The sequence below is a fragment of the Gallibacterium melopsittaci genome (assembly GCF_042433085.1).
GTDB classification, from domain to species: domain Bacteria; phylum Pseudomonadota; class Gammaproteobacteria; order Enterobacterales; family Pasteurellaceae; genus Gallibacterium; species Gallibacterium melopsittaci.
The window spans coordinates 1-50,144 of the sequence record NZ_JBHLWA010000007.1; the positions used below are offsets into that span (position 1 = coordinate 1).

43 protein-coding genes, 5 tRNA genes, 2 pseudogenes and 1 riboswitch are annotated in these 50,144 nt (G+C 36.7%); of the genes and pseudogenes, 18 read left to right on the forward strand and 32 right to left on the reverse strand.

Annotated elements, in window-relative coordinates; translation table 11 throughout:
* Positions 1–146: 146 nt before the first annotated feature.
* The 4 genes from ACFFHT_RS01500 to wecA all read right to left on the reverse strand — a co-directional run bounded on the left by ACFFHT_RS01500 (position 147) and on the right by wecA (position 1,695).
* A tRNA-Pro gene (locus ACFFHT_RS01500) sits at positions 147–223 on the reverse strand.
* 9 nt (positions 224–232) lie between these two features.
* Positions 233–308 (reverse strand) — tRNA-His (locus ACFFHT_RS01505).
* A 50-nt stretch (positions 309–358) separates the two neighbouring features.
* Positions 359–435: transfer RNA gene (locus ACFFHT_RS01510), tRNA-Arg, on the reverse strand.
* Positions 436–606: 171 nt separating this feature from the next.
* Complete coding sequence (gene wecA, locus ACFFHT_RS01515; RefSeq protein WP_382372803.1) at positions 607–1,695, reverse strand: UDP-N-acetylglucosamine--undecaprenyl-phosphate N-acetylglucosaminephosphotransferase; 1,089 nt, start codon at positions 1,693–1,695, stop codon at positions 607–609.
* Positions 1,696–1,860: 165 nt separating this feature from the next.
* Here wecA and hemL point away from each other — a divergent pair, with 165 nt between their 5' ends.
* Entirely contained in the window at positions 1,861–3,147 is a 1,287-nt protein-coding gene (hemL, locus tag ACFFHT_RS01520) for a glutamate-1-semialdehyde 2,1-aminomutase (protein ID WP_382372805.1), read from the forward strand.
* Between the two features lie 43 nt (positions 3,148–3,190).
* On the opposite strand, the gene ACFFHT_RS01525 is transcribed toward hemL, so the two are convergent.
* Both ACFFHT_RS01525 and ACFFHT_RS01530 read right to left on the reverse strand, forming a co-directional pair.
* The gene (locus tag ACFFHT_RS01525) at positions 3,191–3,655 is read right to left on the reverse strand and encodes a DMT family transporter (RefSeq protein ID WP_382372807.1); all 465 of its coding nucleotides are present in this window, start codon (positions 3,653–3,655) and stop codon (positions 3,191–3,193) included.
* On the reverse strand, positions 3,652–4,092 hold the full coding sequence (locus tag ACFFHT_RS01530; RefSeq protein WP_382372809.1) for a DMT family transporter: 441 nt from the start codon (positions 4,090–4,092) through the stop codon (positions 3,652–3,654). Before ACFFHT_RS01530 ends, ACFFHT_RS01525 begins: the two co-directional genes overlap by 4 nt.
* A 98-nt stretch (positions 4,093–4,190) precedes the next feature.
* On the opposite strand from ACFFHT_RS01530, the gene ACFFHT_RS01535 reads away from it, so the two are divergent.
* From ACFFHT_RS01535 to ACFFHT_RS01545, 3 genes are all read left to right on the forward strand, one after another.
* Positions 4,191–5,120, forward strand: coding sequence for a LysR family transcriptional regulator (locus ACFFHT_RS01535; RefSeq protein WP_382372811.1), 930 nt, complete (start codon positions 4,191–4,193; stop codon positions 5,118–5,120).
* A gap of 143 nt (positions 5,121–5,263) precedes the next feature.
* Entirely contained in the window at positions 5,264–6,745 is a 1,482-nt protein-coding gene (locus ACFFHT_RS01540) for a DASS family sodium-coupled anion symporter (protein ID WP_382372813.1), read from the forward strand.
* Between the two features lie 373 nt (positions 6,746–7,118).
* Positions 7,119–11,975, forward strand: coding sequence for a DEAD/DEAH box helicase (locus ACFFHT_RS01545; RefSeq protein WP_382372880.1), 4,857 nt, complete (start codon positions 7,119–7,121; stop codon positions 11,973–11,975).
* A gap of 91 nt (positions 11,976–12,066) precedes the next feature.
* Here ACFFHT_RS01545 and ACFFHT_RS01550 read toward each other — a convergent pair whose 3' ends face one another.
* Positions 12,067–13,509: an SLC13 family permease gene (locus ACFFHT_RS01550; protein WP_382372815.1), complete on the reverse strand. Its 1,443-nt coding sequence runs from the start codon at positions 13,507–13,509 to the stop codon at positions 12,067–12,069.
* Between the two features lie 136 nt (positions 13,510–13,645).
* On the reverse strand, positions 13,646–14,527 hold the full coding sequence (locus ACFFHT_RS01555; protein WP_382372817.1) for a VirK/YbjX family protein: 882 nt from the start codon (positions 14,525–14,527) through the stop codon (positions 13,646–13,648).
* Positions 14,528–14,700: 173 nt separating this feature from the next.
* Between ACFFHT_RS01555 and argA the strand changes: the two genes are divergently transcribed.
* From argA to ACFFHT_RS01580, 5 genes are all read left to right on the forward strand, one after another.
* Complete coding sequence (argA, locus tag ACFFHT_RS01560) at positions 14,701–16,029, forward strand: amino-acid N-acetyltransferase (RefSeq protein ID WP_382372882.1); 1,329 nt, start codon at positions 14,701–14,703, stop codon at positions 16,027–16,029.
* Between the two features lie 48 nt (positions 16,030–16,077).
* A riboswitch (PreQ1 riboswitch) is annotated at positions 16,078–16,122 on the forward strand.
* 3 nt (positions 16,123–16,125) lie between these two features.
* Positions 16,126–16,791 carry a 7-cyano-7-deazaguanine synthase QueC gene (gene queC, locus ACFFHT_RS01565; protein ID WP_382372819.1) on the forward strand — a complete coding sequence of 222 codons (666 nt, stop codon included), beginning with the start codon at positions 16,126–16,128 and terminating at the stop codon, positions 16,789–16,791.
* Complete coding sequence (gene queD, locus ACFFHT_RS01570; protein WP_382372821.1) at positions 16,784–17,212, forward strand: 6-carboxytetrahydropterin synthase QueD; 429 nt, start codon at positions 16,784–16,786, stop codon at positions 17,210–17,212. Before queC ends, queD begins: the two co-directional genes overlap by 8 nt.
* On the forward strand, positions 17,212–17,826 hold the full coding sequence (locus tag ACFFHT_RS01575) for a 7-carboxy-7-deazaguanine synthase QueE (protein ID WP_382372823.1): 615 nt from the start codon (positions 17,212–17,214) through the stop codon (positions 17,824–17,826). The genes queD and ACFFHT_RS01575 overlap by 1 nt, the downstream gene beginning before the upstream one ends.
* Before the next feature lie 88 nt (positions 17,827–17,914).
* On the forward strand, positions 17,915–18,775 hold the full coding sequence (locus tag ACFFHT_RS01580; RefSeq protein WP_382372825.1) for a phosphoribosylaminoimidazolesuccinocarboxamide synthase: 861 nt from the start codon (positions 17,915–17,917) through the stop codon (positions 18,773–18,775).
* Positions 18,776–18,830: 55 nt separating this feature from the next.
* Here the strand turns inward: ACFFHT_RS01580 and mog are convergent, their stop codons facing one another.
* The 16 genes from mog to rsgA form a co-directional block, all read right to left on the reverse strand.
* Positions 18,831–19,403: a molybdopterin adenylyltransferase gene (mog, locus tag ACFFHT_RS01585; RefSeq protein WP_382372884.1), complete on the reverse strand. Its 573-nt coding sequence runs from the start codon at positions 19,401–19,403 to the stop codon at positions 18,831–18,833.
* Positions 19,404–19,405: 2 nt separating this feature from the next.
* A complete protein-coding gene (locus tag ACFFHT_RS01590; protein ID WP_382372827.1) occupies positions 19,406–19,876 on the reverse strand; it encodes a DMT family transporter in 471 nt (156 codons plus the stop codon).
* Complete coding sequence (glnB, locus tag ACFFHT_RS01595) at positions 19,876–20,214, reverse strand: nitrogen regulatory protein P-II (RefSeq protein WP_382372829.1); 339 nt, start codon at positions 20,212–20,214, stop codon at positions 19,876–19,878. Before glnB ends, ACFFHT_RS01590 begins: the two co-directional genes overlap by 1 nt.
* 21 nt (positions 20,215–20,235) lie before the next feature.
* The gene (rlmC, locus tag ACFFHT_RS01600; RefSeq protein WP_382372831.1) at positions 20,236–21,396 is read right to left on the reverse strand and encodes a 23S rRNA (uracil(747)-C(5))-methyltransferase RlmC; all 1,161 of its coding nucleotides are present in this window, start codon (positions 21,394–21,396) and stop codon (positions 20,236–20,238) included.
* Entirely contained in the window at positions 21,396–22,439 is a 1,044-nt protein-coding gene (nagZ, locus tag ACFFHT_RS01605; RefSeq protein ID WP_382372833.1) for a beta-N-acetylhexosaminidase, read from the reverse strand. Before nagZ ends, rlmC begins: the two co-directional genes overlap by 1 nt.
* Positions 22,440–22,457: 18 nt before the next feature.
* Positions 22,458–22,817 (reverse strand): YcfL family putative periplasmic lipoprotein, encoded by a 360-nt coding sequence (locus ACFFHT_RS01610; RefSeq protein ID WP_382372835.1) that lies wholly within the window; start codon positions 22,815–22,817, stop codon positions 22,458–22,460.
* An 11-nt stretch (positions 22,818–22,828) separates the two neighbouring features.
* The gene (gene epmA, locus ACFFHT_RS01615) at positions 22,829–23,818 is read right to left on the reverse strand and encodes an elongation factor P--(R)-beta-lysine ligase (RefSeq protein ID WP_382372837.1); all 990 of its coding nucleotides are present in this window, start codon (positions 23,816–23,818) and stop codon (positions 22,829–22,831) included.
* Between the two features lie 76 nt (positions 23,819–23,894).
* On the reverse strand, positions 23,895–24,692 hold the full coding sequence (locus tag ACFFHT_RS01620) for a TatD family hydrolase (RefSeq protein ID WP_382372839.1): 798 nt from the start codon (positions 24,690–24,692) through the stop codon (positions 23,895–23,897).
* A 7-nt stretch (positions 24,693–24,699) separates the two neighbouring features.
* Positions 24,700–25,041 carry a SirB2 family protein gene (locus ACFFHT_RS01625; RefSeq protein ID WP_382372841.1) on the reverse strand — a complete coding sequence of 114 codons (342 nt, stop codon included), beginning with the start codon at positions 25,039–25,041 and terminating at the stop codon, positions 24,700–24,702.
* Between the two features lie 67 nt (positions 25,042–25,108).
* Positions 25,109–26,596 (reverse strand): carbon starvation CstA family protein, encoded by a 1,488-nt coding sequence (locus tag ACFFHT_RS01630; RefSeq protein ID WP_382372842.1) that lies wholly within the window; start codon positions 26,594–26,596, stop codon positions 25,109–25,111.
* 161 nt (positions 26,597–26,757) lie between these two features.
* The gene (gene nrdG, locus ACFFHT_RS01635) at positions 26,758–27,225 is read right to left on the reverse strand and encodes an anaerobic ribonucleoside-triphosphate reductase-activating protein (protein WP_382372844.1); all 468 of its coding nucleotides are present in this window, start codon (positions 27,223–27,225) and stop codon (positions 26,758–26,760) included.
* Between the two features lie 15 nt (positions 27,226–27,240).
* The gene (gene nrdD, locus ACFFHT_RS01640; protein WP_382372846.1) at positions 27,241–29,421 is read right to left on the reverse strand and encodes an anaerobic ribonucleoside-triphosphate reductase; all 2,181 of its coding nucleotides are present in this window, start codon (positions 29,419–29,421) and stop codon (positions 27,241–27,243) included.
* Positions 29,422–29,726: 305 nt separating this feature from the next.
* On the reverse strand, positions 29,727–30,227 hold the full coding sequence (gene crr / locus ACFFHT_RS01645) for a PTS glucose transporter subunit IIA (RefSeq protein ID WP_382372848.1): 501 nt from the start codon (positions 30,225–30,227) through the stop codon (positions 29,727–29,729).
* 75 nt (positions 30,228–30,302) lie between these two features.
* Positions 30,303–32,030 (reverse strand): phosphoenolpyruvate-protein phosphotransferase PtsI, encoded by a 1,728-nt coding sequence (gene ptsI / locus ACFFHT_RS01650; protein WP_382372850.1) that lies wholly within the window; start codon positions 32,028–32,030, stop codon positions 30,303–30,305.
* Between the two features lie 58 nt (positions 32,031–32,088).
* Entirely contained in the window at positions 32,089–32,346 is a 258-nt protein-coding gene (gene ptsH / locus ACFFHT_RS01655; RefSeq protein WP_065235270.1) for a phosphocarrier protein Hpr, read from the reverse strand.
* A gap of 281 nt (positions 32,347–32,627) precedes the next feature.
* Complete coding sequence (gene rsgA / locus ACFFHT_RS01660) at positions 32,628–33,686, reverse strand: small ribosomal subunit biogenesis GTPase RsgA (protein ID WP_382372852.1); 1,059 nt, start codon at positions 33,684–33,686, stop codon at positions 32,628–32,630.
* A gap of 72 nt (positions 33,687–33,758) precedes the next feature.
* On the opposite strand from rsgA, the gene orn reads away from it, so the two are divergent.
* From orn to ACFFHT_RS01675, 3 genes are all read left to right on the forward strand, one after another.
* Positions 33,759–34,322, forward strand: a complete 564-nt coding sequence (gene orn / locus ACFFHT_RS01665; RefSeq protein ID WP_382372854.1) for an oligoribonuclease — start codon at positions 33,759–33,761, stop codon at positions 34,320–34,322.
* A 66-nt stretch (positions 34,323–34,388) separates the two neighbouring features.
* Positions 34,389–34,464, forward strand: a tRNA-Gly gene (locus ACFFHT_RS01670).
* A 19-nt stretch (positions 34,465–34,483) separates the two neighbouring features.
* Positions 34,484–34,559 (forward strand) — tRNA-Gly (locus tag ACFFHT_RS01675).
* A 6-nt stretch (positions 34,560–34,565) separates the two neighbouring features.
* Here the strand turns inward: ACFFHT_RS01675 and ACFFHT_RS01680 are convergent.
* The 7 genes from ACFFHT_RS01680 to ACFFHT_RS01710 all read right to left on the reverse strand — a co-directional run bounded on the left by ACFFHT_RS01680 (position 34,566) and on the right by ACFFHT_RS01710 (position 44,013).
* On the reverse strand, positions 34,566–35,549 hold the full coding sequence (locus ACFFHT_RS01680; RefSeq protein WP_382372856.1) for an ornithine cyclodeaminase family protein: 984 nt from the start codon (positions 35,547–35,549) through the stop codon (positions 34,566–34,568).
* A 30-nt stretch (positions 35,550–35,579) separates the two neighbouring features.
* Entirely contained in the window at positions 35,580–36,920 is a 1,341-nt protein-coding gene (gene amaA / locus ACFFHT_RS01685) for an L-pipecolate oxidase (protein ID WP_382372858.1), read from the reverse strand.
* 36 nt (positions 36,921–36,956) lie between these two features.
* Complete coding sequence (nhaC, locus tag ACFFHT_RS01690; RefSeq protein WP_382372860.1) at positions 36,957–38,441, reverse strand: Na+/H+ antiporter NhaC; 1,485 nt, start codon at positions 38,439–38,441, stop codon at positions 36,957–36,959.
* Positions 38,442–38,578: 137 nt separating this feature from the next.
* On the reverse strand, positions 38,579–40,072 hold the full coding sequence (amaB, locus tag ACFFHT_RS01695) for an L-piperidine-6-carboxylate dehydrogenase (RefSeq protein ID WP_382372862.1): 1,494 nt from the start codon (positions 40,070–40,072) through the stop codon (positions 38,579–38,581).
* 243 nt (positions 40,073–40,315) lie between these two features.
* The gene (gene hglS / locus ACFFHT_RS01700) at positions 40,316–41,710 is read right to left on the reverse strand and encodes a 2-oxoadipate dioxygenase/decarboxylase HglS (RefSeq protein ID WP_382372864.1); all 1,395 of its coding nucleotides are present in this window, start codon (positions 41,708–41,710) and stop codon (positions 40,316–40,318) included.
* A 39-nt stretch (positions 41,711–41,749) separates the two neighbouring features.
* The gene (locus ACFFHT_RS01705; protein WP_382372866.1) at positions 41,750–43,021 is read right to left on the reverse strand and encodes a 2-aminoadipate transaminase; all 1,272 of its coding nucleotides are present in this window, start codon (positions 43,019–43,021) and stop codon (positions 41,750–41,752) included.
* A gap of 74 nt (positions 43,022–43,095) precedes the next feature.
* Positions 43,096–44,013, reverse strand: a complete 918-nt coding sequence (locus tag ACFFHT_RS01710; RefSeq protein ID WP_382372868.1) for a LysR substrate-binding domain-containing protein — start codon at positions 44,011–44,013, stop codon at positions 43,096–43,098.
* Positions 44,014–44,281: 268 nt separating this feature from the next.
* Here ACFFHT_RS01710 and tsaE point away from each other — a divergent pair, with 268 nt between their 5' ends.
* The 6 genes and pseudogenes from tsaE (at position 44,282) to hfq (ending at position 49,461) form a co-directional block, all read left to right on the forward strand.
* The gene (gene tsaE / locus ACFFHT_RS01715) at positions 44,282–44,767 is read left to right on the forward strand and encodes a tRNA (adenosine(37)-N6)-threonylcarbamoyltransferase complex ATPase subunit type 1 TsaE (RefSeq protein ID WP_382372870.1); all 486 of its coding nucleotides are present in this window, start codon (positions 44,282–44,284) and stop codon (positions 44,765–44,767) included.
* 59 nt (positions 44,768–44,826) lie between these two features.
* Positions 44,827–45,174, forward strand: a pseudogene (locus tag ACFFHT_RS01720) (AMIN domain-containing protein); the annotation flags it as partial.
* A 168-nt stretch (positions 45,175–45,342) separates the two neighbouring features.
* Positions 45,343–46,218 (forward strand): annotated as a pseudogene (locus ACFFHT_RS01725) (N-acetylmuramoyl-L-alanine amidase family protein); the annotation flags it as partial.
* An 8-nt stretch (positions 46,219–46,226) separates the two neighbouring features.
* On the forward strand, positions 46,227–48,068 hold the full coding sequence (gene mutL, locus ACFFHT_RS01730) for a DNA mismatch repair endonuclease MutL (protein ID WP_382372872.1): 1,842 nt from the start codon (positions 46,227–46,229) through the stop codon (positions 48,066–48,068).
* A gap of 5 nt (positions 48,069–48,073) precedes the next feature.
* A complete protein-coding gene (gene miaA / locus ACFFHT_RS01735) occupies positions 48,074–49,012 on the forward strand; it encodes a tRNA (adenosine(37)-N6)-dimethylallyltransferase MiaA (protein ID WP_382372874.1) in 939 nt (312 codons plus the stop codon).
* Between the two features lie 167 nt (positions 49,013–49,179).
* Positions 49,180–49,461: an RNA chaperone Hfq gene (gene hfq / locus ACFFHT_RS01740; protein ID WP_382372876.1), complete on the forward strand. Its 282-nt coding sequence runs from the start codon at positions 49,180–49,182 to the stop codon at positions 49,459–49,461.
* Positions 49,462–49,647: 186 nt separating this feature from the next.
* Here hfq and ACFFHT_RS01745 read toward each other — a convergent pair.
* Positions 49,648–50,144, reverse strand: a 497-nt coding sequence (locus ACFFHT_RS01745; protein ID WP_382372878.1) for a hypothetical protein, incomplete at its 5' end; no start/stop codon positions are given.

Here is a 50,144-nt window from a genome sequence, read left to right on the forward strand (position 1 = left end):
ACTTCGTCTCTTCAATCTTAATGAATTTCTGAGTTTTCAGCATTCAAGGTATTCTTTTTAAAACTTCTTTCTTTACAGTCCAAAAAAGTTCCCTACCGAATGCCCACACAGATTGTCTGTTATTGGTTTTTAAAGAACAAAAAAAATGGTCGGCGAGATAGGATTTGAACCTACGACCCACTGGTCCCAAACCAGTTGCGCTACCAAACTGCGCTACTCGCCGATAGATTAATGGGGTGGCTAATGAGACTCGAACTCACGACAACCGGAATCACAATCCGGGGCTCTACCAACTGAGCTATAGCCACCATTGATTTTTCTTTGTTGATAGTACGTTAACCATCAAATCACACCGAGCTGGCGCGCCCGACAGGATTCGAACCTGAGACCTTTGGCTCCGGAGGCCAACGCTCTATCCAACTGAGCTACGAGCGCTCATCGCGTCGTTGCGGGGCGTATATTAATGACTTTCATTTTGGCTGTCTAGTTTTTTTTTCATATTTTTTTTGTTTGTCGATAATTTACACTTTATTGCCATTTTTTAGCCATTTTTCTATTAATTAATGTTCAACTATGGCACTTATTCCTCTAATTGGCACAATAAAATCAATTTTCTTTAGGACTAACAATTTTACCTTTCGCCTTGCGTAATCTACGCTGAATTCTACGAATAAAGCGGGTTACACGCCAAGCACGTGTTATCGAATAACCATATAAGAAGATTAGCAAGATAAAACCAAAGAACATCAACCATTCATTGACATAATAAATTTCACCCAAAATACCAAATCCAGCACAAATTGCAGCCATTAGGGTAATTGCTAAAAATGCTTGTCTTGATGTTAATCCTGCTCTAACCATTAAGTGATGAACATGTAAACGGTCTGGTCTGAAAGGACTTTTTTTCTTTTTCAAACGACGAATAACGACACAAATCATATCAATTAATGGAATAGCAATAAGCCATAATGCGGTAATTGGCTTTATTGGATGTCCATGACCTTGAGTACTTAATAAAAGAATCCAAATCATAGTAAATCCAATGAGAGTACTTCCTGAATCTCCCATAAATACTTTATTTTTTACACCAAAAATTGACAGATTAAATAAGATATAAGGGATCAAGCAAAGAATAAGAGCAAAACACCAAGCCCCTAAATCAACTTGTCCATCTAACATTAATAAAATTCCTATCGCCGCAAAAGAAACACTAGATAATCCGCCAAGTAATCCATCAATACCATCAATCATATTGAATGCATTAACAATGGCAATCGTTGCAAATACTGTGATGACAATCCCAGCAGTACCTAATGTCACTTGGAATGGTCCAATAATTTCACCTAAATTATTTAATGAGAGATCACCTATATAAATCATTGATAATGCCAGTGCGGCTTGAACAATCGCCCGTAAGAACGGACTTAAATCAAAACGATCATCTAACACACCAATAATCAATAAAATTGTGACACAAGTTAAATAAAGATAAGGTAAACGCATATCATGCCATTCAAGAAAATAGTAGCAGGCATTGCTGATAAATAATGCAATTCCACCAATTAATGGAATTAGACCTTGATGACGTTTTCGGTAATTTGGTTTATCTACAAGTCCAATTTTAACCGCAACTGGACGCATTAGAATTAATGCCAGAAATGAGCTTAAAAAGGTTAATAAAAAACTCAACCACATATTTAAAACACCCCTTAAAATACGCGTTGTCACATGAGATATATTGGGTTGGAATGGTTGCAGAGAATAGCATAAAGTCTAGCCTAATACATTTGTTTTTTTTCATTATTTCTTGATTTAAAGTACAATACATGCCGCATTTAACAATCAAGAGAAAAGTAAATTATGACATCTTCAAAAACACTATTTGAACAAGCTCAAAAAGTTATTCCTGGTGGGGTAAATTCACCTGTTAGAGCTTTTAACGGTGTAGGAAGTACACCTGTATTTATTCACAAAGCACAAGGTGCTTATTTATATGATGAAGAAGGCAAACAATACATTGATTATGTTGGTTCTTGGGGACCAATGGTTCTTGGGCATAATCATCCTGCTATCCTTAATGCTGTGATTGAAACAGCTCAAAATGGCTTGAGCTTTGGTGCTCCAACTGAATTAGAAATAAAACTCGCAGAGTTAGTTTGCAATTTAGTTCCTTCTATTGAAATGGTCCGAATGGTGAATTCTGGTACTGAAGCAACAATGTCTGCGATTCGTTTAGCTCGTGGCTATACAAAACGCGATAAAATCATCAAATTTGAAGGTTGTTATCATGGTCATGCAGATTCATTATTAGTAAAAGCTGGTTCAGGTGCGCTTACTCTTGGTCAACCAAGTTCCCCTGGTGTTCCAGCTGATTTTGCAAAACATACTTTAACTTGTACTTATAATGATCTTGATTCTGTGGCTGAAACTTTCAAATGCTACCCTAATGAAATTGCTTGTATTATTGTTGAACCCGTTGCTGGCAATATGAATTGTGTGCCACCAAAGCCAGGTTTCTTACAAGGATTACGTCAATTATGTGACCAATATAATGCACTCTTAATTATTGATGAGGTCATGACTGGATTCCGTGTCGCTTTAGCTGGAGCTCAATCTTATTATGGTGTACAACCAGACTTAACTTGTTTAGGTAAAATTATTGGCGGGGGAATGCCAGTAGGTGCGTTTGGTGGTAAAAAAGAAATTATGCAATACATTGCACCAACTGGCCCTGTATATCAGGCAGGAACATTATCTGGCAATCCTATTGCAATGGCAGCCGGAATTGCTTGTTTAACTGAATTAGCTAAAGCAGGAAATGAAAGATTGCTCGCAGAAAAAACAAAAACTTTAGCAGAAGGTTTAAAATCACTTGCTAATAAACATCAAATTCCATTTGTTGTAAATTATGTTGGTGGTATGTTTGGTCTTTTCTTTACTGATAAAGAAAAAGTTGAAAGCTATGCTGATGTGATGAGTTGTGATATTGAACGTTTTAAAACATTCTTCCATCATATGTTGTCACAAGGTATTTATCTTGCACCATCTGCATTTGAAGCTGGCTTTATGTCACTTGCTCACAGTGATGAAGATATCCAACATACATTAAACGCAGCCGACATTGCATTTCAAGCATTAAGAAGCTAGTTATTGTGAGTGGCATAATTGACAAAATTATGCCACTACTTATTTATTTAGCTTTTATAATTTTTGCACTTTTTCCACTAGCATAAATAAAATACAAGGCAATTCCTAAACAAATGAGGGCGAGTAATCGATTGATTGAGAATGAAAGTGCCTCATTATGAAACCAACCAAAATTATCAATAAGCATACTCATCAATAATTGCCCAAAGATCACAGCTACTGTTGCCACACCAGTACCAATACGTTGTACTGCAATGACCATAATCACAATATAAGGCACACCTAACAATGCTCCCATTAATTGCCATTTAGGTACATCTAACAACGTTACGCTATGACGATCCTCAAAAAAGAAAATTAATAATGCAGTCAATAATGCGCCAATCGAAAAGGTAAGAAAGGCACTTTTAAATACACCAACTTTCATACCTAACTGTCCATTAATCGCAGATTGAATACTTAATAATGCGCCACCAATTAACGATAAAACAATCATTAGAAAAATCATAAATACTCCCTCGCCACTAAAACCAATGCCACGATAATAAAAACTAATGCAATCACTCTTTGGCGATTAATTTTACGCCGTTCCACACCAAACCAGCCAAAATGGTCAATTAACAAACTTTTGGCAACTTGCCCAGCTAAAATACCTATCATCGTCATTGCCACGCCAATTATTGGGGTTACGATAGTAAGAATTACCACATAACCGACACCTAATAATCCACCAATTAGTTGCCAACTTGGTTGTGCAAAAAATGAGGGGGCTTCACGAGGAGCAAACCACAACATCAATAAAAAAGTTAATGCTGCACCCACCCCAAAGATACTGAAAGTTGCCCAAAGATGTCCAACTTGATGTCCCAGTGGTCCTAATAATCCAGCCTCTACCGATAAACCTGCACCACCTAAAATCACTAATAAAATTAAAATTAGCTGCATGTTCTACTCCATATAAAAATTTGAGTGCGGATTATAATGATTCTATAATTTGCAAAAAATAAGATAATTCACAAAACACTATTGCAAAAAAAGATCAAATGAACCTATTTCCTGCTACTGACTTACGCACACTCTATTTTTTCTTGCGTGTCTGCGATACCTTGAGTTTTTCTGAAGTGGCAAGACAAGAGAACGTAACAACATCTGTTGTTTCTCGTGCTATTCAACAATTAGAAGATCAAGTTGGACACCAATTACTGTATCGAAATACTCGTGCCGTTACACCTACGGAAGCAGGGTTACAATTTTCCCAAGATATCAAACAATTTTTGGAACAATTCGCACATGCACAGCAAAAACTGAACGAATTAAATCAAGAACCTTCAGGAATGATTCGTCTCAATGCACCTGTCGTGTTTGGTCGCCGACATATTGCCCCTTATTTGCCTCTATTGGCAGAACGTTATCCTCGCCTCCAAGTTACACTTTCCTTAACAGATGATTATATCGATCCACATACCGATCCAACTGATATTATCTTTCGTATTAGTCCTCTTACGGATAGCTCACTACACGCTAGAATTATAGCAACCCAAAAACACTATATTGTTGCCTCACCCACCTATTTGACCAAGTTTGGTACACCTAGCACACCAGAAGAACTGATGCAGCATCGCTGTATCGTGTATAAAAACAATTTAGGTGAAAATCGTTGGTTAATAAAACAACAGAACAACTGGCAACAATATCGTGTTCCTGCAACCTTAACAACCAACAATGGTGAGACCATCTTCTCAGCGTGTTTACATGGTTTAGGGCTTTGTTTACTGCCTGATTGGGCAATTTATGACGCATTACAAAAAGGTGAGTTAGTTCGTTTACTGCCTGATTTTGAAACCGCTATTCATACCGAATCAAGAACGATCGCAATGCTGTATCCTAACGCAAGGTATAATTCTCTGAATACTCGTACTGTACTCGATTTTTTCACTGATATTTTTGGCGAGACTGCATATTGGCAAATTTAATTTGTGTTCAATTCTCATCACTTACTTCTCTTCCAAAAAATATGATATAAATCAAAGTCACTTCATTTTTTTGTGATGCACATCACATTTTTACGTATATTTATCCTGTTTTTTGTAAAAAATTAACCATAAGGAGTAAATAAATGTGCAGCGCAAAAGCCGCTACCAATCAAGTTTCTACATCTAATAGTGTAGAAGTTAAACTAGGATTCCAACTCAAAGGTTTAATGATTGCCATTGTTGTTGGTTTAATTATCTGGATAATTCCAACTCCAGAAGGATTAAGTTCTCGAGCTTGGGGAATGTTAGCGTTATTCGTCGCAACAATTGTTGCGATTATTGCCAAAGCAATGTCAATGGGAGCAGCAACATTAGTCGCATTAGTGATCAGCGGACTAACTGGGCTTACACCAATTAAGGCTGGGAATGGTGATGTTGCGATGTTATCTGGATTTTCTAATGCCACAATTTGGTTAATTGGTATTGCTATGTTTCTTTCTAGAGCAGTAATCAAAACAGGATTAGGAAATCGTATCGCTTTATTTTTCGTATCTCGTTTTGGTAACAGAATGATGGGAGTAGCCTATGCAATCGCTTTAGCTGATACTATTATTGCCCCAGGAATTCCATCTGCTTCAGCACGTGGTGGCGGTATTATGTATCCAATTATGCAATCTATTGCGGATACTTATGATTCTAAACCTGGCCCAACAGCACGCCGTGCTGGCGCTTTCTTAGCAATTGTTGTTTCTCAAATTGATACCATCGTCTGTACTATGTTCCTTACCGCTATGGCAGGAAACCCTTTAGTTGCAGAATTAGCAGCAAGTCAAGGTGTATCAATTTCTTGGACAACATGGTTCTTAGGGGCAATCGTTCCAGGGATTGTCAGTTTAATTGCCTTACCTTATTTAGTGTATCTTGTTTATCCGCCTGAATTGAAAAAGACACCGAAAATGGCGGAAATGGCAAAAGAAGAACTTAAACGTATGGGGCCAATGAGCAAAGCAGAATGGATTCTAGCTTTAGACTTTATTCTTCTATTGTTACTTTGGACAGTAGGTGATCTTGCTTTTGGTATTAATGCAACAACTTCAGCATTTATTGGGTTAGTCATTTTACTTGCATCCAATATTATGACTTGGAAAAATATCATTTCAGAAACAACTGCGTGGGACACAATGTTCTGGTTTGCAGTATTAGTAATGATGGCCAATGCACTCAATAAATATGGCGCTATTTCTTGGATTTCTGGACATATTTCTTCTTCTATCGGTACATTTAGTTGGCCAATTGCGTTCAGTATCTTAGTCTTAGTCTATTTTTATACTCGTTATTTCTTTGCCTCTGCAATGGCACATATTTCTGCTATGTACCTTGCTTTCCTAGCTGCTGCGATTGCAGTGGGTACACCGCCAATGATCGCTGCTATCGGTTTAGGTTACACGTCAACCTTATCAATGAGTCTTACTCAATATGCTGGTGGTCCTGGGCCTGCTCTATTCGGTTCTGGCTATAACACAACTGGTCAATGGTGGGGCGTGAGTTTTATTATTTCTATCGCTTCACTTATTATTTGGTTCGTTGTTGGCGGTTTATGGATGAAATTACTAGGTTGGTGGTAATCACTAGCTAAATAATCAATAACTACACAATACTTTTAAGGTGTGATTCTGTATAAATCACACCTTTTTTATCTACAAAAAACCAAGAAATTGTTATACTCACCGCACCTATCAAACCTATATAATCAATAATGGAGAGTATTAATGGACAATAAATATAATCTAGCTAGCCAGCCAGCCAGCCAGCCAGCCAGCCAGCCAGCCAGCCAGCCAGCCAGCCAGCCAGCCAGCCAGCCAGCCAGCCAGCCAGCCAGCCAGCCAGCCAGCCAGCCAGCCAGCCAGCCAGCCAATAGGATTATCCCAATTATTAAAAACCTATCAAGATAATTCTCTAACTGAACGCGAAAAGGGAACTTATTTTGAATATTTAACTATCCAGTATCTTACTCACGAACCAGCCTACCAAGGGCTATATCAAGAAGTTCTCACTTTTGCTAATTGGGTTGAGAAATATCAACCAGAAGGAACAAGAAAAACGGATACAGGTATTGATCTTGTTGCAACTAACCTAGATGGTACATTTACTGCTATTCAATGTAAAAATTATGCCGACAATTATCGTATCCAAAAAAGCGATATTGATAGTTTCTTTACAGCATCAGGAAAAAAAATCTTCACACATCGATTAATTGTTACCACCACTGATCATTGGTCAGAAAATGCAGTAGCATCTCTAAATAATCAACAACCACCAGTAACCATTATTGATCGTTCTGCATTAGAAAATAGCATCATTGATTGGTCGCAATTCCAACCCTCTCAAGTTATTACCCGACCAAAAAAAACACTAAGAAATCATCAAATATCTGCACTAAATGCTGTTGTTAAAGGCTTTGAAACTACAGATCGTGGTAAATTGATTATGGCATGCGGTACAGGCAAAACTTTTACTTCACTAAAAATTGCCGAGACCATTGCTGGAAAAGGGAAAATTGTGCTCTTTTTAGTGCCGAGTTTGGCGTTGCTTTCACAAAGTTTAACCGAATGGACACAAGAATCAGCTATTCCATTACATAGTTTCGCAGTCTGTTCTGATGGGGATGTTGGCAAACAAAATAAAAATAACGATGATTTAGTTCAAACCTACATTCATGAATTGCAATACCCTGCCACCACCAATGCAGAAAGTCTTATAAAAGCCATAAAATTTAAACATCTTGATGATGCAATGACAGTTATCTTTTCAACTTATCATTCCATTGATGTTATTTATCAAGCTCAAAAGAAAGGACTAGCTCCGTTTGATTTAGTTATTTGTGATGAAGCTCACCGCACAACAGGGGCAAGTTTCGATGATGACGAAAACGAGTCCACCTTTGTCAGAATTCACAGCAATGATTATATCAATGCCAACAAACGCCTTTATATGACGGCAACACCTCGTATTTATACTGAAGATGCGAAAAAAACAGAAGGGGTAAAAGTTTATTCAATGGATGATGAAACAACTTTTGGACCAGACCTCTATACCATTAATTTTTCAACCGCAGTAAAACAAGGCTTATTAGTCGATTATAAAGTGCTGGTTTTAGCGGTGGAAGAGAGCCATATTAATCGTCGTTTAGAATATCTATTAAATAGAGAAGGTAATGAAATCCAAGTAGATGATGCAGCAAAAATCGTGGGTTGTTGGAAAGCGTTATCAAAATATGGGGTAGAAAACGATCTTGCCGATGATTATCAACCAATGAAAAGAGCAGTCGCTTTTTGCCAAGTTATTGAAAAAGATTACAAAGGCACTAAACATAAAGTCAGCTCCAAAGCCATTGCCGAAATGTTCGACACCGTAGTAACGGCTTATCAAGAACAAGAAATAGAAGCTTTAAATGAAATTAATCCAGAATTAATTCTGAATCAATCACTTACCTTGAAATGTGAAGCAGAACACGTTGATGGTTCAATGAATGCCAGCGAAAAATCAAGCAAAATTAACTGGCTTAAGGCTGATACTGAGGCAAATACCTGTCGTATTTTGTCTAATGTCCGTTGTTTGTCTGAAGGGGTTGATGTACCTGCATTAGATGCAGTACTGTTTTTAACTGCACGCAATTCTCAAGTTGATGTCGTGCAATCTGTTGGACGTGTAATGCGTAAAGCAGATGGAAAAAAACGAGGCTATGTGATTTTACCTGTGGTTATTCCAGCTAATAAAACCCCAGAAGAAGCATTGAATGATAACGAAAATTACCGTGTCGTTTGGCAAGTATTAAATGCGTTACGTTCCCACGATGACCGCTTTGATGCAATGATCAATAAAATGGAATTTGATGGTGCAGCAAAAGATAAAATTGAAGTTATTTCAGTCATTAGTGAAATTTTTAGAAAACCAACTAAAAAACAACAAGCCAATAAGAAAAAATACGATAAATCAGGACGTGGACAACACAGCATTGGCAACAAAAATCATGATGATTTTGAAAATTTACAACTGGATTTCCAATTTGAAGTCGGCGAACTTGAGCGAGCTTTGGTGGCTAAAATTGTTAAAAAATGTGGCAATCGCACCCATTGGGAAGAGTGGGCGGCAGATGTGGCAAAAGTCGCACAAACCCATATTGACCGCATTAATGCGATTTTAGAAAATCCGAAAAACACTAAACAAATTGCCACATTTAGTGCCTTTGCCAACGAGCTGCGAGATGATTTGAATAATGCGATTAGCGACAGCGATGTAGTCGAAATGTTAGCCCAACATCTGATCACTAAGCCTGTTTTTGATGCCTTATTTGCAAATGAAAACTTCACCCAACACAACCCAATGTCTATTGCTTTGCAAGAAACCTTTGAGGCGTTGCAAGCCGAAAATATCTCACAGGCAGAAACCAAACGCCTACAAGAATTTTATGACAATATCCAATATAAAGTCAGCAATATTCAATCCCCTGAAGGTAAGCAGAAAATTATCAAAGAGCTCTATGAGTCTTTCTTTAATAAAGCTTTCCCAAAAATGCAGGAACGCCTAGGCATTGTTTATACGCCAATTGAGGTGGTAGATTTTATTCTGCACAGTGTAGAAGATGTGCTAAAACAAGAATTTAACGCGTCCCTTGCCGATGACGGTGTGCAAATTCTCGATCCTTTTACAGGCACTGGCACATTTATTACCCGCTTGTTACAAAGTGGTTTAATCCCAATCGATAAATTGCCACAAAAATATCAGCAAATTCACGCCAATGAAATTGTGCTACTTGCCTATTATATCGCAGCAATTAATATCGAATCTGTCTATCACGCCTTATTAACACAGGCGGTCGAAAATACAGCAAAACGTGCAAATCATTATCAACCTTTTAAAGGGATTTGTTTAACCGATACGTTCCAAATGTACGAAAAAGACGATCTCGTTGATAGTATTTTAGAAGAAAACTCGGCACGCCGTAAACGCCAGAAAAAGCTGGATATTCAAGTGATTATCGGTAATCCACCTTATTCAGCAGGGCAAAGTTCAGCAAATGATAATAATGCCAATGTATCTTATCCACTATTAGATAAAAGAATAGAGAATACTTATGATAAAAACTCTTCTGCAAAATTAAAAACTTCTTTATATGATAGTTATATCCGTGCTATTCGCTGGGCATCTGATCGTATTGGTGAACAAGGGGTAATTGGTTTTGTCTCTAACGGTGGTTTTATCGACAGTAACTCTGCCGATGGAATGCGTTATTGTTTGAAAAAAGAGTTTTCTAGTCTATATATTTTTCATTTACGTGGCAATGCTCGAACATCAGGCGAACAACGTAGAAAAGAAAAAGATAATGTATTTGGTCAAGGTACTAGAACACCAATTGCAATCTCAATTTTGGTAAAAAATCCTCACAGCAATCAGCAAGGTAAAATTTATTTTTGTGATATTGGTGATTATTTAACACGAGAGCAAAAATTAGAAAAAATTACTGAATTACATAGTATTGCTGGTATTACTGCGATTAATGGCTGGCAAGAAATTATCCCCGATCAATTTAATGACTGGTTAAATCAACGTGATACTAATTTTGATAATTATCTAGCGATTGGTGATAAAAAAGATAAAAGTGCAATAACTATATTTCAAAATTACTCTAGCGGAGTAAAAACTAATCGTGATGTTTGGACTTATAATTTTTCTCAGTTTAAGTTAGCTAATAACATGGCTTCAATGATTGATTTCTATAATAAACAATTACATTATCTTAATCATTTAGATTTGAATACTATTAAAGGTAAGAAAATTGAAGACTTGTTAAATATGGATAAGACACAAATCAGCTGGTCTGGTGATTTAGTAGCAGAATTAGCGAAAGGAAAAAAAGCTCAATTTAAGAAAGAAAATGTACGATTAAGTCTATATCGTCCTTACCATAAACAATATTTATATTTTGATAGAATGATGAATAACAGCATTTACCAAATCCCCAAAATATTCCCAACGCCAAAATCGGAAAATAAGGTGATTTGTGTAACAGGTTTGGGAACACCAAAAGATTTTTCAACAATTATGACAAATATAATACCTGATATTCAATTATTAGCTAATGGTCAATGCTTCCCACTCTATCTTTATGAAGAAACTGAAAAAGGGTCTGGTAATTATCAACGCCAAGAAGCGATAAGTGATGAGAGCTTGAGTTATTTCCAACAGCATTATCACGATGAAACAATCAATAAAGAGGATATTTTCTACTATATCTACGGCTTACTGCACAGTGAGGAGTATCGCCAGAAATATGCGGATAATCTTAAAAAACAACTGCCACGCATTCCAGCCGTGAAAAACGTAGATGATTTTTGGCAATTTAGCCAAGCAGGCAGACAGCTTGCCGAGCTTCATCTTAATTATGAAAAAGTGTCAATGTATGACGGCGTGCTTTTTAAAGGTGGGTTACAGATTATTGACGACAAGCTCACTAGCTTGCTCGGATTAAATAAAGAAGATTTCTATGTAGAGAAAATGAAATTTGTCCAAAAATCAGATAAAAGCAAAGTGAAATATAACGACAAATTCACCACTGAAAATATCCCACTGGAAGCATTTGATTATATCGTTAATGGTAAATCCGCCTTAGAATGGGTAATGGAACGCCAAGGCGTAAAAGTGGATAAAGATAGCGGATTAATCAATGACGCCAACGACTGGGCAAAAGAAACAATGGGTAATGCAAAATACCCATTAGAACTATTTTTGCGAGTTATCACGGTTAGCCTTAAAACAATGGAAATCGTGAAAAATCTGCCTAAGATCGCTATTTAACTATCTATAATTCGTAAAAAATAACCACTTATATTGAAAATATTTTCAATATAAGTGGTATCAAGAAAGTATCCCTATCTAAAAAATATGATCAAAAAAACAACATCACAACGGTTACCCACACAATACTTAACGCTGGTCCTAATAAACCAATCACAATACCGCCTAAACGGAACTCTGATTGACGGATTAAACCCGTACTAAAGGCAATCGCATTTGGTGGTGTTGACACAGGTAAAAATAATGCACAAGAGGCACTTAATCCAATTACTAATGGCAATACAGCTGGCGACACATCTGCGGAGAATACTTTCAACAGAGATAAACCAACTGGAATTAAAATAGTAGTAGCCGCAGTGTTACTCATAAAGTTTGATAACACAACTGTAATAAAAGCAAATAAAATCAGTAATGTTACAAAACTAATGTGAATATTACTAAGCTGATTAACAAAATGGCTGGCGATTTGTTGTTCTTCAATCGCTAAACCTAATGCTAATCCACCCGCAACTAACATTAATGTATCCCACGGTAATTTACGCACATCATCAGAATCAATCACGCCAAGCATTGTTAAACCAACAATTGGAATCCCTGATGCAGCAGCAATCGGAATCCCAAATAATTTTGCGGTTAACCAGAAAAATAAAGTAACTGCCAAAATCACTAATACAATCGCTTTTTGGGTACGATGTTCTTTAGCTTCACTCGGATCACTTTCTTCGCTAGTATGCTGTAAGAAATCAAATTCTAATTGTTCACTTGCACTAATCCGATAACGTTTAATCAACACTCGCCAAAAGATAAAAATTAAGAGGATCGCAATAGGTGTTCCCATCAACATCCATTCTAAAAAGGAAATGTGATAACCGATATTCTCTAATGCACCAACAGCAATCGCATTCGGTGCCGACCCAATAATCGTCGCCATTCCCCCTATTGATGCTGCTGCGGGAATCCCTAGCAATAACGCACGAGAAATATTCGCTTTTTTATCTAAGGTAACAAATAGCGGACTTACCGTCGCAATCATCATCGCTGTAGTGGCTGTATTACTCATTAACATTGACATCACTGCGGTTAATGTCATTAAGCCAAGTAAAATATTTTGTGGATTTTTACCAAATTTTGGCAACATTCGTTTTAATAATAGAATATCCAAACGAGTCTTTTTCATTGCTTCAGCAAGAAAAAAACCACCTAAAAAAAGCCAAATCACACTATCTGACCACGTTTGTAGGTATTGCATGGCATTTTCGGCGTCGCTTCGTCCCATAATTAAAACCAAAAAACCGATAATTAAAATACCAACAGAAAACGGTGGAATAGCTTCTGTTACCCATAAAGAAATGGCAAAGAAAATTAAAAATAGCACATAATTTTGTGTTTGATTAAAAGCAGGATCGCTAAGCCAATTCATCATGGCCCAGCCAAAAAAAAGTGAAAATACAAATAGCCCTACTTTACTTTTTCGCACTTCTGCAATTGGATGCTTAGTAAAATTTTTTAGCGATGTATAAATAGAATCAGACATAAACTTCTTTCCCTCACTCTAATAATAACTGTTATTGATTATAGAGAAAAAAATCTATCGCTACTCTGCTTTACATCACACTTTTGAGGGATAAAAATCTGTATTTTTTAACAATTAAGCTATATTTCTGAAACACTTAGCTATGTTGTTGAATACCAAATTCAATTTGATCAAAAAGTTCATAACGTTTGCGATACATCGAACGTTTTTTACTCTGTATCTCTTCTAAAGGGCGACGCTCAACCACTAAAGGCAAAGACCAATAATTTTGCTGATAACTACCACCATTTTCTTGCCAAAACTCATCATAATTCATATAAATTTTCTTACTACCATGTAAGCGAATTTTGGTTTGAGCTTTATGCGGAATACCAACCAACTGTAATTGCCAATGTTGAGCTAACCATTTAAAACACTCTACTAACATAAACATCGGACGCATACCATGAAGCTGTTTTGTCAGTTTTTTGACAATTTCTGCTGCATTTTCGCCACTCGGACCTTGGATACTAGCAATTAATAATCGATTGCCATCAATAATGGCAAATGACGCATCATAATAGCGTTGTTCCGTCCCATCTTGGATATTAAGTGAAAACAAGCCTTCAAATGGATCAATTTTATTCACATTTAAATGTAAAGCTAATCCATTGCCTAAATCCGCTAATTTAAGCGTGCCAAATTCAACCAGTTGTTCACATTTCTCTTGTCCCAATAACGTTTCTATTGCTAGAAAGGTATTTTTCAACTGTTCAACTCGCTGAGTTGCTGAAAATCGCTTATCACAATAGTGATACAAAATAGTATGAAAACGATGTTTATGCTCTTGGAACAAGGGCAACCAAAGGGAATGTTGGTTTAAAAATTGAATAAATTCATTACCTTGCTTATACGTTATGATCCGTCGAACAAAATAACGTAAAACATGACGAATCTGTTTTAAAATTCGTCGCTCTTGCCCTAATGGATACATTTCTTGTACTGTTGGAAAATGGGGAAATGGTTGTCTAGATAACATATTCTTCTTCATAATCATTTTTAGTGGCGTTATTCTAAGTATATAAATCTAAAGCGCAAATTTTTTTGTAACTATTTTTGCTTATAGCAAAATAATTACCTTGCAAACTCTTCTTTATTGCATATAAAATCACTTTTATTACATAATTATTCAAAAAGATAGGAAGTTTTATGATCCGCAGCACTGAACTCGTACAATGGTTTCGCCAATCAACACCTTATGTTACCGCTCATAGAGGAAAAACCTTTGTCATTATGTTGGACGGTTATACTACCGCTAGTCCAAATTTTATTAATATTATTGATGACATCAGCTTGTTACACAGTTTAGGCATTAAACTGGTGATTGTTTTTGGTGCAAGAAAACAAATTAATGATGCCTTACAACTTGCCCAAATCAAAGAACGCTATCATAAAAATATCCGAGTTACTGATGCCGAAACGTTAAAAATTGTGAAGCAAGTCGTTGGGAGCTTACAACTTGATATTACAGCTCGCCTTTCATTACGTATGAATAATATTACTCATAGCGGTATGCCAAATGTTGTCAGTGGCAACTTTGTGATTGCCCAGCCAATTGGGGTAGATGATGGTGTCGATTACCAACTTAGTGGAAAAGTTCGCAAAATTGACAGCGAAGGGATTAAACAACAACTAGAACAAAATGCGATTGTAGTGATTGGGCCGGTTGGTGTTTCCGTAACTGGAGAAAATTTTAATCTTGCGTTTGAAGAGTTAGCAGCCCAAATCGCTATCAAAGTAAAAGCAGAAAAAGTGATTGGTTTTTGTGAGAAACAGGGTATTCTTGATGAAAATCAACAAGTTATGCCTGACCTCACCTTACTCGCAGCAGAACATCATTTACAACAACTTATTGCACAAAATGCTTATCATAGTTCTGAAGCTCGCTTCCTTTATACTGCATTAGAAGCCTGCCGTAATGGTGTAAAACGGGCACACTTATTAAGTTATTTGGAAGATGGTGCTTTATTACAAGAACTTTTCTCGCGTGATGGTATTGGTACACAAGTATCATTAGAAAGTTCTGAAATTGTCCGTATTGCAACCATTAAAGACATTCCAAACTTACTTGCTTTAATTCAACCATTAGAACAGCAAGGTATTCTGGTAAAACGTTCTCGAGAACAACTTGAAATGGAAATTGATCACTATACGGTGATCGATCGTGATGGTGTAATGATTGCTTGTGCTGCCTTAAATCCTTATTTTGAGGAAAAAATGGCAGAAATGGCTTGCGTTGCCGTACATCCAGATTATCGCAGCTCTTCTCGTGGTGATATTTTATTAATGCATATCCAGAAACGTGCGCTTGCACTTGGTATTGAAAAATTATTTGTCTTAACCACTCGTACGGTACATTGGTTCCAAGAACGAGGATTTAAGATTGCTAATGTAGAAGATTTACCAACAGAAAAACGAGAAAAATATAATTATCAACGCCGCTCCAAGATTTTAATCCAAGATCTCAACGCAGAAAATTAAGCCAGGCAGTTGAGTTTCTCGCTCAATTCGCTAGAATGACGCCTCTTGATTGTCGTGGTTCGCAAACCTCCCACGTTAAAAAACTAGGAACATATTATGCAAAACAAAAAAGCGGTCGTCATTTTTTCTGGCGGTCAAGATTCTACTACTTGTCTATTACAAGCATTACACACTTATGGCAAAGGCAATGTTGAAGTTATTACGTTTAAATATGGACAACGCCATCATATTGAACTAGAAAAAGCACAATGGATTGCCAATGATTTAGGTGTAAAACAAACCATTATTGATACTTCCGTTATCACCTCTATTACCCACAATGCCCTGCTAGATAGCGCACAATCTATTGAGCAAAAACAAGGCGAATTACCCAATACCTTTGTAGATGGGCGTAATGCCTTGTTCTTACTGTATGCAGCTATTTATGCTAAAAGCCAAGGGATTAGCGATATTATCACTGGTGTATGTGAAACTGATTTTAGTGGTTATCCTGATTGTCGAGATATTTTCATTAAGTCAATGAACGTTACCCTCAATTTAGCGATGGATTACCACTTTAATCTGATTACGCCATTGATGTGGCTTACCAAAAAAGAAACTTGGGCATTAGCAGATCAACTCGGTAAACTTGATTATGTGATGCAGCATACTCATACCTGTTATGAGGGTGTAGAAGGAGGTTGTCATCACTGCCCAAGCTGTCTTTTGCGTGAAAAAGGATTACAAGAATATCTTGCTAGCAAAGGACAAGCCAATGTTTAAAGTTGCGAAAGAATTTAGTTTTGATATGGCACATCTGCTTGATGGACATGATGGAAAATGCCAAAACTTACATGGTCATACTTATAAATTACAAGTCATTGTTATTGGTGAAACACACGTTAATGGGGCGAAAAAAGGAATGGTTTTAGATTTTAGTGATCTCAAACAAGCTGTAAACCAGTTGATTTTACAACCAATGGATCATGCTTTTATTTATGATCAAACCAGTGAACGAGAGTGTAAAATTGCACAACTACTCACAGAATTAAACTCAAAAACATTTGCCTTACCTTATCGTACAACTGCCGAAAACTTGGCACATTTTATTTTTCATCGTTTACAAACTACGTTGTCAGTAACCATTGATGCAATCCGTCTATGGGAAACGCCAACATCTTTTGCCGAGTATAGAGAACAGTAATGCAAACCCGTTATCCAATCGTTGAAATTTTTGAAAGTTTACAAGGCGAAGGATTTAATACTGGTATGCCTGCTGTTTTTCTGCGCTTTGGGAAATGCAATTTAGCTTGTCCTTGGTGTGATACCGACTATCACACCTTTCAACAATTCACCTTGCAACAAATTGCCGAAAAGGTCGCTCGTTTCAGCAGTAAAAATCTGATTATTACGGGTGGTGAACCTACTATTCAACCTAACTTACGCAAGCTGTTAACCTATTTCAAACAACAAGGGTATTTTATAGCAATAGAAACCAATGGTTTAAAAGAAGTTCCACCGCAAATTGATTATATTGCGACCAGCCCTAAACGTTTATACCAAGAAAAGTATCTGCAACGCTGTATTGCTTTTGCTGATGAAGTACGAATCGTAAATGATGAACCAGATATTATTGCGTTCTGCCAAATGATAGCTGGAAAAATCCAAGCAGAACATTATTATCTGTCGCCTTGCGAGCGGAATGGTGAGATGAACTTGCTTGATACTCTGCAAAAAATAGGGCAATTAAATGCACTTTCCGCCAAACCTAAATGGCAATTAAGTTTGCAAACACATAAATTAGTGGGCATTGAATAATCTTAAAAATAAGCAACCGTTTGCGTGAAACTTTAAGTTAATCGGAGTATAATTCGCAACGGTTTTATTTCAATACAGGTATTCCGTTATGCAAACAATTAGCCTAAAAAAAATTTATTCTGGAAAAGTTCGTGATCTCTATGAAATTGATGACAAAAGAATGTTAATGGTCGCTTCTGATCGTTTATCGGCTTTTGATGTTATTCTTGATGATCCTATTCCACGTAAAGGCGAAATCCTCACTCAAATTTCAAACTTTTGGTTCAAAAAATTAGCCCATATTATGCCAAATCATTTTACTGGTGATACCGTATATGATGTCTTACCCGAAGCAGAAGCAAAAGCGATTGAAAAACGTGCGGTGGTTTGTAAGCGTCTTACCCCGATTAAAATCGAGTCGATTGTGCGTGGTTATTTAACAGGTAGTGGTTTAAAAGATTATCAACAAACAGGAGCAGTATGTGGTATTGAATTACCAAAAGGATTAGTTGATGCCAGTAAATTACCTGAACCGATCTTTACTCCATCGAGCAAAGAAGAAATCGGCAACCACGACATTAATATCAGTTATGCAGAATGCGAAAAATTAATTGGTAAAGAATTAGCTGCACAAGTCAAAGCGAAAGCGATTGAACTTTATACGACGGCTGCCAAGTATGCCCTAACAAAAGGTATTATTATTTGTGATACAAAATTTGAATTTGGTTTAGATGAAAATGGTACCTTAACCTTAATGGATGAAGTATTGACTCCAGACTCTAGCCGTTTTTGGTCAGTCGATACTTATCAAGAAGGAACTAATCCACCATCGTTTGATAAACAATTTATTCGTAACTGGCTAGAAAATAGCGGTTGGAATAAACAACCGCCTGCACCAAGAGTGCCACAAGAAATTATTGAGCAGACTGTTGCGAAGTATCAGGAAGCATTTGATTTATTAGCAAAATAGTTAGCTTGTTATCTAAAAGCAGTTTAAACAATATAGTTTAAACTGCTTTTTTACATTACTTCTTCTTCGGTCGAAAACTATCCACCACCGTTTTATGAGTATCAATATAAATGCCACTTAATAATTCTAAACAGTAAGGAACAGCGGCAAAAATGCCTTTCACAATCACCTTACCATTTTCATCTTTTAACCCTTCTAAGGTTTCTTTAATTGCTTTTGGTTGTCCTGGTAAATTCAGGATTAAACTCTCTTTACGAATAACGCCCACTTGGCGAGATAAAATTGCAGTTGGTACAAATTGCAAACTAATTTGTCGCATTTGTTCACCAAAGCCAGGCATTTCACGATCGGCAACTGCCAATGTCGCATCAGGGGTAACATCTCGTTTTGCTGGACCTGTACCGCCAGTAGTTAATACTAAATGACAGCCACAATCATCAACCAATTCTTTTAATGTTTGTTCAATCAATGGTTGTTCATCTGGAATCAAACGAGTTTCCACTGTAAATGGATCAATAAGTGCTTGGCTTAACCACTCTTGTAGAGATGGTAAACCTTTATCTTGATAGATCCCCTGTGAAGCACGATCCGAAATAGAAACTAAACCTACTTTAAGCTGTGTCATTATCTTTATCCTTTTAAAGCAAACCATTTATCGCCAAAGAAAAAGAGCAATAACCCTAATACGACAACAAGTAAACCGCCGATTTTCCATAAGGTCATTTCTCTCACAGGCATATAAATTAAACCAAAATGATCGATCAACATTGCCGCCACTAGTTGACCGATAATAATAAAAAATAACATATTGGTAATACCGACTTTAGGGGCTAAAAAAATGGTCGTAAAGACAACTAAAGCTCCCAGAGGCCCACCAATAAATTTCCAAAATGGCTGCCCAGCAAGATTTTGTAGTCCTTCCCACAGATTTGTTTTTACTAGACAGACAATAAACAAGGCTAATGTTCCCGTGGCAAAGGAAATTAAGGCAGCAATAAGTGGTTGTCCTGCAACCACTTTACTTAACTGACTATTGATCGCCGCTTGTGAGGCTAACCCTACGCCTGCCACTAAGGCAATCACAATATAAATAACGCCCACTAAATTGCGTCCTCGTTTTCTTCACCAGTACGAATACGGATCACATGTTCTACATCATAGACAAAAATTTTGCCATCACCAATTTTACCTGATTGTGCAGTTTCCATAATCGCTTCGATACATTGTTCAACTTGTTCATCAGTAACAACAATTTCTAATTTTACTTTTGGTAGAAAATCCACCATATACTCTGCACCACGATAAAGCTCGGTATGTCCTTTTTGACGACCGAAGCCTTTTACTTCACTTACGGTCATACCTGTGATCCCGATTTCCGATAGGGCTTCACGTACATCATCTAATTTAAATGGTTTAATAATTGCTTCGATCTTTTTCATACTTGCCTCCTTTGGCATCACTTATGCAAGTTCTAATAATCCCAATACTTCATAATGTGAAGTATGTGGAAACATATCAAATAACTGTAACTTTCTTAATTGATAAATCGGTAAATGACGTAAATCATGATGCATGCTCTCTACATTACAGCTTGAATAGAGTAAAAATCGTGGCTGTAACTGATTTAAATATTCTACTAATTTTTCCCCAATTCCTCGTCTTGGTGGATTCACAATCACTAAATCAGGTTTCTGACCTTGGCTAGCTTGAAATTTCCCTGCATCAAGATCTTGAAATTGAATATTGCGTAGTCCCAGTTTTTCTGCTGCTAATGTTGCTGCTTGAATAGCTGACGCAGAAATTTCAATACCAACTAGTGAGATATTCGGCTCAACTTCTTGGCGTGCTACTGCACAATGCAATCCAAAACCACCTACCCCACAAAACAGATCCCAAATATGCTGAACTGGTAAATGTGCTGTCCATTGTTGTGCCGTACGATATAACGCTTCCGCCACCTGTGGGTTAGTTTGAAAAAAGCCTTGTGGACGAATAAATAAGGTAATTTGATTAAACTGCTCCGCTAACATCTGTTCTGCAGTGAAATAAATCTCTTTTTCCCCTTCTAAAATTGCTGCGTGTTGCGGTTGAATATTGGCAGTTACTACACTTAATTGTGGTAATTTGTGTAATAACGCTGGTAATTCACGTTGGATTAACGCTATCTTTTGTTCACTTCGTAACACAAAACGCAACATAAATTTTTTACTCGCTTGGCTCTGTGTTAACAAAATATATTTTAGTTCGCCCTTACGTTTTGCAATGTTATAAGGCACTAATCCTGCCCGCCCAACAAAATCTTTTAATTGTTGAAAAACGACTTGAAACTCGGCTGGATACAATGGGCAATCCGTAAGATCTACTGCACTCTCTATATCTTGCGGATTGTCTAAAATACCAAAAATAGGCTTCTCTACGACACCACTGACCACCATTTTCGCTCGATTACGCATCGCTGTTTGCGCAGATAATTGTGGTGGTAAACAAAGGGTATCCTCTCGAATAAATTCTGCAAGCTGTTGTTGTAAATGAAGCTGTTTCTGGGTAATTTGTTGTGAATAATCCTGTGCTAACCAACGACAAGATTGGCAAGTTTTCTGCTCAAAATGAGGACATTCCATTATACACTCGCCTTTTCTTTCATATCTAACCAACGTTGCTGCAAATCTCCTAAATAACGATGAGCATTTACCCAACGAGATGTGGCTTGTAATTCAGATAAGGTAAATTTTTTATTTTTCGCTAATTGCAAATAAGCCATTTTTTCAGATTCACTAGGTTGATATTTTAGTTGATCCAATACTTCAATCACGCCAGCACGTTCATTACAGAGCAATAAAATATCACACCCTGCCGCTAAAGCTTGCTGGCTGCGTTCAAGGTAGCTCCCCATTGCTCCCGCCCCTTTCATACCTAAATCATCAGAGAAAATAATGCCATTAAAACCTAATTGATTACGCAATACTTGTTTTAACCAATACGACGACCCACTGGCTGGTGCTGGATCAACCGCAGAATAGATTACATGTGCAGGCATCATCGCTTTTAATTTATTACGATGAATTAACTGTTGGAAAGGTTGGAGGTCTTGTTGATATATCTGCTCAAATGCACGATCATCTGTTGGTGTTTCTAAATGCGAATCAGCAATGACAGATCCGTGCCCTGGGAAATGTTTGCCTGTGGTTGCCATACCTGCTTGTAACATACCATCACAAAAGGCTTCAGCTAATGATAATGCTTGCTGCCAATGTTGATGAAAGCTCCGGTCGCCAATCGCTTTACATTGATGTCCAAGATCCAGTACAGGTGCAAAACTGAGATCAATATCCATTGCCATTATTTCCATCGCCATTACCCACGCACTCTCTTTCGCCCAATACTGTTGTTCATCAATAGGCAATAATTGAGAAAACGCCTGCATCGCTGGTAATTGAGTAAAGCCTTGACGGAAACGTTGCACACGTCCTCCCTCTTGATCAACCGTGATTAAGAGAGGATGTTTTACTTTTTGTCGAATATTTTTAATTAAGTCTTGTAATTGCGGAATATCGACAAAATTACGGGTAAACAGAATCACACCAGCAATAAGGGGATGATTTAAAATCTCGATATCTTCTTGTTCTAAGGCTGTGCCTTGTATATCAACGATTAACTTCGCCATTTTGTTGCACCCCAAATGCTAATTTGCTTTCAAATAAATACGATAATTGCGACTGGCTGCTGTTGGTTTAGTTAGCTTAATCATCACTTGTTGATTTGCAGTTACCATTAATTTTTGCCAGCGTTCTTCTTGTTGCCAATTCGCTCGCTGCGTTACGCCATTTTTATCATACCAAGTCAATAAATACGCCAGATTAATACTCTGATTAGTTTGATTTTTTAACGTAACCTGATCAGCTGCAGAAGTAATCGCTAATTTATCGGCAATCGTAGCTTCAACGTTTACAATCGGTGAAGATTGAGAAAGTGGCGATACCGTTTTTGAGGAACAGGCTATTAACCCTAACAATATACAACTAAGCACAATAAATTGGCGCATTCTCATCTCCTTTACGCATTTTGAATTGAAAATGAAATCACATCTTCAATCGTATCCGCAGCTAACGCAATCATCAATAGACGATCTACTCCTAATGCCACACCAGAACAAGATGGCATTCCAGCTTTTAATGCCGCAAGAAAACGAGTATCCATTTGTTGTGGTGGTAAATGGAGCTTCTCGCGCAACAAATTATCTTGTTCAAAACGGTGTAACTGTTCATTTGCATCCGTTAATTCATGGAAACCATTAGCTAACTCTAATCCCTTATAGTAGAACTCAAAACGTTCTGCAACACGATGATCTTCTGAGCTAATTTGAGCTAATGCCGCTTGTGCTGCGGGAAAATGGTAAACCGCTACGGGATGTTCTTGTCCAATATTTTTTTCGACTACTTCGCTAAAAAGATATTGCAGTAAGGTATCCCGTCCTTCCATATCTGCATTGACCAAGCCTTGTTGCTTCGCTTTCTCAACCAATTCAGCCTTCGTTGCAGATAATGGATCTAAGCCTACATACTCTTGGAATACAAATTGATAACTTAAAGATTCCGTCGGTGGGCAATCTAAAATTTGTTGTAACAAATCATCGACCTCATTGATTAAACGGTACATATCGAAAAACGGACGATACCATTCCAACATCGTAAATTCTGGGTTATGGCGTTTACCAGCTTCTTCATTACGGAATACTTTGGTAATTTGAAATATAGGTCCACTTCCCTCTGCCAGTAAACGTTTCATATGATATTCAGGGCTAGTAATTAAATGTAGCGTTTGTGAGTTTGCCCCAAATGGCGGCGTAAATTCGGTTTGGAAAGTAGAAAGGTGCACATCGGTTACGGAAAATGCACTTAAAATTGGCGTTTCCACTTCTAACAAGCCACGATCAACAAAAAACTGGCGTATATCGGCAATAATTTTTGCCCGTTTTAATAAATTCTGAATTGAGGATGTGGATTTCCAATTATCCCCTTGAACAATAGCGGATGACGCTGACATAGTTAATCCTTGGTTAGCGATAACAAGCGTTTTATTTTAATGGGTTCAGTGCTAAATAACAATTTAGCAATACGGTTTATTCATCTTTAGCTAAGGTAAAAAGATCTAGGCTATTTTGCCAAATTTGTTCAACAATCTGTTCTGGCTTTTCTACCCTTAATTCACTTAATGCTTGAAAAATTAATGGTAATCTTGCAGGGTGATTAGGTTGTCCTTGCCAACCAGACACAGGCATATCTGGACTATCTGTTTCCAGTAACAATGCAGATAGAGGTAACTTGGCAATCGCTTGGCGAGTTTTATTAGCTCGTTGATAGGTAATTGTGCCACCTACTCCAATTTTATACCCTAAATCGACAAACCGTTTTGCTTGTGCATAACTCCCTGAAAAACCATGAATCACACCTGTTGTAGTTAAATCAGCCTTTTTTAAGAAAGGATAGATTTGATCATTGGCTCGCCGAGAATGTAAGCTCACAGGTAATTGATAACTCTTTGCTAACGCTAATTGTGCTGTAAAAAAATGGCACTGCTTTTGCCACAATTCATCAGTAATAATCTCTACTGGATAACGATCCAATCCAATTTCAGCAACCGCAATACATTTTGGATCTTGCAATGCAATGGCCTGTTCTAATTGGAATAAATCTGCCTCAGTATGTTTAGCAATAAATAATGGATGCAAACCTAACCCATAATACACATTTTTTTCTGTTGATACCCAATGAGGCAACTTTTCAATACTTTGCCGATCAATTCCAGCTACTAAAAACTTTGTTACTTGCTGCTGATTTGCAGCTAATACAATTTGGCACAGCGATTGCTGTAAATCCTGTGCCAAATAATCAAGATGGGTATGCGTATCAAAAAACATAAGCGATTTAATGAAAATAACCAAGACACATTGCTGTTAAGTAACAAACTAATGCGATGGGTAAAAATTTATTTTGTGGTTGTTGGCGTTTAAAGGCTTTCGCCGCAAAAATGATATATAGCACTAATGCGACAATTTTAATTAACAACCAATTTACTAAAGTAAAATTAAAAATCACTAAAAAACTTAAGCCAGTTACCAATAATAATGTGTCAGTGATATGTGGAAAAATTTTTAAGACTTTATATTGTCGCCAATCTGTACCTTTCCACTGAAAAGTCCCACGAATAATAAAAAGAAGTAAACTTGCCCATGCGGCAAAAAGATGCAGATATAGTAAGGTTTCCATATGATAAAAAAATAGCCATCTAAAAATAGACGGCTATTTTGCATAATCAATCTTGTAAAATCAATAATTAAGCTGGGTTAGTTTCAGAATCTGGATCCCCATCAGCAATTGGTTTTAACATTGTGAAGAAGCAAACAGTTGCTACAACAGTCAAACCAATACCAACCCAAACAGAAGTATCATAAGATAATCCGAAACCAATCTTCGCATAAGCTAAGAATGTTGAGCATACCATGGTCATAAACATCGCTGGAATAGTACAAATCCAGTGGAATTTATGATAGCGATAGAGGTATGCAGCAGCAGTCCATAACATTACCATTGCGGTAGTTTGGTTTGCCCAACCGAAATAACGCCATAATACTTGGAAATCAAGTTTAGTAATAATGAAACCAACAACGAATAACGGTACTGCAATCATTAAACGTTTTACTAAACTCTTTTGATCAATATTGAAGAATTCCGCAATGATTAAACGAGCTGCACGGAATGAAGTATCGCCAGATGTAATAGGTAATACCACTACCCCAAGCACTGCTAAGATACCACCAAAGTAACCTAACATTTGGGTTGCTGAATCATAAACGACTTTTGATGGAGTTCCCATATTAATTGCTTCATTCATTTCTGCAGGGCTGTTATAGAATGTTAAACCAACCATACACCAAATTAACGCAATAATACCTTCACCAATCATTGCACCATAGAAGACAAAACGACCTTCTTTTTCATTTTCCATACAACGTGCCATCAATGGAGATTGGGTTGCATGGAAACCAGATACTGCACCACAAGCAATGGTAACGAAAATTAATGGCCAAAGTGGTAAGTTAGTTGGATGAACGTTCTCAAAGAATTTAGAGAGACTCATCTCGCCGATAGAATGGAACAATGCTTTATCTTCGAAGAGTAATGCAAAGAACATTCCAAAAGACATAAAGAGTAATAACGCACCAAAGAGTGGATAAACTCGACCGATAATCTTATCAATCGGCACTAATGTCGCAATAATGTAGTACACAAAAATAATTGTTGTCCAAACAACAAGTGTATGACCACGATCTAGGCTTAAACTTTCACCTAAGTTATCCATTGTAATATTAGTTAAAAGACCTGCTGGAGAAATAACGAATACTACACCAACAAGAACTAATAACACCAATGCAAGCGCATTCATAAAGTGTTTAACTGGTGCACCAAGATATTTACCAGTTAAATTTGGTACAGATGCACCGCCATTACGGATACTTAACATTCCACTGAAATAGTCATGTACTGCACCTGCAAAAATACAACCAAATACGATCCATAACATCGCAACTGGTCCATATAACGCACCTAAAATCGGTCCAAAAATTGGTCCTGTTCCAGCAATATTTAATAACTGGATTAACCAAATTTTCTTTTTAGACATTGGTACATAGTCAACACCATCATTTAATAGATGTGCTGGTGTTTCACGTTTTGGATTGATTTTAAATACTTTTTCTACAACAGAACCGTAAATAAAATAACCCGCTATTAATAATGCTACGGCAAGGAGGAACCACACCATAATTTTCACCTCAACAAAGTTATTTAAAGCGGCGCAATTGTAACAAAACAAAAAATCATATGTTAAAGATTTATGTAAAGATGTGATTAATATCACATCTATCTAGAGATAATGCTGAAAAAGTTAACAACAAGAAGAAAATATGTACATTACAATCAAATTTATGAGGTAAATCGATAAATAATTTGATTCTCGGAGCCTCGCCAAGCCAATGCTGGATTAGCTTGTTCTTGGATAAACTTACCATCAATAAGTACATCAATATATGCTAACATTTCTCGCTGCTCGGTATTTAATTCGGCTAACCGATACCCTGTCCAGCACCAAATATCCTTATCTTGACACTCTGCTTTAATTCGTTTTACTAATGGCAATAAACATTTAACATTTCGTGGATGGAGAGGATCGCCACCCGAAAGCGATAATCCTTGTCGACGAATCCGTGTATCTTGTAAATCACGGATAATTTGTTCTTCCATTGCTTGATCAAAAGGAATACCCGCATCAAATGACCAACTCTTCTGGTTATAACAACCACGACATTGATGAGTACATCCAGCAACAAATAAAGTACAACGTGTTCCTTCTCCATTTACAACATCTACTGGATAATATTGCAGATAATTCATCTTATCTCCTTGTTATTAAAGGTGTTTTACTCGGCGTCTGACTTCTTCTTGTTTCCCTGGATTAAATGGCCTTGCATCTGGACTACCTAAATAGCCACAAACACGGCGAATCACTGAAACTTTCGTACTATCATGATTACCACATTTAGGGCAAACAAAGCCCTTACTTGTACAAGCAAACTCTCCTGTAAAACCACATTCGTAACATTCATCTATTGGAGTATTGGTACCATAATAAGGTACACGGTCATAACTATAATCCCACACATCTTCTAATGCTTTGAGATTGTGTTGTAAATTAGGATATTCGCCATAACAGATAAAACCGCCACTTGCCAACGGTGGATATGCCATTTCAAAATCTAATTTATCGTAAGGATTTACTTTTTTCTCTACGTCCAAATGGAAACTATTGGTGTAATACCCCTTATCAGTTACCCCTTTAATTACACCAAATTGTTTGCTATCTAATCGACAAAAGCGATCACATAAACTTTCGCTTGGGGTTGAATATAAGCTAAACGCATAACCTGTTTCAGCTTGCCATTTTTTGGTTGCCTCACTGAGATAACGAACTATAGCAATTCCTTTTTCTCGTAATTTTATATCATCAAAAATATGCCCTTGTTGATAGAGTGCATTAATTGTTTCGTGAATACCGATATAACCTAAAGAGATTGAAGCTCGTCCATTTTTAAAAATCTTTGCCACATTCTCATCTGCCTTTAAACGTACACCACAAGCACCTTCCATATACAAAATTGGTGCAACTCTTGCTTTCGTTTTTTCTAAACGTTCAATTCTAGTAAGTAACGCACGTTTTGCTAAAGCTAAACGTTGATCAAGAATTTGATAAAATCTATCCTCATTTTGTTTAGCTTCTAATGCGATACGAGGCAAATTAATACTAACTACTCCCAAATTATTCCGTCCAGCGTGTATTTCTTCGCCATTTTCAATATAACGCCCTAAAAAGCTACGACATCCCATTGGTGCTTTAAATGATCCCGTTACTTTAACGACTTGATCATAATTTAGAATGTCAGGGTACATTCGCTTCGCTGCACACTCTAATGCTAACTGTTTAATATCATAATTCGGATCTTGTGGTTGCTGATTTAAGCCCCGTTTAATGGTAAACACCAATTTAGGAAAGACCGCTGTTTTATGATTTTTACCTAACCCACGAATACGGTTTAATAGAATAGAACGTTGAATTAATTTCGCTTGCCAACTTGTTCCTAAACCGAAGCCAAAAGTGACAAAAGGCGTCTGCCCATTTGCGGTATGCAAAGTATTCACTTCATATTCCAAAGATTGAAACGCATCAAAACACTCTTTTTCAATCAATGCCTTGGCGTAAGCCTCTTCATCTGGTACTTTCCAAAATCTAGCTGTTTTTAAATGTTTCTGATAACTTTTTTCTACATAAGGTGCTAACACTTCATCAAGTCGATCAATCGTTGTGCCACCATAAATGTGACTGGCAACTTGTGCGATAATTTGAGCTGTAACTGCTGTCGCTGTGGTGATTGATTTTGGTGGTTCAATTTCTGCATTTCCCATTTTAAAGCCTTGCGTTAGCATCCCAGCTAAATCCACTAGCATACAATTAAACATTGGAAAGAATGGTGCATAATCTAGATCGTGATAATGGATCTCACCTCGCTCATGAGCTACAACAATATCAGGTGGCAAAATATAACTTTTAGCATAGTGACGAGCGACAATACCAGCTAATAAATCACGTTGTGTCGGGATAACTTTTGCATCTTTGTTGGCATTCTCATTAATCAATAACACATTATTTTGTTCAATAAGCCCTTCAATTTCTTTCGTTAAATGGCTACGTTTTTCCCGCTCTTTATCACGGTCATGGCGATATTCGATATAAGCTCTAGCAACTTGAGGATATTTACTTTGCATTAAATGTTCTTCTACAACTTGTTGAATATAAGCAATATCAAGCTGCTGTTTAACAGCATTCACAATCGAAATACAAATGGCTTGGCTTAATTGCTCGAAATATTCATCATCATAAATACCAACTGCTTGTGCTGCTTTTTTCATCGCATTACTAATAAATTGAACATCAAATGGTACCTGTGAACCATCTCTTTTAATCACTGTTAATAGCACAGTTTGTTGTTGATAATTTGGGACAAGTGTCTGACTTGAGGATTTTTGTACCAACATAGATACCTCCTTATAAAAACCGAGAAACACTATATATTGTTATAAATTAAAATTCAAACACAATATATTGTGTTTTGTTATCAATTTTTAAGAGTAGTTACTAAGTTGTAACAATGATCTTTTATAGCGGAAGATAACTTCTTATCAGGTAGGAGTATTACGATTTAACAAATTTAACAATTCATCATTTCAAGGAAAAAAATTTTTCAGTAACTCGTTCCAAATAACTCACTTAATATATTTATTTTTGGCATAAAAAAAGATTGGTATCTCTACCAATCTTTTTTCTCAAAACACGACCTAAATTATTTTCTAATCACTAATACAACTGATTCACCAGCGACAGTATCACCCACTTTTTTCTCCATATGAGATACTTCATCCATATTTGAAATTACAATCGGTGTTAATACTGATTTTGCTTTTGCTTCTAATAATTCAAGATCAATTTCGATAACGGTATCACCACGTTTTACGGTTTGTCCTTCTTGAGCGATACGAGTAAAACCCTCACCTTTTAATTCTACAGTATCAATCCCGAAGTGAACGAATAACTCGATACCTTCTTTCGATTCCATTGAAAAAGCATGGTTAGTTTCAAAAATCTTACCAATAACACCATCAACTGGGGCAACAATTTTGTTACCTTTTGGTCGAATCGCTACACCATCACCAACGATTTTCTCAGAGAAAACAACATCTGGAACATCTTCAATGTTTACAATTTCACCTGTTAATGGTGCATAAATTTCAACTTCAACAGCTTTATTGTCTTTTGAACCAAATAATTTATCGAATAAACCCATTTTTTTCTCCTTCTCAGAAACATTTTCAATTCTCGGATCTGCATGTAATATTAGCCGAAAATTTTACTTTTGTATCTAGTTTAGTGCTTTTTCAGCTAAAAAATTCTCAATCAAACGATCAACGTCTGCAGAAGTCGGTTGTAATAATACCTCATTTGCAAGATCTTGTGCATCTTGATAATTCACATTACGAATCAATTTCTTAATTTTCGGTACTGAAATAGAGCTCATACTAAACTCATCTAATCCCATACCTAGTAGTAAAATTGTTGCTTTCTCATCACCTGCTAATTCACCACACATACCAGTCCATTTTCCTTCTGCGTGAGAAGCATCAATGACTTGTTTAATTAATGATAATACCGCTGGGGTAAGTGGGTTATAAAGATGAGAAATCAATTCATTACCACGGTCAACTGCTAACGTATATTGGGTTAAGTCATTCGTACCAATACTAAAGAAATCAACTTCTTTCGCTAAGAATTTCGCATTTACTGCTGCCGATGGCGTTTCTACCATTACCCCAACTTGAATGTTTTCATCAAAGGCTTTACCCTCTTCACGAAGTTGTTGTTTCAATGTTTCCAATACAGCTTTAAGTTCACGAATTTCTTCTACTGAAATAATCATTGGGAACATGACTGCCAATTTACCAAATGCAGAAGCACGCAATACTGCTCGCAACTGTGCGTTGAGAATTTCCCGACGATCTAATGCAATACGAATCGCACGCCAACCTAAGAATGGATTCATCTCTTTAGGTAAATTCATATATGGAAGATCTTTATCTCCACCAATATCCATAGTACGTAAAATCACTAAACGATTTTGCATCGCTTCTACTACTGCTTTATACGCTTGGAATTGTTCTTCTTCAGTTGGCAACTGATCACGATCCATAAAGAGGAACTCTGTACGATATAAACCAACACCTTCCGCACCATTACGTTCCGCTCCGTCAATATCACGAATCGTACCAATATTCGCACAAACATCTACACGACGACCATCTAATGTCACTGCTGGAAGATCTTTTAACTTGATTAATTCTGCTTTTTCTTCTTTATATTGCTGTTCTAATACTCTTAAACGTGCAATTTCTTCTTGGTTAGGGTTGACATAAACGGCATTATTCAACGCATCAAGTACTAAATAATCGCCTGTATTTACTTTTGTCGTAACATTATTGGTTCCAACAATCGCTGGTAATTCAAGTGAACGCGCCATAATCGAAGTATGAGAAGTACGTCCACCAATATCAGTGATAAAGCCTAATACTTTATCCAAATTTAATTGTGCTGTTTCTGATGGCGTTAAATCATAAGCAACTAAAATTGACTCTTCTGCAATCTCGCCTAAATCAACAATATGCATACCTAAAATATTTTTTAATAAACGATTTCCAATATCACGAATATCACCAGCACGCTCTTTAAGATATTCATCATCAATATCAGAAAGCATCGCAACTTGTTGATCAATGACAACAGAAGCTGCGACATCTGCTGTTACATGATGCTCTTTTAAATAGGCAATGATTTCTTCTTCAAGCTCTTCATCTTCAAGGATCATTAAATGACCTTCAAAGATAGCTTCTTTCTCTTCACCCAATGTCTGGCGAGCTTTTTCTTTGATTGCTGTTAATTGTGCAGATGCGGCTTCTCGACCTTGATAAAAGCGTGCAATCTCACTCTCAACTTCATCTTCAGAAATCTTACGTTTATCAAGAACAATTGGTTCTTCTTTCAACACTAATGCCTTGCCAAAGACAATACCTGGGGAAGCTAAAATACCTGAAATCATAATATAACCTTTTCTAAAATCACTAAATAAACACAGATGTCGACTTCAAATGAATGACTTATTCTAAAGTTGGGATTAATGCAACAAGGTGATCTACTGCTGCTTTTTCATCTTCACCTTCTGCAGAGATAGTGATTGTAGTTCCTTGAGTTAAGCCTAGAGTTTGTAATTTAAACAAACTTTTCGCACTCGCACTTTTTCCACCAGAAGTCACAGTAATATCAGATGAAAAGCCTTTTGCTTCTTTTACAAATTGAGCAGCTGGACGAGTGTGTAAACCATTTGGAGCTGTGATGGTAATTTCTTGAGAATACATTTTTTCTCTCCTTAAATCTCATGGATAGTTAAGAGTCATAAAAAATCTGCACTTAATTTTCTGTCATTCAAACAACAAAAACATTAAATGCAGAGTAACAATTTTTTAATATTTATTTTATCGAATAAAATAAATGTCATCGCTAGTATCGACATTCTTCATCAAGAATCAAGCAGAAATCCTCAAAAATTTGCGTTACCGCACAAAAATAATCATTTTTCTGTATCTAACTCAGAAAAAACAGGCTACTTTTTAAGCAAACAATGCTTTTTATATCGCTTCTATTTCATTTTTACACTACTAAAATGACGTTGCGATTTTGTTTCACTTTTACTTGTCACCAAACGATGATAATTTTCAAATCTAATTGGACTAATTTTCCCTTCTTCAACGGCCTCACGAATTGAACAACCAGGATCATTTAAATGCTTACAGTCTTTAAATTTGCATGTTCCTAAATAAGGCAAAAATTCTCTATAACCTTTTGTAATATCATCATTTTCCAGATGCCATAAACCAAATTCACGAATCCCTGGCGAATCAATTAAATTTCCCCCATTTGGTAAATGATATAACGTTGAAGCTGTTGTGGTATGCTGACCAAGACCAGAAGTTTCGCTAATTTCACCAATTGGCGTATCTACTTCAGGCAAAATGGTATTGACTAGGCTCGACTTTCCTACTCCCGATTGCCCAACAAAAATAGAGTTACCTTGTGCTAACAATATCTTAAGTTCATTCATCCCTTCGCCGCTTAATGTTGATAACATCAAAGTTTGATAACCAATTTGCTGATAGATATGTAAAGTTGCCTGTAACTCATCTCGTTCATTCTCATTCAATAAATCAATCTTATTGATCACAATAATTGGTTTAATTTTTGCTTTCTCACAAATCACTAAGTAACGATCAATGATATTGAGTGATAGTTTTGGAGCTATTGCAGAAACAATCACAATTTGATCAATATTGGCCGCCATTACTTTTAATCCATCATAATAATCAGGACGACTTAGTTCACTGGTACGAGGATGTTTAGCTTCAACCACACCACTAATTCCTTGCATTTCTGCTAATCCTTGTCGCCAGATCACTCGATCTCCCACCACCACATCGCTTAATGTCCGCCTTAAATTACAACGAAATTTTTCACCTTGTGGTGTTTCTACATCTACATGCTGTGAATAACGGGTGACGACAATCCCTTCTTGAGCCGCACCAAGCATATCTTCTTGCCAAGTCGGTTCTTGTTTCAATTTTTGTTGGTGTTTATGCAGACTTTTATATTGATTGGATGCTATTCGACGTTGCTGATTATGGGTTAACTTACGTTTACTCAAATCCACTCCTTACTGTTGATCAAAAAATGGCGTAAAATATTGACGAAATGAATAAATAGGATACCTGATATTATGCAATTAGATAAACAAAATCTCATTTGGATTGATTTAGAAATGACAGGACTTAATCCAAATAAAGATCGCATTATTGAAATCGCTACCATTGTCACCGATAAAAATTTAAATATTTTAGCTGAGGGGCCTGTACTTGCAATCAAACAAGACGACTCAGTATTGGCTGGAATGAATGAATGGTGCCAAAAAACACATAGTCAAAATGGTTTAATTGAACGTGTTCGTCAAAGTACGCTCACTGAACGAGCAGCCGAATTACAAACACTAGATTTCCTAAAAAAATGGGTTCCCAAAGGTGTATCACCAATCTGTGGCAACAGTATTGCACAAGATAAACGCTTTTTATTTAACTATATGCCTGAATTAGCTGATTATTTTCATTATCGCTATCTTGATGTGAGTACATTAAAAGAGTTAGCAGTACGTTGGAAACCAGACGTTTTAAATGGCTTTCAAAAGAAAAATTCTCATCTTGCTTTAGATGATATTCGTGAATCTATTGCCGAATTAGCTTACTATCGCCAACATTTTATTAGATTAGATGAAGTGAATGCTGGATAAAACAGCAACTTTTAACATCCAAGAGTTGCACTAGTCTATTTTTTTCGTATAATGCTCTACCGTTAAGCGGGAATAGCTCAGTTGGTAGAGCACAACCTTGCCAAGGTTGGGGTCGCGAGTTCGAGCCTCGTTTCCCGCTCCAATTCTTTTTTCTACTCATTGCGGGAATAGCTCAGTTGGTAGAGCACGACCTTGCCAAGGTCGGGGTCGCGAGTTCGAGCCTCGTTTCCCGCTCCAAATATCTTAATCCAGTAATTCTAAACCAAATCCTTTTACTTTGGCCTTTTTTACAATTTCTTGTGCCAAAACTACATCTAATACAGCTGATCCTACAGACTTAAAAAGTGTAATTTGTTTATTTGAACTACGCCCACCAATCTGCCGATTAATTAATTGTCCTAACTCACCGTCATACTCTTGCAAACTCACTAAACCTTGTTTCAATGGTGTAATAAAATCACCAGCTTCATTCAAAACACCATCCATCGTATCAAACATAATGACATCTGCTTGTTGAACTAATTCTTGCGGTATTTCACACATTTCTGGGGTATAAGAACCTATTCCATTAATATGTGCACCTTGTTTTATCCATTCTGCCGAGAAAGTCGGTGTGGTTGCTGTTGTAACAGTCGTAATAATATCTGCTTCCGCTACACACTCCTTACTCGTTTTAACTGGAATTAATTCACAGTTAAAATAGGGCTGCATCTTATGGCAGAAAGCTAAAACATTTTTAAAATCTCGAGAAAAAACTCTCACTTCTCTCAATTCACGCACTGCCATCATTGCTTCTAATTGTCCAGCAGCTTGCCCACCTGTGCCAATCAATGCACCAATTTTGGCATCTTTTCGAGCAAGTAAATCTGTTGCCACACCTTGAACTGCACCTGTACGTAATTGCGTAAAATAAGTACCTTCCAGACAAGCAGAAACAATCCCTGTTTTTGGATCTAAAACCAACATTAGTGCAAAAATACTGGGTAGTTTTTTCTCAATATTTTTCGGATACACAGAAGCAATTTTAATACCTAATGCACTATTAGCACCTCGCACATAGGCAGGCATATATAAACTCTGACCTTCATACTGTGTGATATTCAGGTTCGTTCGCAAAGGCACTTCAGCCAATCCTTTAGAATAAGCTGATAATGCCCTTTTCGTCGCCGCAATCGCTTCTGCCATAGAAAAACATTGTCGTAAATCTGCTTTTTTTAGATATAGCATAGCTATTTCCTTAGTGCTGACGGATTATCGTTAAGGAATAATTTTCAAGAATTGCCCTGCATGATATAACGTTAAACCAGCTTCAGTTGACCACGAACGTAACTTACAAAAAGAGAGTTGGCATTCTTCAACTTGTTTAAATGGTAAAGGAAGTACTTGTTGATCATCGTGCTGTAAATACTCTGCAAAAGCCTTACCAAATAAAGTTCCTGTAGTAATGCCTCGCCCATTAAAACCTGTCGCTGCCACAATACCAGGTGCTGGTTCAAAAATACGCATAATATGATCTGGTGTAAAACCAAATTTGCCACACCATTCATATTGCCATTCAAATTCTGGTAAATCAGGAAAATAGTGCTTTTGTACATGCTTAGCCCAATTTAAAAAGAATGACTTAGGTTTTCCTGTTAAACTTCCCACTGTACCTAATAATAAGCGTCCATCTTTATCCCGCCTAATACTCGATAATGCTAAACGTGTATCCCAAGATCCATTTCTATATGGCAAAATTCGATCTGCAACAGCCCCACTCAATGGTTCAGTCGCGATTTGATAATACTCAACAAAATAAAATGATTTATGTACATTTGTCCATTCACCTTCGGTATAAGCATTTGTAGCAATAACGACTTTATTCGCTTTGACAGTATGCTGTCCGCTATGCACCAACCACTCACTACCCTCACGTGAAATCTGAACTACTGGCGAATTTTCAAAAATTTTAACGCCCGCATTACTTGCTGCAATCCCTAATCCTGTCACATATGCAAACGGATTAACTGTCCCTGCCCGCTTATCCAGTAACGCTTTATTGATTTTTGTTGTACCACAATATTCATGGCATTTAGCACCAGTTAACACTTCTACATTTGCACCTCGGCGGCTTAATTGTTGATAGCGAATATCAACATCCTGCTCACCTGTTTTATTATGTGCCATATGCAAATTACCCGTACGGGTATCTTGTGCTTTAATTTGATACTTATCGATTACATCAAATACAAGTTTCGGTGCTAAACCTAAAGCAGTCGTTAATTTTTCACCTGCTTGTTCACCTAAATACTGATTTAAATCATCAAGTCTTGCCCAAGTACCAGCATTCACCAAACCCACATTACGCCCAGAACCACCTGCACCAATAGTGTGTGCTTCTAATATACAGACACGCTGTCCATATTCTGCCAAATGAAGTGCCGTAGAAAGGCCTGTAAATCCACCACCAATCACACAAACATCAACAGTTAAATCCTGATTAAGTGTCGGATAATTTGGAATATCATCTACCAGCGTTGGCCATAAACATGCTGTTTCAAATGTCTGATTATTTTGCGTACCATGTTGCAAATTATTTGTTGAATGCCAGTTACTCATTATAAAAACTCCTTATTAAATCACGCTGTATTTATGTTACTTGTTACTATTGTTCGTATGAGCAGATTGCTCTCTTGGCATAAATCTACCCATAAAGGCCCAAAGTAACCCAAATAGAGGAGACAACCAGCAGGCAAATGCAAAAGGCGCATATAGCAACGTGCTTACACCTAATGTTGCAGCTACAAAGCTACCCCCCCCCATATTCCAAGGAATTAATGGTGACAACAATGTACCGCAGTCCTCAATAGAACGTGTTAATGTCGTCTTTTTATAACCTAGCTCTTCATATTTATCTTTTAATAGACGTGCCGGTAAAACTAATGTTGTATAAACATCACCTACCAATGCACCTACACCAATGATACTCCCGTATGTTGATAACGTTAATCCAAAACGTGTTTTAATATAACGATTTAGACGAGCCATAATCGTACGCAACGTACCGTAATATTCTAATGAACCAACAAATGCTAATGCGAAGAATGTTAAGATAGTTACCCATGTCATTGACATCGCACCACCTTTAGTTAATAACTTATCAACAACTTCAAGGCCAGTATTACTTACAGCCCCATTTTGTAATGTATTAAAAATATCGTGTAATCCAACACCTTGCATTACGAAAGCAATCACACTTGCAACTACAACACCGCCATAAATTGTTGGCATTGCAGGGTATTTTCTAAATGCCGCAAAAATAACTACTACAGCAGGCAATAAGGTGATTGGACTAATAATGTAATCCTCGGCTAATTTTTGTTTAATTAATTCAATCGTACTTAAATCTACTGTTTGGTCTGAGTATTGCATACCCAATAGTGCATAAATAATTAATGAAACTGTCATGGCTGGAATTGTTGTTGGCATCATACCTTTAATATGATCCCAAAGTTCAACACCACAGGCGGCTGGCGTAAGATTCGTTGTTTCAGATAAAGGAGACATTTTATCCCCAAAAAATGCACCGGAAACGATTGCGCCACCAGTTAAATAAGCAGGAATACCTAAGCCCATTCCAATTCCCATCAATGCCAATCCTGCAGTACCTACTGTTCCCCACGATGTTCCTGTGGCTAAAGATAAAATTGAACAAAGGATACATACTGACACTAAAAATGTACTTGGTGTAAAGAGACTAAATCCATAATACAGAATAGTTGGTACAGTACCTGCAATAATCCATCCACCAATTAACATTCCCACTCCAAGTAATACCATTACGGCTGGAATACCGATTTGGATAACTTGTAAGAAATATTCTTCCATATCTTGCCATCTTGCCCCTCTGCACTTAAGGAACAATCCTGTAATTAAAATTCCGCATGCTAGAGGAATATGAGGAGTAAAATCATCAAAATAAAAGAACTGAACCATCAAAATAATGGTTGTTAAAATTAGCGGGGCTAAATCAAGTAATACTGAATTTGAACGTGGAGTAAACTCAGGATTAGGCGTGTGCAACCCATTATTGCTTTCACTATAAGAAACTCCTTTTCTGTCTTTTCTATCATTAGTCATAGGCTTGTCTCCTCATATCAGAAGGCTAATCTTGGCTTTTTTCAATCCTTAGAAAAAAGCATTTATTGATAGATAGCCAACCTCAAAAGTTAGCTATCTAAAGTACTACGAAATAAAAAACTCACAGTTATCAAGAATTAGCCGAAATTAATGCCTTGAGCTAACGGTAATTCAGTTGAATAGTTGATTGTATTGGTTTGTCTGCGCATATAGTTCCGCCATGCATCTGAACCAGATTCACGTCCGCCACCAGTCTCTTTTTCACCGCCAAATGCGCCACCAATCTCTGCTCCACTCGTTCCGATATTGACATTCGCAATACCACAGTCACTACCACGATGACTTAAGAAAAGTTCGGCCTCACGCATATTATTAGTAAAGACACAAGAAGAAAGACCTTGAGGCACGCTATTTTGAATCTCAATAGCTTGATCAAAATCCTCATATTCCATCACGTAAAGAATCGGCGCAAAGGTTTCATGTTTCACACATTCGTGTTGATATGGCATTTCAACTACGGCTGGTTGTACATAGTAGGCATTTGGATATTTATCCGCTAATACACGTTCACCACCAGTAATCTTTCCACCCGCTGCGGCAGCTTTTTCCAATGCAGATCGCATTGCATCAAAACTTTGTTTATCAATTAATGGACCGACTAAATTACCTTCTAATGGATGACCAATTGTCACTGACGCATAAGCTTTCTTAATACGTGCTAACACATCTTCTTTAATAGAGGAATGAACAATTAAACGACGTAATGTAGTACAACGTTGTCCTGCAGTACCTACTGCAGCAAATAGAATACCTCGAATTGCAAGATCTAAATCTGCACTTGGTGCTAGAATCATGGCATTGTTACCCCCCAATTCAAGAATTGATTTACCAAATCTTGCCGCTACTTTTGGGCCAACTTCTCGTCCCATACGAGTACTTCCTGTTGCACTGATCAGTGGAACATCAGGATGTGAAACAAGTGCATCACCTACATCACGCTCACCAAGTAATAACTGTGACAAATATGGTGGTGCGTCATTGCCAAATCTTGCTAATGCTTTCTCAAAGAGTGCTTGGCAAGCAATCGCTGTTAAAGGTGTTTTTTCAGATGGTTTCCAAATAACTGGATCACCACAAATAAGGGCTAACGCTGCATTCCATGACCAAACCGCCACAGGGAAATTAAATGCAGAAATTATCCCTACTACCCCTAAAGGATGCCAAGTTTCACGCATATGGTGTCCTGGACGTTCTGATGCGATAGTTAAACCATATAATTGACGAGATAATCCTACGGCAAAGTCACAGATATCAATCATTTCCTGTACTTCGCCTAACCCTTCTTGTTTAATTTTCCCTGCTTCCCAAGAAACTAATGCCCCGAGATCTTCTTTATGTTCACGTAATACTTCACCTAAGATACGAACTAATTCTCCACGACGTGGTGCGGGTACTTGACGCCATACTTTAAATGCTTCTACTGCACGTTGTACTTTTTCTTCAACGACATCAACTGATTCGAGATTAATCGCCCCAATTGATTCACCTGTAATTGGACTTCTCACTTGATATGAGCCGCCTTGATATAGACTTTGTTCAACACCCATTGCTTGCATATATGAATTAATCATATCTTCACCCTCATTAAAAAATATCTATTATTGATGTGTTGCGTAATTGTTAAATTAGCAATAAAAAATTACTATATTCATTAACAATTTCCAAAGTAATATAATTCTTAACAACATTCCTTTTTGGAATAGAGGATAAGGATATGCTTATTCGATGATGGATGTCGTGACGATACTTATAAGAAAAAAATCAACGCACTCTTAGTACAGTACGTTGATTTTATTTATGGAGGGGATCTGTATTTAGTTACGCAGCTTTTGTAACTCAGCCAAACAATGTTCTAAACTTTCATTTTGGATATTTTGATAAATCTGATTAATCTCCAATACTTTTGTACCTAATGAGGCTTCAAAAATAGCTTGATTAGATTGACTATCATAATGACCTTGCCCACCTTCACCTAAATTGGATTGGAATATTCCTGCTGCACTAACTGGGAGGAAATCTTCATATACAATCGGCTCTAACTTCACTATACCCTCATCAAGTAATCTATCCAATGAAGCATCTTCACCAACTTGCGGCAGTTTTTGTGCTGCAATTTCTAAATTTGGTTGATAGTAAAAATAAGCCAATCCTTGATCATACAAACTACGATAATCATCAGGGAAATCGATAAAACTCTCTGCAAGATTCTGCATATATTGTTCTGCATTGGCCTCTGTTGGCGCACCACCTGTTTTTTCACGAGCAATATTCAACATACGGTCATATAATTCTCGTCCTTTCTGTGTTAACGCCACACCACGTTGTTCAATTTCACCAAAACGTGCTGTGTGTGTACCAGCCTCTTCACCATTAGCACCTTTAAATTTCACCGCTTCTTCTAATGCTTTAAAACTCGTTTGACGAAGAAAAATTGGGCATTTACGACGTGGTGGACCTTCCACTACGGCTTTAGGCGTAATGCCACGTTTACTCATCCCAATCTGTACCTCGTCAATATCTAATGTTCTTGGTGTAAGGTGATTAATATGAGGACCTTGGAAAGCAACAACATCTGCAATTAAACGATGTTGACGATGCAAATCCTCATAAAGTTCTTTACTGACTGGTGAATGATCGTGCCAACGGAATGTTTCCAACGCTTCACTCACAAACTCTTCCGCATCTTTCTGTGTTAATCCCCCTTCTTTCTCAAATTGCTCAATCAATTCAATAACACGTGGGGTAAAAATATTACGTTGATGTAAAGCAGCTTCTGCTTTCTCACGTAAGGCTGGATTATCAATTAATTCTAAGCGTAACAATGAGGTAAACACTCGGAATGGACTTACATTAAGTGAATCAGCATCTATCGCACGAAAAGCAGTAGAATGTACAGGAACTCCAGCTGGAGCAAGATCATAATAGCCTACTGGATACATCCCCATAACAGAGAAAAGACGACGCATCGTTGCTAATTCTTCTGGTAAACCTAAACGAATAGCACCATGTCGTTCTATATCCAAACGAGCTAATTCACCCGTTGCAGTAAGTTGATCTTTTACCTCTTGATCTGTTGCTAATACATGTGCATTAACATCATTCACAAGTTGAATAAGTTCACTATACAATGGCACTTCTTGTTGATACATTTTAGACATTGCACTCGAAAACAGACATCTAATATCAGCCGCTGCAATAAAATTACTCATATTTCTCTCCTTTTACTTTACTCAAATAGACTTAATAAATTATGCAGGTAATTCGTGTGGTAACGATTTTAGTGCTTGTTCAAAAATCGCTAAGCCTGCAACTAACACGTCTGGCTCAATGGTTAATGGTGGTAATAAACGAATAATATGACGATATTTACCACTTGGCATTAATAATAAACCTGCTTCACGAGCGGCATTTAATAATTGAGGCATAACACTCGTACCATAACCATACTGTGGATGTTCAAGCATAATACCGCGCATTGCACCAATTCCTGTCATTTCTCCAAGCCAAGGAGAGATATTTTCAGCTTTCCATCGTTGATAGGTGCTTACCAGAATCTCTTCATATTGTTTAGCTTGTTGCCAAATTTTATCTCCACGCATAATATCAATCACAGCCAATGCTGCGGCACAAGCAACTGGATTACCTGAATATGTCCCACCTAAAGACCCTTTCGGTAAACCATTTAATAACTCCGCACGTCCGATTAATGCTCCAAGTGGTAAACCGCCTGCAATACTTTTCGCTAATAACAGTAAATCAGGTTCAATCCCTAAGTGCATAAAGGCAAACGGCTTACCAGTACGCCCAAAGCCTGCTTGGATTTCATCTAAAATCAATACAATACCGTGTTCATCACAAAATTGGCGAAGATATTTTGCAAACTCAGGATCAAGAGGAATAAATCCCCCCTCACCTAAAACTGGCTCAACAATGACAGCACCAATATTGTCAATATCTGTTTCGATAGCAAATAATCGTTGCAACGCTTCTTTTGCGACATCTGCAGAAATACCATTATTAACACTTGGGTAAGGAATGTGATAAACACAACTAGATAATGGGCCTAACGATTTTTTATAAGGTGCAACTTTACCGTTCAAATTAACTGCTGCTAAAGTACGTCCATGGAAGCCACCATCAAATGCAATTACCCCGACTTTTCCTGTTTTCATTCGAGCGACTTTTAGTGCATTTTCTGTTGCTTCTGCCCCACAATTCGTAAACATACCTGCTAATGGTGCATTAATAGGTATAAGTTCACATAGTTTTGACATTAATTTTTGATAGTTTTCATGTCCAACAGCGTTATAGGCATAATGAATTAATTTATCGACTTGGGCATGAATTGCTGCGGTAATCTCTGGATTTCTATGACCAAAATTTAAAACGCCAATTCCACCAATAAAATCAATATATCGGTTTCCTTTGTCATCCCAAACTTCTGCATTTTTTCCATTAACTAAAGTGATTGGATGTACTGTCGTGAGTGCATCTGTAATATGATATTGTTGATTAGTCATAACGATAATCCTTTGCGTGATAGGTCATGCCATTGTAGGAATCCTCCTTATCATCACGCAAACGAATTATTGTCTTAACTGTATTCCATTTTTTCTTTGTTACTTTTTTCTATGTAATTTTCTATCCATTGAATCATAATCTTCACCTTAGGTGTGCTGGCTTTATTACAAGGATAAGCGAGATAATAATTTCCCATATTTTTCATTTCATAATCCCAAGCCTTTACTAATTTGCCTGTTAATAATTCATTTTTTACCATAATTTTAGGCACTAATGCGATGCCACATCCCAATTCTGCTGCGGTAATACAGGCATAAAAAGTTTCAAATCTTGGGCCGATAAATGAACAATTTGAATTTACTCCTTGTCGTTCAAAATAATAATACCAATCACTCGGACGTGAATTAGATTGCAATAAAACATAATTACTAATCTCGCATAAATTGGATAAAGGTTGAGGTAGAAAATCTGGACGACATACGGCAATCATCTCTTCTTCAAATAACTTTATTGCTTCCATACCAGACCAAACTCCATCTCCATGCAAGAACGCAATATCTAATACATGATCTTCAGAAAAAAATGATTGCGTTAATTCTTTAACATCAAGATGGATATTAGGATGAGCTTTACTAAACCCCCTTAAAGCCGGAATTAACCATCTCGCACAAAAAGTTGGGTGTGCAATAATTTGTAACGTTTCCGTTTCGGCACCATGCGCCATAACATCTATCGTTGATAATTCAATCTGTTTCAAAATCTTTTCAACTTCCAAATAATACTTTTTACCTACTGGAGTTAAATACAGACTTTGTGATGATCGGCGAAATAGTTGGAGTTTTAATAGCTCTTCTAATTGGGCAACTTGCTTACTGACTGCACTTTGTGTCATATGTAATTCTTGAGCAGCTTTAGTAAAACTTAAATGTCTAGCGGCAGTTTCAAAACACTGCATAGCTGTTGTTGATGGATATTTACGAAAATTGAGCATTATCATCACCTCTATCACGACCCACCTAAATTTAGTAGTTACAGTTTATTTTTGTCGATCTTAATTTACAATCGATTACTTAATAAAAGTTTTACCAAATGAATAAATATCAAATTTCCTCTACCTTTATTTTTATTCCTGCGAAGAAAACTAAATTGATACACAAAGATTCTTAACCATTTGACACTTACTGTCGATTTTTTGCTATTATAACCGCCCTTTAAAACCAGTCTTGAGCTAAACATTTTCAACAAACATAGGAAATTTTATGGCATCAACATTTAGTACATTTCTTGAAAATGAGACGGCAACACTTGCTTTTGGACAAAAGTTAAGCACATACCTTATAAAACAAACAGAAAACTTCGTCATTTATTTAAATGGCCAACTTGGTGCGGGTAAAACAACACTGACACGAGCAATTATTCAAAATATGGGATATCAAGGTAATGTGAAAAGCCCGACTTATGCACTGGTTGAAGAGTATCATTTAACCAATAAAAGCATTTATCACTTTGATCTATATCGATTAAGTGATCCAGAAGAGTTAGAATTTTTTGGTTTTCGTGATTATTTTCGCTCAAATACATTATGCCTATTAGAGTGGGCAGAAAAAGGAGGAGATTTAGTCCCTGCGGCAGATTTATTGATTACACTTAATTATCAAGGCAATGCCCGTGAAATCAAGTTGCAGGCCAATTCTATTGCTGCAGAGCAAATTATTTGCGCTTTAATTGCAGATCAAGCAAAATAGTTACCAATTGACTATTTTTCGAAATCATTTCAAATAACCTATTGATATAAAATAAAAAGATGAGAAGAATTACCACATTTAGTTATTGGTTAATCGCCATTTTATGTTTTACGTTTAGCTTATCCAGTTTTGCTGGTACGTTAAAATCAATCAATATTCGTAATACAGACAAAGAAACTAGAGTAGATTTCCGTTTTAGTTTACCAAGTAAATACAGCTATTTTTATTTAGAAAAACCTAATAGATTAATCATTGATTTTGTAAATAGCCAAAGTAGTTCAGGTTTATTACCTAAAACAAATAATAGTAACTTACAAAAAATAGAACAAAATAAATCTAACCGACCTAATAACCTACGTATTGTTTTTTATTTAAAACAAACTGTTCGCGCGGTCTTTATTAATAATAAAAATGGGGTATCAGTCAAAATTCCTAACCCTCAAGGTAGTATAGAGAAAAAAGCATCAACCAAAGTACAACAAACTAAACAAGTAATACAACAAGATGAGAGTAATGAAACGGTTTTACCTGTTGTAAAAAAAACACCTACACGCACAGCACCTTATGTTGTCGCTATTGATCCTGGTCATGGAGGAAAAGATCCTGGGGCTATTGGTAAAATTTTAAAAGTTAAAGAGAAAAATATTACCTTGTCCATTGCAAAAGAGTTAAAAGCATTACTAGATCGAGATCCAAACTTTAAAGCTGTACTTACTCGTTCTGGTGATTACTTTATTTCGGTACCAAATCGTTCCGATATTGCTCGGAAATATAAAGCGAATTTTTTAATCTCCATTCATGCAGATTCAGCACCAAGTACTTCGCCAAAAGGTGCTTCTGTTTGGGTATTATCAAATCGCCGTGCGAATAATGAGATGGGTAAATGGTTAGAAGATCACGAGAAACAATCTGAACTTCTTGGTGGGGCAGGAAATGTACTATCGACTCATAATGAAAAATATCTTGATCAAACTGTACTAGACTTACAATTCGGACATTCTCAACGGGTTGGTTATGAACTTGGTGATAATATTTTACGTCGTTTTGGCAGAATTGCTCAATTAAGTAGAAAAGATCCTCAACATGCAAGTTTAGGTGTATTACGTGCACCAGATATTCCATCTGTTTTAGTCGAAACTGGTTTTGTTAGTAATAAAGTAGAAGAACAGAAATTAAATACTCTCACTTATCGCCGCCAAATTGCACAGGCTATCTATAATGGTTTGGTGGATTACCGTAAGAATAACTTAGTCAATATTGTACCAATACCTAAATCAACAGCACAGAAAAAGCATGATGCGGCAATGCCTGAACTACACCAAGTAGGCAAAGATGAAACCTTGTACCAAATTTCGCGTACTTACAATATTTCGATTAACCAACTATTAAAACTTAATCCAAAATTGAATCCAGATCATTTATTGGTTGGACAAAAAATACGTCTCAAAGAGAAATAATTATGCCAATTCAAATTCTACCACCATTACTGGCTAACCAAATTGCTGCTGGAGAGGTTGTCGAGCGACCTGCATCAGTTGTTAAAGAATTAATCGAAAATAGCTTAGATGCAGGAGCAAATAAAATTCAAATTGATATTGAGCAAAGTGGTAGTAGCTTAATTCGTATTCGTGATAATGGTATTGGTATTCCAAAAGAGGAACTAAAACTCTCTTTAATGCGGCATGCAACCAGCAAAATTGCAACATTAGACGATCTAGAAAACATCCTTAGTCTTGGTTTTCGTGGCGAAGCATTGGCGAGTATCAGTTCCGTTTCTCGTCTAACGCTAACTTCTCGTACCGCAGAACAAACGGAAGCATGGCAGGTATATGCACAAGGACAAGAGATGGAAGCCACTATTATTCCTGCCTCTCATCCAGTTGGTACTACTGTGGAAGTGGCTAATTTATTTTTTAACACCCCAGCACGACGTAAATTTTTACGCAGTGATAAAACAGAATTTGCACATATTGATGAAGTGATCAAACGTATTGCATTAGCAAAACCAACCACCTACTTTACTTTAACGCATAACGGAAAATTAATTCACCAATATAAGCCAGCATTAGATACTAATGCACAGCTAAAACGTTTAGCTGCGATTTGTGGAAATGAATTTACCGAACACGCATTACGTCTTGATTGGCAATATGATGATATGCACTTGCATGGTTGGATTGCAGCACCTCAATTTTATCGTACACAAAATGATTTTAACTTTAGTTACGTTAATGGCCGAATGATGAAAGATAAAGTAATGCTGCACGCTTTACGTCAGGCCTATGCACCTTATTTATCAACGGATCAATATCCTGCATTTGTTTTATTTTTAGATATTAATCCAACTGCTGTCGATGTAAATGTCCATCCTACAAAACATGAAGTCCGTTTTCATCAATCTCGTCTTGTACATGATTTCATTCTACAAGGGGTAACAAACGCACTGGCACAAACAGACCAATTATTTACAAATAATTGTCATCAAGAACAAATTGAGCAAAATACAACGGAACAAATTGCTGAGCCAGAAGCACAATACCAGCGTCAGCCTTTACAGCAAACTTTCAATGCTATGCCACAAAATCGTACTGCTGCTGGTAAAAATATTTTTAACTATTCCGCAGAACATCATTCACCAAAAACAAATAAACAAACTTATCAACAATATAATCATTTTGTGCAGTCTGCTCATCAAGCAACATCAGAGCAAGCAAATAATACACAACCAAGTAATTTATCGAATGATGGTTCACATTCCACTTCATCCATCACTTATCAACCTACTGTCGAACATCAATTAAAAGTTTTATCCTTATTACCACAAGGTTTATTATGTTTGCAGCAACAAGACAAACTCTATTTATTGGCGACTAAAAAACTACAAAAGATTGCCTATTGTCAACAATTACAAGATCCAAATAAATCTTGCCAAGCACTACTGATCCCCGTTAGTTTTCAGTTGGATAAACAACAATTAGCTAATTATGAACAATATAAAAATTATTTTTCATTGGCAGGTTTTACTATTCAACAATATGCAGAACGGATTACTATTACCCATATTGCAACATTATTACGTCATCAAAATCTGCAATTATTAACAATTAAATTGCTCAATACGGTTATCACTAATAGCATAGATTTTATCCAAATAATTTGTGATGAAATTATTGTTGAGCCTATTACTGTCCTCGCTGATGCTATTAATTTGTTACAAGATATTGAACAAAGAACAACAAAAAATACTATTTTAGAGGCTTGCCTCGAAATAGACTTAACCCCTTACTTAACAGAACAGTGATGATTATGACTAAAAAACCATTAGCCATTTTTCTAATGGGGCCAACAGCTTCTGGTAAAACTGGACTGGCAATCCAACTTAGTAAACAACTCCCGTGTGAAATCATTAGTGTTGATTCCGCATTAATTTATCGAGGAATGGATATTGGTACCGCAAAACCTACGCCTGAAGAATTAGCTGAAACGCCTCATCGATTAATTGATATTAAAGATCCAGCAGAAAGTTATTCGGCTGCAGATTTTCGTTTAGATGCCTTAAATGCAATGCAAGAAATTAGTGCACAAGGCAAAATTCCACTTTTAGTCGGTGGAACGATGCTATATTACAAAGCTCTGTTAGAAGGATTATCTCCTTTACCTCAAGCAGATCCAAAAATTAGAACCGAAATCGAAATCAAAGCTCAACAATTAGGCTGGCAAGCATTACATCAGGAATTGGCACAAATTGATCCAAAGTCAGCAGCTCGTATTCATCCTAATGATCCCCAAAGAATCAACCGAGCATTGGAAGTCTATTATCTAACAGGAAAATCATTATCTGAATTAACTGAACAAAAAGGAGAACCTCTCCCTTATCAACTATTACAATTTGCCATTGCCCCCCAAGAGCGAGCTATCTTACATCAACGTATTGAAGAACGTTTCTTACTAATGCTCAAACAAGGTTTTCAACAAGAAGTTGAAAAATTATATCAGCGAAATGATCTACATTTAGATCTGCCATCTATTCGCTGTGTTGGCTATCGACAAATGTGGGAATTTCTACAACATAAATATGATTATGACGAAATGATTTATCGTAGCATTTGTGCTACAAGACAATTAGCCAAACGGCAGATTACCTGGTTGAGAGGCTGGAAATCACCGATTACTTGGTTAGACAGCTTAAATATTGAACAAGCTAAACTAACAATTCTTGAAAAAATAACCGAAACTAAAGCTTAATTAAGAATCTTTTCATTTCAGGGATGACATAACAAAATATTATTGCTATATTGTTGTCACTCGGGCTTTCAAGCGAGCTAGCTTCTTAGTTTAATTAGTGGCACAACATCCAAAACTAAGATTTTTTTTGCATAGTTATTAGCATTTTAACCAAAAAGGAAAAGAAAATGGCAAAAGGACAATCATTACAAGATCCTTATTTAAATGCACTTCGTCGTGAACGTATTCCTGTTTCAATCTACCTAGTAAATGGTATTAAATTACAAGGACAAATTGAGTCTTTTGATCAATTTGTAATTCTTCTTAAAAATACAGTCAGTCAAATGGTGTATAAACACGCAATTTCTACAGTAGTTCCAGCAAGAGCAATTACTCATCATAATCATCAATCTAATGGATCTGCTACACAGGAAGAAGAAGTTACTAACATCGTTTCTGAAGAAGAATAAATTACTTATTCTTTATCACTCTGGTTAAATGATTTCCTTTCTACATTAGGGAGGAAATCTAATTTTAATATGCCTATTTATTCATAAGCATATATGATAAAAGTAGCTTACTATTTATATTACATTTAATAAGGCATTATCTTTTTGTTTTTGTATATCACTCATTGGTATTCCCCTTACACTCAGTTAGAAATTATATAAATAAGATAAATCTCTTAATTTATATAAATTGATATAGCTTGTAGGTCCGTTACAGTGAATACGTTTTGAACCTGGCCCCATTAAAGTCCAATATTTCCCCATAACATCCTCAGAACTTAAAATCGCTTTTTGTAACTCTAGATCATAGTAAATCCAATAGTCTGTTATAAATATATTAAAAAAATTTCGCTCACGACTATATCTTGCAATTTTAGTATCTGGATTTATTAGATCCAATTCATATAACTGATTGTTTATTTGCATAACCTGTGGAGCTATTTGTTTTTCAAGTTCGGTTAGATGGTATTCATCTTTAAACAAAGTATAATATTGTTTCTCATCTTTAATTGGTCTTAACTTCTCAATCCCTCGTTGTTTTTGCCATTCTTCTACTGGCATAAGTACCTTTACTGTATCGCCAGCGATGGCACAACGGATTGGCGTAGTGATTTCGGCGATAATTCGATCGTAATTAATAAGCA

Coding starts and splice junctions, on each gene's coding strand:
- wecA (WP_382372803.1), bottom strand. CDS start 1,695: ATGTGGTTGAGTTTTTTATTAACCTTTTTAAGCTCATTTCTGGCATTA.
- hemL (WP_382372805.1), top strand. CDS start 1,861: ATGACATCTTCAAAAACACTATTTGAACAAGCTCAAAAAGTTATTCCT.
- ACFFHT_RS01525 (WP_382372807.1), bottom strand. CDS start 3,655: ATGATTTTTCTAATGATTGTTTTATCGTTAATTGGTGGCGCATTATTA.
- ACFFHT_RS01530 (WP_382372809.1), bottom strand. CDS start 4,092: ATGCAGCTAATTTTAATTTTATTAGTGATTTTAGGTGGTGCAGGTTTA.
- ACFFHT_RS01535 (WP_382372811.1), top strand. CDS start 4,191: ATGAACCTATTTCCTGCTACTGACTTACGCACACTCTATTTTTTCTTG.
- ACFFHT_RS01540 (WP_382372813.1), top strand. CDS start 5,264: ATGTGCAGCGCAAAAGCCGCTACCAATCAAGTTTCTACATCTAATAGT.
- ACFFHT_RS01550 (WP_382372815.1), bottom strand. CDS start 13,509: ATGTCTGATTCTATTTATACATCGCTAAAAAATTTTACTAAGCATCCA.
- ACFFHT_RS01555 (WP_382372817.1), bottom strand. CDS start 14,527: ATGTTATCTAGACAACCATTTCCCCATTTTCCAACAGTACAAGAAATG.
- queC (WP_382372819.1), top strand. CDS start 16,126: ATGCAAAACAAAAAAGCGGTCGTCATTTTTTCTGGCGGTCAAGATTCT.
- queD (WP_382372821.1), top strand. CDS start 16,784: ATGTTTAAAGTTGCGAAAGAATTTAGTTTTGATATGGCACATCTGCTT.
- ACFFHT_RS01575 (WP_382372823.1), top strand. CDS start 17,212: ATGCAAACCCGTTATCCAATCGTTGAAATTTTTGAAAGTTTACAAGGC.
- ACFFHT_RS01580 (WP_382372825.1), top strand. CDS start 17,915: ATGCAAACAATTAGCCTAAAAAAAATTTATTCTGGAAAAGTTCGTGAT.
- glnB (WP_382372829.1), bottom strand. CDS start 20,214: ATGAAAAAGATCGAAGCAATTATTAAACCATTTAAATTAGATGATGTA.
- rlmC (WP_382372831.1), bottom strand. CDS start 21,396: ATGGAATGTCCTCATTTTGAGCAGAAAACTTGCCAATCTTGTCGTTGG.
- nagZ (WP_382372833.1), bottom strand. CDS start 22,439: ATGGCGAAGTTAATCGTTGATATACAAGGCACAGCCTTAGAACAAGAA.
- ACFFHT_RS01610 (WP_382372835.1), bottom strand. CDS start 22,817: ATGCGCCAATTTATTGTGCTTAGTTGTATATTGTTAGGGTTAATAGCC.
- epmA (WP_382372837.1), bottom strand. CDS start 23,818: ATGTCAGCGTCATCCGCTATTGTTCAAGGGGATAATTGGAAATCCACA.
- ACFFHT_RS01620 (WP_382372839.1), bottom strand. CDS start 24,692: ATGTTTTTTGATACGCATACCCATCTTGATTATTTGGCACAGGATTTA.
- ACFFHT_RS01625 (WP_382372841.1), bottom strand. CDS start 25,041: ATGGAAACCTTACTATATCTGCATCTTTTTGCCGCATGGGCAAGTTTA.
- ACFFHT_RS01630 (WP_382372842.1), bottom strand. CDS start 26,596: ATGGTGTGGTTCCTCCTTGCCGTAGCATTATTAATAGCGGGTTATTTT.
- nrdG (WP_382372844.1), bottom strand. CDS start 27,225: ATGAATTATCTGCAATATTATCCAGTAGATGTTGTAAATGGAGAAGGA.
- nrdD (WP_382372846.1), bottom strand. CDS start 29,421: ATGTTGGTACAAAAATCCTCAAGTCAGACACTTGTCCCAAATTATCAA.
- crr (WP_382372848.1), bottom strand. CDS start 30,227: ATGGGTTTATTCGATAAATTATTTGGTTCAAAAGACAATAAAGCTGTT.
- ptsI (WP_382372850.1), bottom strand. CDS start 32,030: ATGATTTCAGGTATTTTAGCTTCCCCAGGTATTGTCTTTGGCAAGGCA.
- ptsH (WP_065235270.1), bottom strand. CDS start 32,346: ATGTATTCTCAAGAAATTACCATCACAGCTCCAAATGGTTTACACACT.
- orn (WP_382372854.1), top strand. CDS start 33,759: ATGCAATTAGATAAACAAAATCTCATTTGGATTGATTTAGAAATGACA.
- ACFFHT_RS01680 (WP_382372856.1), bottom strand. CDS start 35,549: ATGCTATATCTAAAAAAAGCAGATTTACGACAATGTTTTTCTATGGCA.
- amaA (WP_382372858.1), bottom strand. CDS start 36,920: ATGAGTAACTGGCATTCAACAAATAATTTGCAACATGGTACGCAAAAT.
- nhaC (WP_382372860.1), bottom strand. CDS start 38,441: ATGACTAATGATAGAAAAGACAGAAAAGGAGTTTCTTATAGTGAAAGC.
- amaB (WP_382372862.1), bottom strand. CDS start 40,072: ATGATTAATTCATATATGCAAGCAATGGGTGTTGAACAAAGTCTATAT.
- hglS (WP_382372864.1), bottom strand. CDS start 41,710: ATGAGTAATTTTATTGCAGCGGCTGATATTAGATGTCTGTTTTCGAGT.
- ACFFHT_RS01705 (WP_382372866.1), bottom strand. CDS start 43,021: ATGACTAATCAACAATATCATATTACAGATGCACTCACGACAGTACAT.
- ACFFHT_RS01710 (WP_382372868.1), bottom strand. CDS start 44,013: ATGCTCAATTTTCGTAAATATCCATCAACAACAGCTATGCAGTGTTTT.
- tsaE (WP_382372870.1), top strand. CDS start 44,282: ATGGCATCAACATTTAGTACATTTCTTGAAAATGAGACGGCAACACTT.
- mutL (WP_382372872.1), top strand. CDS start 46,227: ATGCCAATTCAAATTCTACCACCATTACTGGCTAACCAAATTGCTGCT.
- miaA (WP_382372874.1), top strand. CDS start 48,074: ATGACTAAAAAACCATTAGCCATTTTTCTAATGGGGCCAACAGCTTCT.
- hfq (WP_382372876.1), top strand. CDS start 49,180: ATGGCAAAAGGACAATCATTACAAGATCCTTATTTAAATGCACTTCGT.